This is a genomic window from Streptomyces olivaceus, assembly GCF_000721235.1.
GTDB lineage: Bacteria > Actinomycetota > Actinomycetes > Streptomycetales > Streptomycetaceae > Streptomyces > Streptomyces olivaceus.
Genome location: NZ_JOFH01000027.1, coordinates 1 through 57,671 on the forward strand (window position 1 = coordinate 1; position 57,671 = coordinate 57,671).

Annotated in this window: 41 protein-coding genes and 3 pseudogenes (1 of these 44 running past the window's edge); 24 read left to right on the forward strand and 20 right to left on the reverse strand. The window is 71.2% G+C overall.

The window, feature by feature from the left end:
- From IG94_RS0126660 to IG94_RS0126680, 5 genes are all read right to left on the reverse strand, one after another.
- The coding region (locus IG94_RS0126660) for an AMP-binding protein (protein WP_043484617.1) at positions 1–2,452 on the reverse strand (2,452 nt) is incomplete at its 3' end.
- A 63-nt stretch (positions 2,453–2,515) separates the two neighbouring features.
- Positions 2,516–2,788, reverse strand: a complete 273-nt coding sequence (locus tag IG94_RS0126665; RefSeq protein ID WP_031042348.1) for an acyl carrier protein — start codon at positions 2,786–2,788, stop codon at positions 2,516–2,518.
- Positions 2,789–2,820: 32 nt separating this feature from the next.
- Positions 2,821–3,720: a hypothetical protein gene (locus IG94_RS0126670; RefSeq protein ID WP_031042351.1), complete on the reverse strand. Its 900-nt coding sequence runs from the start codon at positions 3,718–3,720 to the stop codon at positions 2,821–2,823.
- Complete coding sequence (locus tag IG94_RS0126675; protein ID WP_052410861.1) at positions 3,717–5,438, reverse strand: acyl-CoA dehydrogenase family protein; 1,722 nt, start codon at positions 5,436–5,438, stop codon at positions 3,717–3,719. The genes IG94_RS0126670 and IG94_RS0126675 overlap by 4 nt, the downstream gene beginning before the upstream one ends.
- Positions 5,435–7,210 (reverse strand): fatty acyl-AMP ligase, encoded by a 1,776-nt coding sequence (locus IG94_RS0126680; RefSeq protein WP_107060698.1) that lies wholly within the window; start codon positions 7,208–7,210, stop codon positions 5,435–5,437. The genes IG94_RS0126675 and IG94_RS0126680 overlap by 4 nt, the downstream gene beginning before the upstream one ends.
- Here IG94_RS0126680 and IG94_RS42945 point away from each other — a divergent pair.
- The 5 genes from IG94_RS42945 (at position 7,194) to IG94_RS0126700 (ending at position 11,086) form a co-directional block, all read left to right on the forward strand.
- Positions 7,194–7,490 (forward strand): hypothetical protein, encoded by a 297-nt coding sequence (locus IG94_RS42945; RefSeq protein WP_169752389.1) that lies wholly within the window; start codon positions 7,194–7,196, stop codon positions 7,488–7,490. The two genes, IG94_RS0126680 and IG94_RS42945, sit on opposite strands and share 17 nt — an antisense overlap.
- Before the next feature lie 72 nt (positions 7,491–7,562).
- The gene (locus IG94_RS43690; RefSeq protein ID WP_078892430.1) at positions 7,563–7,991 is read left to right on the forward strand and encodes a cobalamin B12-binding domain-containing protein; all 429 of its coding nucleotides are present in this window, start codon (positions 7,563–7,565) and stop codon (positions 7,989–7,991) included.
- Complete coding sequence (locus IG94_RS0126690; RefSeq protein ID WP_031042363.1) at positions 7,988–9,241, forward strand: methylaspartate mutase; 1,254 nt, start codon at positions 7,988–7,990, stop codon at positions 9,239–9,241. Before IG94_RS43690 ends, IG94_RS0126690 begins: the two co-directional genes overlap by 4 nt.
- On the forward strand, positions 9,238–10,074 hold the full coding sequence (locus tag IG94_RS0126695; protein ID WP_031042366.1) for an ABC transporter permease: 837 nt from the start codon (positions 9,238–9,240) through the stop codon (positions 10,072–10,074). The genes IG94_RS0126690 and IG94_RS0126695 overlap by 4 nt, the downstream gene beginning before the upstream one ends.
- Positions 10,075–10,141: 67 nt before the next feature.
- Entirely contained in the window at positions 10,142–11,086 is a 945-nt protein-coding gene (locus tag IG94_RS0126700) for a TauD/TfdA family dioxygenase (protein ID WP_052410862.1), read from the forward strand.
- A gap of 62 nt (positions 11,087–11,148) precedes the next feature.
- Here the strand turns inward: IG94_RS0126700 and IG94_RS0126705 are convergent, their stop codons facing one another.
- The 9 genes from IG94_RS0126705 to IG94_RS43190 all read right to left on the reverse strand — a co-directional run bounded on the left by IG94_RS0126705 (position 11,149) and on the right by IG94_RS43190 (position 24,156).
- Positions 11,149–12,063 (reverse strand): GHMP family kinase ATP-binding protein, encoded by a 915-nt coding sequence (locus IG94_RS0126705; protein ID WP_224326085.1) that lies wholly within the window; start codon positions 12,061–12,063, stop codon positions 11,149–11,151.
- Between the two features lie 10 nt (positions 12,064–12,073).
- Entirely contained in the window at positions 12,074–15,358 is a 3,285-nt protein-coding gene (locus IG94_RS0126710) for a non-ribosomal peptide synthetase (protein ID WP_031042375.1), read from the reverse strand.
- Positions 15,355–16,629 (reverse strand): ATP-grasp domain-containing protein, encoded by a 1,275-nt coding sequence (locus IG94_RS0126715; protein WP_031042377.1) that lies wholly within the window; start codon positions 16,627–16,629, stop codon positions 15,355–15,357. Before IG94_RS0126715 ends, IG94_RS0126710 begins: the two co-directional genes overlap by 4 nt.
- Complete coding sequence (argH, locus tag IG94_RS0126720; protein WP_052410863.1) at positions 16,626–18,098, reverse strand: argininosuccinate lyase; 1,473 nt, start codon at positions 18,096–18,098, stop codon at positions 16,626–16,628. The genes IG94_RS0126715 and argH overlap by 4 nt, the downstream gene beginning before the upstream one ends.
- A complete protein-coding gene (locus IG94_RS0126725; protein WP_031042383.1) occupies positions 18,095–19,168 on the reverse strand; it encodes a cysteine synthase family protein in 1,074 nt (357 codons plus the stop codon). Before IG94_RS0126725 ends, argH begins: the two co-directional genes overlap by 4 nt.
- Before the next feature lie 223 nt (positions 19,169–19,391).
- A complete protein-coding gene (locus tag IG94_RS0126730) occupies positions 19,392–20,345 on the reverse strand; it encodes a daunorubicin resistance protein DrrA family ABC transporter ATP-binding protein (RefSeq protein WP_043484621.1) in 954 nt (317 codons plus the stop codon).
- Positions 20,346–20,495: 150 nt separating this feature from the next.
- Positions 20,496–21,242: a helix-turn-helix transcriptional regulator gene (locus IG94_RS0126735; protein ID WP_051159532.1), complete on the reverse strand. Its 747-nt coding sequence runs from the start codon at positions 21,240–21,242 to the stop codon at positions 20,496–20,498.
- Positions 21,243–21,775: 533 nt separating this feature from the next.
- Positions 21,776–22,414, reverse strand: coding sequence for an HAD family acid phosphatase (locus tag IG94_RS0126740; protein ID WP_031042390.1), 639 nt, complete (start codon positions 22,412–22,414; stop codon positions 21,776–21,778).
- Positions 22,415–23,976: 1,562 nt separating this feature from the next.
- Positions 23,977–24,156, reverse strand: coding sequence for a hypothetical protein (locus IG94_RS43190; protein ID WP_211269692.1), 180 nt, complete (start codon positions 24,154–24,156; stop codon positions 23,977–23,979).
- 191 nt (positions 24,157–24,347) lie between these two features.
- Between IG94_RS43190 and IG94_RS0126745 the strand changes: the two genes are divergently transcribed.
- The 11 genes and pseudogenes from IG94_RS0126745 to IG94_RS41965 all read left to right on the forward strand — a co-directional run.
- A complete protein-coding gene (locus IG94_RS0126745) occupies positions 24,348–25,529 on the forward strand; it encodes a sensor histidine kinase (protein ID WP_031042395.1) in 1,182 nt (393 codons plus the stop codon).
- Positions 25,522–26,187: a response regulator gene (locus tag IG94_RS0126750; RefSeq protein ID WP_031042398.1), complete on the forward strand. Its 666-nt coding sequence runs from the start codon at positions 25,522–25,524 to the stop codon at positions 26,185–26,187. The genes IG94_RS0126745 and IG94_RS0126750 overlap by 8 nt, the downstream gene beginning before the upstream one ends.
- A gap of 270 nt (positions 26,188–26,457) precedes the next feature.
- The gene (locus IG94_RS0126755; RefSeq protein ID WP_031042400.1) at positions 26,458–27,678 is read left to right on the forward strand and encodes a serine hydrolase domain-containing protein; all 1,221 of its coding nucleotides are present in this window, start codon (positions 26,458–26,460) and stop codon (positions 27,676–27,678) included.
- Positions 27,679–27,922: 244 nt separating this feature from the next.
- A pseudogene (locus IG94_RS44385) lies at positions 27,923–28,093 on the forward strand (TylF/MycF/NovP-related O-methyltransferase); the annotation flags it as partial.
- Positions 28,094–28,219: 126 nt separating this feature from the next.
- Positions 28,220–33,046, forward strand: coding sequence for a non-ribosomal peptide synthetase (locus IG94_RS0126760; protein ID WP_224326131.1), 4,827 nt, complete (start codon positions 28,220–28,222; stop codon positions 33,044–33,046).
- Position 33,047: 1 nt separating this feature from the next.
- A complete protein-coding gene (locus IG94_RS0126765) occupies positions 33,048–36,143 on the forward strand; it encodes a type I polyketide synthase (RefSeq protein ID WP_052410865.1) in 3,096 nt (1,031 codons plus the stop codon).
- A gap of 41 nt (positions 36,144–36,184) precedes the next feature.
- Positions 36,185–36,970, forward strand: a complete 786-nt coding sequence (locus tag IG94_RS0126770) for a hypothetical protein (protein WP_157852315.1) — start codon at positions 36,185–36,187, stop codon at positions 36,968–36,970.
- On the forward strand, positions 36,955–38,721 hold the full coding sequence (locus IG94_RS0126775; protein WP_157852317.1) for a non-ribosomal peptide synthetase: 1,767 nt from the start codon (positions 36,955–36,957) through the stop codon (positions 38,719–38,721). Before IG94_RS0126770 ends, IG94_RS0126775 begins: the two co-directional genes overlap by 16 nt.
- A complete protein-coding gene (locus IG94_RS0126780) occupies positions 38,718–39,530 on the forward strand; it encodes a thioesterase II family protein (protein WP_052410867.1) in 813 nt (270 codons plus the stop codon). Before IG94_RS0126775 ends, IG94_RS0126780 begins: the two co-directional genes overlap by 4 nt.
- Positions 39,527–40,690, forward strand: a complete 1,164-nt coding sequence (locus IG94_RS0126785; RefSeq protein ID WP_031042414.1) for an MFS transporter — start codon at positions 39,527–39,529, stop codon at positions 40,688–40,690. Before IG94_RS0126780 ends, IG94_RS0126785 begins: the two co-directional genes overlap by 4 nt.
- A gap of 62 nt (positions 40,691–40,752) precedes the next feature.
- Positions 40,753–40,851: pseudogene (locus tag IG94_RS41965) on the forward strand (IS5/IS1182 family transposase); the annotation flags it as partial.
- Between the two features lie 183 nt (positions 40,852–41,034).
- On the opposite strand, the gene IG94_RS0126795 reads toward IG94_RS41965, so the two are convergent.
- Positions 41,035–42,069, reverse strand: coding sequence for a helix-turn-helix transcriptional regulator (locus IG94_RS0126795; RefSeq protein WP_157852319.1), 1,035 nt, complete (start codon positions 42,067–42,069; stop codon positions 41,035–41,037).
- 96 nt (positions 42,070–42,165) lie between these two features.
- On the opposite strand from IG94_RS0126795, the gene IG94_RS0126800 reads away from it, so the two are divergent.
- Both IG94_RS0126800 and IG94_RS0126805 read left to right on the forward strand, forming a co-directional pair.
- The gene (locus tag IG94_RS0126800) at positions 42,166–42,603 is read left to right on the forward strand and encodes a hypothetical protein (RefSeq protein WP_051159526.1); all 438 of its coding nucleotides are present in this window, start codon (positions 42,166–42,168) and stop codon (positions 42,601–42,603) included.
- 20 nt (positions 42,604–42,623) lie between these two features.
- Positions 42,624–43,397 carry a glucose 1-dehydrogenase gene (locus IG94_RS0126805; protein ID WP_031042423.1) on the forward strand — a complete coding sequence of 258 codons (774 nt, stop codon included), beginning with the start codon at positions 42,624–42,626 and terminating at the stop codon, positions 43,395–43,397.
- A 435-nt stretch (positions 43,398–43,832) separates the two neighbouring features.
- Here IG94_RS0126805 and IG94_RS0126810 read toward each other — a convergent pair whose 3' ends face one another.
- Both IG94_RS0126810 and IG94_RS0126815 read right to left on the reverse strand, forming a co-directional pair.
- Positions 43,833–44,774 carry an alpha/beta hydrolase gene (locus IG94_RS0126810; RefSeq protein ID WP_031042425.1) on the reverse strand — a complete coding sequence of 314 codons (942 nt, stop codon included), beginning with the start codon at positions 44,772–44,774 and terminating at the stop codon, positions 43,833–43,835.
- A gap of 348 nt (positions 44,775–45,122) precedes the next feature.
- On the reverse strand, positions 45,123–46,409 hold the full coding sequence (locus IG94_RS0126815) for a PucR family transcriptional regulator (RefSeq protein ID WP_052410869.1): 1,287 nt from the start codon (positions 46,407–46,409) through the stop codon (positions 45,123–45,125).
- A 261-nt stretch (positions 46,410–46,670) separates the two neighbouring features.
- On the opposite strand from IG94_RS0126815, the gene IG94_RS0126820 reads away from it, so the two are divergent.
- Genes IG94_RS0126820 through IG94_RS0126830 form a run of 3 tightly spaced genes read left to right on the forward strand, consistent with a single transcriptional unit; the run spans position 46,671 to position 50,826 of the window.
- Positions 46,671–48,509, forward strand: coding sequence for a DUF3556 domain-containing protein (locus IG94_RS0126820; RefSeq protein ID WP_031042432.1), 1,839 nt, complete (start codon positions 46,671–46,673; stop codon positions 48,507–48,509).
- A gap of 35 nt (positions 48,510–48,544) precedes the next feature.
- Positions 48,545–49,405 carry an AMP-binding protein gene (locus IG94_RS41970; RefSeq protein WP_031042433.1) on the forward strand — a complete coding sequence of 287 codons (861 nt, stop codon included), beginning with the start codon at positions 48,545–48,547 and terminating at the stop codon, positions 49,403–49,405.
- Entirely contained in the window at positions 49,402–50,826 is a 1,425-nt protein-coding gene (locus tag IG94_RS0126830; protein ID WP_031042435.1) for a phytoene desaturase family protein, read from the forward strand. The genes IG94_RS41970 and IG94_RS0126830 overlap by 4 nt, the downstream gene beginning before the upstream one ends.
- A gap of 319 nt (positions 50,827–51,145) precedes the next feature.
- On the opposite strand, the gene IG94_RS0126835 is transcribed toward IG94_RS0126830, so the two are convergent.
- Positions 51,146–51,784: a TetR/AcrR family transcriptional regulator C-terminal domain-containing protein gene (locus IG94_RS0126835; RefSeq protein WP_031042437.1), complete on the reverse strand. Its 639-nt coding sequence runs from the start codon at positions 51,782–51,784 to the stop codon at positions 51,146–51,148.
- A gap of 674 nt (positions 51,785–52,458) precedes the next feature.
- Between IG94_RS0126835 and IG94_RS38855 the strand changes: the two genes are divergently transcribed.
- The 3 genes and pseudogenes from IG94_RS38855 to IG94_RS0126850 all read left to right on the forward strand — a co-directional run bounded on the left by IG94_RS38855 (position 52,459) and on the right by IG94_RS0126850 (position 55,061).
- Positions 52,459–53,496, forward strand: coding sequence for an FAD-dependent monooxygenase (locus IG94_RS38855; RefSeq protein ID WP_078892434.1), 1,038 nt, complete (start codon positions 52,459–52,461; stop codon positions 53,494–53,496).
- Between the two features lie 5 nt (positions 53,497–53,501).
- Positions 53,502–54,571: pseudogene (locus IG94_RS38860) on the forward strand (FAD-dependent monooxygenase).
- 304 nt (positions 54,572–54,875) lie between these two features.
- On the forward strand, positions 54,876–55,061 hold the full coding sequence (locus IG94_RS0126850; protein ID WP_224286484.1) for a hypothetical protein: 186 nt from the start codon (positions 54,876–54,878) through the stop codon (positions 55,059–55,061).
- 69 nt (positions 55,062–55,130) lie between these two features.
- Here IG94_RS0126850 and IG94_RS0126855 read toward each other — a convergent pair whose 3' ends face one another.
- Positions 55,131–57,152 (reverse strand): GxGYxYP domain-containing protein, encoded by a 2,022-nt coding sequence (locus tag IG94_RS0126855; protein WP_043484626.1) that lies wholly within the window; start codon positions 57,150–57,152, stop codon positions 55,131–55,133.
- A 219-nt stretch (positions 57,153–57,371) separates the two neighbouring features.
- Positions 57,372–57,671: the 3' portion of a D-mannonate dehydratase ManD gene (manD, locus tag IG94_RS0126860; protein ID WP_031042446.1), read on the reverse strand. Its footprint extends 915 nt past the window's final position; the window shows 300 of its 1,215 coding nt (coding positions 916–1,215); the start codon falls outside the window, past its right edge — the gene reads right to left on this strand; it ends in the stop codon at positions 57,372–57,374.

The window sequence follows — 57,671 nt, forward strand, 5'->3', positions numbered from 1 at the left end:
ACATGCGGGTGCCGGGTGGGCCGTAGGGGTCGGCGGTGAAGCGTTCGGCGGTGAGGTCGGGGCGGTTGTGGTAGCCGCGGGCGAGGACGATGCCGGCGACGTAGAGTTCGCCGGTGACGCCGGGCGGGACGGGGCGCAGGTGGTGGTCGAGGACGTAGGCGCGGGTGTTCCAGAACGGGCGGCCGATGGGCACCGGCCCGGAGGGAACGGGTTCGCCGGGCTGGATGTGGAAGTCGGTGCAGTTGACGGTCGCCTCGGTCGGCCCGTAGGCGTTGATCACGGTGACGTCCGGGTGCGCGGCGCGCCAGGAGGCGAGTGCTTCGCCGAGCAGGGCCTCGCCACCGGTGATGAGGGTTCCCGAGGGGGAGATCTCCTGCGGGAGGGCTTCGAGGAGGCCGAGGTGGGAGGGGGTGACCTTCATGAAGGTCGGTTGTCCGGTGGTGGCGGCGTGTTCGTCGAGGTCGGTGAGGATGACGCGTCCGCCGCTGACGAGGGGGGTGTAGAGGGCGGTGACGGTGAGGTCGAAGGCGACGGAGGAGTGCAGGAGGGCGGTGCCGGAGGCGTCGGGGTAGACCTCGCGGGCTCGCTCGAGGTAGGCGCCGACGGAGGCGTGTTCGACGACGACGCCCTTGGGTCGGCCGGTGGATCCTGAGGTGTAGATGACGTAGACGGGATCGTGGGGATCGATACGGACCGTGTCGAAGGGCCCGTCGGCTTCCAGTTCCAGCATCGCCGTGTCGTCGATGACGAGGGCGGGCGAGGCATCGGAGAGGATGTGCGCGACGCGTTCGGCGGGGTATTCGGGGTCGACGGGTACGTAGGCGGCGCCGGTCTTGGTGACGGCGAGGAGGGCGACGATCAGTTCGACGGAGCGTGGCAGTTTGACCGCGACGAACGTGCCTCGGCCCACGCCTTGTGTGTGCAGCCATCCGGCGGTCCGGGCTGACCAGGCGTCCAGCTCGCCGTAGGTCAGGACCCGGTCACGGCATTCCACCGCCACCGCGTCCGGTGTCCGCTCCGCCTGCTCGGCGATGAGCTGGGGCAAGGACGCTCCACGCACCGGGCGCGAGGCCCCCTGCCAGCCGGACAGGATCTGCTCCCGCTCGGCCTCCTCCAGCACCTCCACCTCGGACACCCGGGACTCGTCGTCGCTGTCGGCCACCCACTCCAGGACCCGTACCAACCGGTCGCAGTGAGCGGCGAGTTCGTCCGCTCCGTACAGCTCGTGATGGCCGTCCAGTTCGACGCGGATGCCGGTGCGCGAGTCGGCCGTGCCGTAAAAACTGATCTTCAGGTCGTTCACGGGGCCGGTCGAGAGCGGATGGGTCACGGCGGGTGTGGTGCCGAACAGAGGCTCGCCGGCGAAAGCCATGATGTTGACGGTCGGGCCGAGGCGGGCCTGGCCGGCGCCGGAGAGGCCCAGCTCGTGGATGAGCTCCTCGCCGCGGAAGCGCTGGTGGCGGACGACGTCGGCCAGGGACCGGGACACCTGTGCGGCCAGTTCGGTGAAGCGGATGTCCGAGGTGAGCCGCACGCGCAGGGGCAGCACGTTGACCATGGCGCTGGGTGTGGTCAGCGACGTACGCCCCGAGCGTCCTGCCAGCGGGATCGAGAACGTGAAGTCGGTGCCGCCCGTCATCCGGTGGAAGAAGGCGGCGGTGGCGGCCAGGGCCAGGGCGGGCCACTGCACCCCGAGGCGGGCGGCCGCCCCGGGGAGGCGTTCGGCAAGCGGGGTGGGCAGGGTGCGGACGTGGCGGCGCAGGCTGTGTGTGCTGCCGGACGCGCGGCCGGCGAGGGAGACCGGCTCGGGCAGGTCGGTGAAGACCTCACGCCAGTGGGCGCGGTCCCTGGTGTGCCGTCGTGAACCGGCGTAGGCCGCCTCGTCGGCGACGACCCGGTCCAGGGTCGCGAAGCCGGTGGGCGAGGGTTCCTCCCCGGCGAGGAGGGCGGAGTAGAGCGCCGCGACGCGGGTGGCGTACACGGACTGGCCGAAACCGTCGAGGACGGCATGGTGGTAGCCGTGGAAGTACCAGTGCAGGTCGTCGGCGAGGGTGAGGAGGGCCTGTTCGCTGACAGGGCCGCGAGTCAGGTCGAAGGGCCTGGCCATGCGCGCGTTCATCCACCGGTGGGCGGCTGCCTCCGGGTCGGAGGCAGCACGCAGGTCGACGAACCGCAGGGGGTGCGGCTCGGCCGGCTCGACGAGCTGGTGGAGGGTCACTTCCGGGCCGCTGTCCGTGTCCCGTTCCTCCTGGGCGAAGCGCGAGCGCAGCGCCTCGGTCTCCTGGACGCCCCGCCGCACCGCTTCGGCGAAGATCTCCGCGTCCACCGGCCCGGCGATCTCGTAGTAGCCACCGCAGTTGTAGAGGGGGCTGTCCGCGTGCAGGTGCTGGGCGACCCAGATGCCGGACTGCGCGGCGGAGACGGGTCGACGGAGCAGACGGGCTTCGGACATGGCGGTGCGGTCCTCTCGATTCTGCGGAAGTGCTGGACTGCGGGGGAGGGAGGGCCGTGACCGTCAGCCGTTGACGGCCAGTTCGTCGGCCAGGGCCTTGCTCAGCGCGTCGACCGTGGGGTTGTCCCACATGAGAGCCGGGTCCACGGAGATGTCGAAGTGGTCTTCCAGCTCGGCGATGACCGACAGGGCGTACAGCGAGTCGAGCCCGTAGTCGGAGAGCGGGACCCTGGGGTCGATCGTGTCGACCGGGCGCTCCAGGTGGGTGGCCACGCAGTCGGTGAGCCAGCGGGCGAGGCTGCCGGCGGTGGGGGTCTCGAGGTCGGACTCGGGCATGAAGCTGTCCTTCTCTGGGAAGCGGGGGCGGATCAGGGGCGGTCGGGAATCCGGCGTTCGACCAGGTCGAAGGTGCGGGCACCCTCGTAGCGGCGGATCAGGTCCGCGTACAGGCGCTGCTGGACGTCGCCCGAGGGCTGGGGTGAGCGCCGCGCCGGTGTGGTGAGCACCCGGCCGGGGGCTGCCCGCGCGAGCTCGGGGTCGAGGAGGGCGGCGGCGCAGGGCGCGGTGACCAGCTCGGTCAACGGCAGGGGACCGGGGGCGGGGCGGGGACCGTGTGCCGGGGCGAACAGTTCCCGCTGGGCCCCGTTCAGCAGCAGCTGGAAGATGCCGGTTTCCCCCTCTCGGACGTAGAAGCGCGACCCCATCAGGACGGACAGCCGGTCCAGGGCACCCTGGAGGACGCGCGGGACCAGCCCGAGGACCGCCTGCTCGTGGGCGCCCTCCCGAGCGGGCAGCGCGTCCTCGCCGCGGACCGCGAGCGTGGTCAGGACGTCGCACAGCAGCAGGTCGGCGTGGACTCCCGCGAGCACCTCGCGCAGCTGGGGGATGTCGATGGCGGGCGCCCCGTAGAGCAGGCGGCCCCGCAGGTGGCGGACCGTGACGCGGAGTGCCGAGTCGAGGGCTCCGACGCAGGCGCCGACGGCCAGGGCCGCGGCCCGCGGCCCGTTGTCGGGGAGGCCCGTGCGGACGGTGCTGCCGAGGCCGGGCGAGCGGCGGTACAGGGCACGCAGCGCGTGCAGCCACGCCTCGGGGGCGGGGTGCGCACTCGCCGTGAGGGCGTCGGGGAGCAGGTCCCCGGTCTGCGGCCGGCCCGTCTCGTGCACGGCCAGGACCGCCGCGAAGCCGCGGGGGTTGGCGGTGTCGTACGGGTCGCCGAGATGCTGTTCGACGGTGTCGGCGAGATCGGTGGAGACGGTGACCGCGGTCATCGGGCCGCACCCTCCAGGGAGTCGAGGAGCGAGGGGACCGTGCCGGGCGCGGACAGCAGCACGTCCGTGAGGGCGTCGAAGACGTCGCGGTCGGCCGCCTCGACGGGTTCGCCGAGGTCGGTCAGGGCCTTCACCAGGCAGGCCCGCAGCCAGGTCTCGTCGACGCGGTCGGGCCGGCTCAGCCACAGGTGGACCGCGGCCGCCGCGGCGAAGCACAGTTCGTACTGCTCGGCGAGCCCGAAGGCGTGGCCGGGCACGGCACGCGGGGAGTAGCGGACGGTCGCCATCCGCTCGTGCAGCCCGTCCGTGGCCCGCCGGATCCCCTCCGCCAGGGTGGCGAGCCCGCCGCTCGCGCCTCCGGACGCCGCCAGGTCATGGACTCGGTCCACGGCCGACGGCAGGGCGGCGACGACGGAAGCGCCGGTCCCGGAGAGCAGGCTGAGGGCCTCGGGGCGGAAGGGACGCAGCGGGGCGTGGACGTCGGTCGCCTCGGCCAGACCGGCTTCGTCCAGGCGGCCCTTGCGGTAGGCGCGGGCGAGCCGGGCGAACTGGTCGATCAGGGCGTTGCGGTTGACCAGGCTGCTGCCGTCGAAGATGCCGATGATGCGGTGGTCGCGCTCCAGTTTGGCGAAGCGTCCGTGCGGGTCGGCGTCCGTGAGCCCGTAGGGGCCGAGGGTGTGCAGGAGACGGGCGACGAGGTCGTCGACCTGGGCGGGTACGAACGCCTTGGCGACGGCGGACACGACGCTCATCTCGCCGGTGAGCGCGTGGACGGACCGTGCGGCGACCACCCCGGCGGCCTCCGCGAGCAGCAGACCGGCCACGGCCTCGCCCAACTCACGGCGTACGTGGGGGACCTGCGCGAGCGGTGTGCCGCGGTCGGTGGCCTCGGTGGCGAACCGGGCGGCCAGTTCCAGGGCGTGGTCTCCCGCGCCCAGGGACATGCCCATGCAGCCCGTGCGGGTCACGTGCAGGGCCTTGAGGATGATCTCGAGCCCCTGGCCGGGCGCCCCGATGAGAGCGTCGTCCGGCAGCATCGCGTCGTGGAAGGCGAGACCGCTGATGTCCGCCCCGCGGATTCCGTACGTGGGAACCTTCGGCAGCGGGGACAGGGCATCGGGAGCGAGCCGCTCCTTGTCGACGAGGAACAGGCTGAAGCCGCGCGGGCCGCCCTCGGGGCTGGTGCGGGCCAGCACCGTGACCAGATCTGCGCGGGTGATGTTGTTGATCAGCCACTTCTCACCGGTGAGCCGCCAGCCGCCGCCCCCGTCCACCCGCTCCGCGGTGACCTCACCGGCCAGCAGGTCGCTGCCGTGGTGCCGTTCGGTCAGCGCGCAGGAGACGACCGCGCCCTCGCGGATCCGGCTGCCGAGGCGCGCCGCTCGCCGCGGATCGCCGGCGATCCAGGTGGCGACGGCCCCGAGGTACGTCTTGCCGTGGGCCGCCGCCACCGTCAGGTCCACTCGGGAGACCGCCCGCAGCAGCCGGGTCACCACGCCGAAGTCGTCGAGGGCGCCGCCGTGTTCGGCCGGCACGTAGTAGCGCGGCAGGCCGAAGTCGTCGAGCGCGCGGCAGGCGTCGGCGGGGAACGCCTCCCGTTCGTCCAGGGCGGCGAGCCGCTCGCCGGAGAAGGGCCCGTCGGGTGCGGCCAGTTCGCCGAGGAGGCGGGTCAGTTCCGTGACGGGGGCGGCCACCGCCGCGGCCGGCGTGACCGTCATGCCGGGGCCTGCTCGCGGCTCGCGGCCGTCGGCTGCAGCGTGGGCTGGTAGTCCGCGTACGTCGGCTCCAGTGCGCCGGCCCGGAACAGCTCGCGCATCGCCGAACGCTGGATCTTGCCGCTGGTGGTGCGGCGCACACCGCCGGGCCGCAGCAGCAGCACGGCGCCGACCGTGGCACCGAACTCGCGGGCGACGGTGAGCCGCATGTCCGCCGCGAGCTCCCTCAGCCGCTCCTCGTCCTTGATGCCGCGGACCTCGTGCGTGACCACCAGGACGTCGTCCTCACCGGCGCCGGCGGTCCGGGGCACGGCGAAACAGGCCCCGACCAGGTTGCCCAGCTCCGGCTGCTGGACCCGCAGTTCGTGCTCGATGTCCTGCGGGTAGAGGTTGCGGCCGCGCAGGTTGAGGACGTCCTTGATGCGGCCCGTGATGTAGAGGTCGCCCTCGTACAGGGCTCCGAGGTCTCCGGTGCGCAGGTAGCCGCTGTCGCCCTCGGCGGTGGTGGCCCGGAACTCGGCCTCGTTGGTGGCCTCACGCCCCCAGTACCCGTGTCCCACGACGGGGCCGCGCAGCCACAGCTCCCCGACGGATCCCTCGGGCAGGGTGCGCAGCGTGTCAGGGTCGACGACCAGGACCTCGGCGCCGAGCGGCGGCCCGCAGCTGACCACGTCCCGGCCGGACTCTCCGGCGGCGGGACGGAACTCGTCGCGTTCGAGGGAACCGGCGTCCACGCGCACGCTGCTCGGCGCGATGCCGATCGCACCGGAGACGAAGAGGGTCGCCTCGGCCATGCCGTAGCTGGGGGCGAGCGTCTCGGGGCGCAGCCCGTACTCGGCGAACCGCTGGTGGAAGCGGTCGAGGACGGCGGACCTGACGGGTTCCGAGCCGTCGACGGCGTGCCGCCACCGCGAGAGGTCGAGGCCCTCGGCCTGTGTGTCGGTGACGCGCCGGCTGCACACGTCGTACGCGAAGTCCGGCGCGGCCGAGAAGGTGATGTCGAGCCGGTCGATCATGTGCAGCCACAGGTGGGGCCGCTTGAGGAAGGTGCTGGGGCTCATCAGCACGGTGGCGGAGCCGGTCATCAGCGGCGTCGTCATCAGGCCCATCAGGCCCATGTCGTGGAAGTGGGGGATCCAGCCGCCGCCGCGCGTGGTGTCGTCCAGTCCCAGGGCGTCCGCGATGTTCTCGGCGTTGTGCAGCAGATTGCCGTGGCTGATCATCACGCCCTTGGGATCTCCGGTGGAGCCCGAGGTGTACTGGAGCACGGCGAGGGTGGAATGGCCGGTGGCCGGCATTGTCCAGTCGTCGGGATTGGGTCCGGCCTCGTCGGTGGCCAGCAGGGGGAGACCGCCGAGCCCTTCCTCGGCGCACCAGGTCTCGACGTCGGCGCGGGTCCCGGTGTCGGTCAGGATCGCCGCCGCGCCCGAGTCGTCCGCGATGCGCCGGACCCGGTGCCGCTCGTGCCGGTAGCGGCCGGGCAGCGAGGAGGGGACCGCGACGACACCGGCGTAGAGGCAGCCGAAGAAGGCGACCAGGAAGTCGAGTCCGGCGGGGTACAGCAGCAGGGCACGCTCACCGGGCCCGATCGAGGACCGGTGCAGGCGCACGGCCAGACTCCGGGCCCGTCCGTCCAGTTCGGCATAGGTCAGCCACTGCGTCCCGTCCTCCCGGAGGGGATCCGTCACAAAAGCCGCCGCCTCTTTTTCCGGCCGGTTTTCCGCATGCTTCCTCAGCATCGCGGTAACACTGGGGGCGGTGACGATTCCCGCCATATCCGTGGCCTGCCCTTCGTGGTTGCGAACGGGGTTTTCCGCGCGCCGAATCGGCACTGCCGTGACTTTCTACCGGCTGCCCCAGGGGCGGGGAAGGCGACTGACAGCAAACTGCACCCGCAGCCGGTGGTCCCTTCAGCAACAGGGACAAAACCCCCGTAAGGGCTGGCAGTTCGAGGGCGACGAGGCCAGTACCGGCCAGCCGATCCTCGGCTTCGACCCCGCCCGCCCCAGTAGAGTCGAGGCCGACAGCAATTCCAAAGAACCTTTCAGCCGCTGAGTGCGCCGCGTTTCAGGGTGTTCCTGCCCGGGGCTTACGGCACTCCCCGACTCCGGGATTCCAATGAATTCCATGCCTGGCACTCCTATGCCTACCGTGCTGGTCACCGGCACCTCTTCCGACGCCCACACCTGGAATCTCGTCTACCTCCAGCTCCTGTTGGAGGAATGGGGCCACGAGGTCACCAACCTCGGCCCCTGCGCACCCGACGACCTGGTCATGGGATCGGCCGTCGAGCTCCGCCCGGACCTGATCGTCGTCAGCAGCGTCAACGGCCACGGCCACCAGGACGGCCTCCGGCTGGTCCAGGTCCTGCGCGCCCGCCCGGAACTCGCCGGCACCACCATCGTGATCGGCGGCAAGCTCGGGACCGACGGACTGCGCAACGTCGGCCAGGTGCGCCGGCTGCTCGCGGCGGGCTACGACCGGGTCTTCGACGACGGAGACGTGCACGCGTTCCGCGACATGCTGGCCCGGCCCCCCGTCCGAGCGGTGTCGTGACGCAGGCCCCCTTCGGCGAGTTCGTGGCCGGAGCCCGGGCCCGCGGCACGCTCGTCGTCCAGCCCCGCATGGGCTTCAGCGACCCCGGACGGATGCGCCAGGGGCTGGCCCGCACCAGGGCGGCGGACGCCGTCACGGTGGGGACGCTGACTCTGGACAGCTACACCCGGGTACGTGACCTCGATGCCGCTCGCCGGGCCCTGGCCGAGGGGGTCACGCTCAACGGCTACCCGATCTGCACCCACCCGCCCGAAACCACCCGGGGCGTGCTCGACGGCATCCACGACGCCTCGTTCCCCGTCCAGGTCAGGCACGGTTCCCCGCGGCCCGAGCACATCGTCGCGGCGCTGCTCGGCCTCGGCCTGGACGCCACGGAGGGCGGGCCGGTCTCGTACTGCCTGCCCTACAGCCGCACCCCGCTGGCCGAGGCGGTCGTCTGCTGGCGCACGGCCTGCGAGATGCTCGCCGAGCACACCGGAGACGGCAGGGTGCCGCACCTGGAGAGCTTCGGCGGCTGCATGCTCGGGCAGCTGTGCCCGCCGGCCGTGCTGGTCGCGGTGAGCGTCCTGGAGGGCCTCTTCTTTGCCCGCCACGGGCTGCGCAGCGTGTCCCTGAGCTACGCCCAGCAGACCAGTCCGCAACAGGACCTGGAAGCGGTCGCCGCCCTGCAACGGCTCGCCGGGGAACTGCTGGGGACCGTCGACTGGCATGTGGTGCTCTACGCCTACATGGGCGTGTACCCCCTCTCGCGCGGCGGCGGGCTGAACCTCCTGGAGGCGGCCGCGCGGCTCGCGGTGACGTCCGGGGCGTCCCGGCTGATCGTGAAGACGGCCGCCGAGGCGCACCGCATCCCGACCGTCGCCGACAACGTGGAGGCACTGGAGGCGGCCGCGCGCGCCGCGGCCACCGCCACCGCACCGCCCCCCGGTCCGCCCGCCGCGGACTCCGAGGTGTACGCCGAGGCCCGCACCCTGGTCCATGCCGTGCTGGACCTGCACGACGACGTGGGCACCGCCCTGCTGACCGCGTTCCGGCGAGGCCTGCTCGACATCCCCTACTGCCTGCACCCCGACAACGCCGGGCGGGCCAGGAGCTTCATCGACCACGACGGACGGCTCCGCTGGGGGGACACCGGCGCGCTGCCCCTCGGCGGGGCGGCCGTGTCCGCCGCGCGCAAGGTCACGTCCGCCGATCTGCTCGCGGCACTGTCCCGTGTGCGACGGGCCTACGACTCCGGAGGAACCGCATGACCAGCACCTCGCCGCCCCCCGCACGGCTCACGGCCGCCCCGGTGCCGACCTGGCAGGGCAGCGGCCTGACGGCGCAGTTGCTGATCCTCACCGGGCGCTCGGTCAGGGCCAACTTCACCCACGTCAAGGTCGTCGTCCTCAGCATGCTCCAGCCGGTGTTCATGCTGCTGCTGCTCAGCCAGGTGTTCGGCGCCATCGTCGACCGGGGGCACCTGCCCGACGGTGTGGCCTACCTGGACTTCCTGCTGCCGGCCCTGCTGGTGACCACCGGCATCGGTCCCGCCGTCGCCTCGGGCATCGGCCTGGTGCGCGACATGGACAACGGAGCGGTGGCCCGCCTGCGCACCCTGCCGATCCACGCCCCGCTGCTGCTGTTCGCCCGCAGCTTCGCCGATCTGCTGCGCACCGCCGCCCAGTTGGTCATCCTCGTGGTGGTGGCGGTGGTCTTCCTGGACGCCGACCCGGCCGGCGGACCGCTCGGGCTGCTGGCCGCGGTCCTCTTGACCTGCGTGGTCGTCTGGGCGATGACCTGGATCTTCCTCGCGCTCGGGGCGTGGCTGCGCAACCCCGAGGCCATGCAGAGCGCCGGCTACCTCGTCACGTTCCCGCTGATGTTCGCCTCCAGCGCCTTCGTCCCCAAGGAGCGGCTGCCGGACTGGCTCCAGGTACTGGCGACGGTCAACCCGCTGTCGTACGCCATGGAGGCCAACCGCGCACTCGCCCTCGACCAGCCGCTCGGCGGCCAGGTGTGGTCCGCGCTGGGCGCCGGTGTCCTGGTCGCGACCGTCGGATCGATCACCGCGGTACGGGCGTTCCTGCGCCCGCCCGCCTGAACCGTACTGCCGTGCCCGCAGACCGGCACGGCGCACCCCCTCCGAGAGACGAAAGAGGCATCGCCCCATGCCCGGAACCGGAACAGGTCCGCTCGTCCGCCTCGACGCGACCGAGGCGCCGACCGGCGCCGCCGTCGAGTGGCTCACCGCCCACCGCCCGGAGATCAGAGCGGCGGTCGCCCGCAACGGCGCCGTACTGGTACGCGGACTGCGCCTGGACAGCCGGGCGGCGGCCGCCGCGGCCGTCGGCCGCGTCATCGGCGACCCGCTGATCGAACGCGAGGGGTTCGCGCCCCGCGACACCTACGGACAGGGCGTCTACTCCTCCTCGCACTGGCCCGCCGACCAGCCCATGTGCATGCATCACGAGCTCAGTTACGCGTCCTCGGCCCCCCGGCTGGTGGCGTTCGCCTGCCTCACCCCGCCGGCCGACGGCGGCATCACCGCGACCGCCGACAGCCGCGCCGTACTGCGCGACCTGCCGGAGGACCTCGTCGCCCGCTTCGAGCGGCACGGCTGGCGGCTCACCCGCCACTACAACCCCTTCGTGGGGATCGGCTGGCAGGAGGCCTTCGGCACCGACGACCCCGCGGAGGTGGACCGCTACTGCGCCGAGCACGGCATCGAGGCGCGCTGGGACGCCGACGGCGCGCTGCACACCGTACAGACCCGCCCGGCCGTGGTGAGACACCCGGAAACGGGTGAGCGGTGCTGGTTCAACCAGATCGCCTTCCTCAACGAGTGGACGATGGCTCCGGAGGTCCGCGAGTTCCTCACGGCGGAGTTCGGCCCCGAAGGGCTGCCCTTCAACACGTTCTGCGGCGACGGCACTCCGCTGGACCGGGCGAGCGTCGACCTGATCAACGACGTGTACGAGAGGCACACCGTCCGCGAGCCGTGGCGCCGCGGCGACCTCCTCGTGGTCGACAACGTCCGCACGGCGCACAGCCGCGAACCCCACCGGGGCGAACGGGAGATCGTGGTCGGCCTCGGCGAACCGTTCCAGCCGTAGCCGAACGACCCGGAAGGGGCCGCACCCGGCGTCACGGGTGCGGCCCCTTCCGGGTGTCCGGGTCAGTGGAAGCTCAGGGTGCGGTACACCGTCACGTTGCCGGCCAGTTCCTGGCAGGCCTGGGCGGCGGCCGTGAGCCGGCCGTGGGAGTGCGGTGCGGAGGTGTCCAGCAGGATTCCCAGCGTGGTGCCGCTGTGCCCGACGACCACGCCCAGACCGCCCACCTCGCGGCAGATCGCGATCATCGGCTCCAGCGACCACTTGTGCCGCAGCACCTGGTTCATCCGGGCACTGGCGGTCGCCACCGCGCCGACCTCGGCCAGGTCCTGCCGGGCGACGGCACCGGTGATCCGGTCCAGGAGCCGGACGTACTCCCGCTCGTCCGCCGCCGTGAACGGCTTGGGGATGCTGTTGAAGTCGACGGTGTCCACCGCGCCGCCCTCGTCGACGCTGACCACCGCCATGGACGGCAGGGAGCCGAGCCGGGCGCGCAGCCGCACACTGCGGTGGTGGAAGGCGACCACCGACGGGTAGAGCACCCCGTCGGTCGGCTCGATCCTTGCGAGGTAGGACTCGATGCGGCGCGGCGGCATGGGCTCGTCCAGGGCGTTGGCGACCGCGCGGGCGGTCGCCACCAGGTCCGCCGAGGAACTGGCCAGACCCTTGCCCTCGGGCAGCGTGCTGTCGATGGTCAGCACACCGCCCGCGGGCCGCCCCGAGTCCTCCATGATCATCGAAGCGAGCCGCAGGGCCTTCTTCTTGTGCGGCGGCCACACCTCCAGCACGTCCGTGTGCGGTGCCACCTCGAAACGGGCCACCGCCCACCGGGCGACGGGCAGGGTGACCAGGAAGTCACCGTCCGCCTCCGGCAGAACGCCCTGCAGGAGCTCGCCGAACGTGCCGAAGGCCGAACTCACCCCGGTGGCGGCCACCCGGCGGTAGTCGGCGGGCAGCGTCCTCGTGTCGATCGTCGTCACCCTGGTCCTCCTAGTCCCGGTGCGTCGGCTTCGGGCAGCAGGCCCGCACCAGTGCGGCGGTGTCCGCCGCTCGTGTGCCGATGAAGTAGTGGCCGCCCTGGCCCAGTTCGTGCAGGGTCACCCGGTCGGAGACGGCCTTCCAGTCGCCGTGGTCCGCCGCGAACCGTGCCGTCGAGGGGTCGTCGTGGGCGACGACGACGTCGACCGGGGCGTCGATGCGGTGACTCCCGGCGTCCTCACGGATCCGGATCAGGTGGCTGTTGGCCGTCAGGACGTCGTGCCGGTAGGCCCGGCCCACGACGTCGGCGCGTTCCGGCTTGAGCTCGTCCAGCTCGACGTACGCGTTGTCCGCGCGCAGCCGGGACAGCAGGGTCTTGTTGTCCGCCTGAGACGCCTCCGCCATCTCCGCGCGCAGCGCCCCGACGTCCTCCAGCAGCAGCGCCCCCACGAAGACGCGCTCGGCCGGACGGCCCGCCTCCTGGAGCAGCCGCGCCGTCTCCAGCGCCGGGGCCGCGCCCGCGCAGTGACCCCACAGCAGTACGGGCGTGGTGACCCGTGCGGCGATCTCGTCCCGGACCCGGCGGGCGATCTCCGGGACGTCGGCCATCGGGTCGTCGCCGCCCGCGAAGTCGTGGCCCGGCAGCTCGACCCCGAGCACGGCGATGCCGTCCCGCTCCAGCTCGGCCGCCAGGGAACGGAAGTTGACGGCGTTGCCCCCGGCGTACGGGAAGCAGACCAGGGTGTGATGGGGGTCCGTGGCGTTGGCCAGCGGCTGCAGCAGGTTCTCCGCCGCGGCCCGTTCCCCGCCCCGTACTCGCTCGTCGAGCGCCCGCCCGAGGTCGGCCAGGACGGGGTGGGCGACCAGGTCCTTCAGGGACAGCGCCCGGTCCAGCTGCACCAGGAGACGTACGGCGGCCAGCGAGGTCCCGCCCAGCTCGAAGAAGTTGTCGTCCCGCCCGATGCGCTCCAACGGCACGCCCAGCACCTGCGCCCACAGCATGGCCAGCCGCTGTTCGGCCGGCGTGCTGGGGGCGGCGTAGGCCGCGCCGCCGTGGCCCAGGGTGCCGGCCAGCCGGATCAGGGCCTTCTTGTCGATCTTGCCGTTCTCGGTGAGCGGCAGCCGGTCCAGCCGGTGGAAGTACGTCGGGACCATGTACTCGGGCAGCAGTCCCGCGAGGAAGTCCCGGGCGCGTTCGGTGGTGGGCTCGGCGTCCGGGCCGGCACCGCCGCCCCCGCCGCTGAAGAAGGCCACCAGGTTCCGCTGCCCGTCGCCCGTGCCGTCGATGACGACCGCGGCCTCCCGGACCCCCGCCAGGGCCAGCAGCTTGTTCTCGATCTCGCCGATCTCGATCCGGAAGCCGCGGATCTTCACCTGCTCGTCCCGCCTGCCCAGGTACTCGATCCGCCCCTCGGGCAGCCAGCGCCCGAAGTCACCCGTGCGGTACATCCGGGTGCCGTCGCGGAACGGGTCGGGCACGAACGCCTCGCGGGTGCGCTCCTCGTCGTTGATGTAACCGCGTCCGACACAGACCCCGGAGAACGCGATCTCCCCGGGCGAGCCGAGCGGCACCAGCGACAGATCCTGGTCGAGCACATAGGTGTTGACGTTGCGCAGCGAGCGGCCGACGGTCACGAAGTCGCGGTCCGGCACCCGGTCGAGCACCTCGTGCATGGTGTCGTCGGACACCTCGGTGGCACCGTAGGCGTTGACCAACTTGATCTCCGGGTACAGGGCGAACCACCGCTGGACCAGTTCGTACTTGAGGGCCTCCCCGGTGACGGACACCGTGCGCAGCGCCCCGAGCGGCCGGGGGTGCTGCTCCAGGTGGGTGAGGAGCACCTCCAGGTAGGAGGGGACGATCTGGACGACGGTGACCCCGCCCGTGACGATCTCGTTGAGGAAGCCGGCGACGTCGAGCAGGGCGTCGGTGTCGACGACGCGTACGCTGCCGCCCACCATCAGCGGAGCCGCGAACTGCCACAGGGAGATGTCGAAGCACTGCGAGGCGGTCTGGGTGACGACCTCGGCGGTCCCGTTCGTCATCCCCATGTCGTCGAGCTTCATGTGGAGGTGGTTGAGCATGCCCGCGTGCTCGCACATGGCGCCCTTGGGAGCGCCGGTGGAGCCGGAGGTGAAGTAGATGTAGGCGGCCTGGCCGGGAGCGATCGGCACCCGGGGCGCCGCGTCGGAAACTCCGGATGCCTGGATCTCCGGCACGGACAGCACGGCCGGCGCGCGGCCGGTGAGTTCACCCGCCCTCTGAGCCAGAGTGGCGCTGCCGGGCTCGGTGAGCACGAACGCGCACTCGCTGCGGCTGAACTGGGCCGCCACACGGTCGGCGGGGAAGTCGGGGCGCACCGGGAGGTAGACGCCGCCGGCCTTGAACACGCCGAGCGCCGCGGCGATCCAGTCGAGGGTGCGGTCCATGACCACGGCGACGACGTCCTCGGTGCGCACCCCGGCGTCCAGCAGCGCGTGGGCGACCCGGTTGGCCCGCCCGTCGAGCTCGCGGTACGTCCAGCGCACCGGGCCGTGCACGGCGGCCACCGCGTCCGGAACCTCGCGCACCCGGTCCTCGAAGTGGTCCACGAAGGTCCGGTCGGTCAGGTCGACGCGTGGGCCGGCGAGGCCGTACAGGTGGGTGTCGACCTCCTCGTCCGACAACAGGCTCCGGCCGTGATGGGGCGCGGAGGTGTCCGTCGCGAGGAGTTCCAGCGCCCGCAGGTGGTAGCCCGCCAGCCGGCGGGCGTAACTCTCGTCGAGATGTGCCCGGTCGTACACCAGGCGCAGTGACAGCCCGCCGGAGCCGGCGACGACGGCCGCCCTCAGCACGACACCCTCGCCGAGGCCGACGGCCGTGTCGCCCGCCTCGCCCGTGTCCGCGCGGTCGGCGGGCGCGGTGGCCGTCGGTGAGAGGCCCGACAGGTCGAACACCACCTCGGGACGGCCCTCCGCGCGGGGTGCCGCGGCCGGCGCCGTGCTCGCGAGCGTGACGAGGTCGGCCCAGGAGGAGTCCGTGACGGTCAGGCTCAGCGGCGACTCGGCCCGGCCGGCCGCCGGAACCAGGCCGATGAGCAGATCGGGTTCGGCCACCACCGTCGCCAGGACCCGGGCGTGCGCGGCGAGCAGCACCGCCGGCAGTCCCGCACCGGTGTCGGCGGCGCGCTCCTGAAGCGCCCGGGTGAGTGGCGCGGGCAGCGCCTCCCGGTGCTCCGCCGCCCCCTGCTCGTCGCTCCCCGGCATGGTCCATCTGGGGATTCTGGTGTACGTCTGCTGAGTGCGGTGCCCGCTCATCGGCCCCCGTTCCCTTTCTCCGGCGTCGCCGGTTCCTCCAGTTCGATCCCGATCAGTCCTGCGGCCTGCTCCGCACGGGTCGCCGCCTGCGCGGTGCCGGAGCCGGTGGCGACCACACAGCCCAGGCGGTCCTGGAACGAGTGCGTGATGCGCACCTGGCGGCCGACGACAGCGGTGGGCACGGCCACCACCACACCCGGTGCCGCCCCGGCCTCCCGGATCCCGGTCACGGCCTTGACCCGTCCTTCACCGGCCGCGATCACGAACCGCACGGCGGCGTGGCCGGCCCCGGCCTCCGGGACCGACACTCCGGGCGGCGTGTCCAGGCCCGCGGCGCGCGCGATCACGGCGTCCACCAGGTCCGTGCCGGTCGCGGCCCGCACGGCGACGGGAATCATGCCGCCGGCGAGCCTGGGGTTGACCTCGATGACGACGGGGCCGTCGGCGGACCGGCGGATCTCGGTGTGGGCGGCGCCCCAGCCGAGCCCGAGGGCCTTGAGGGCCGCCAGCGCCGTGTCGCCGAGTTCGGCACTCGCCCCGGCGTCCAGGGGGGCCGGGATGTCGTGGCCCGTCTCCACGAAGTGCGGTGCGGGGGCGGTGTGCTTGGCGACGACGGTGACGACGTCGCCGTCGAAGGTCTCCACGGAGAACTCCGGCCCGTCGACGGCCGCCTCCACCAGGACGCGGGCCGGCACCGCGTTGCCCCGTTCGTCCGTCGCCCGCTCGAACAGCACGCGAGCCCATTCCTCGGTCTCGGCCCGGTCACGGCACAGCCGTACGCCGCTGGACCCCGAGCCGCTCACCGGCTTGAGCACCACCGGATGCCCGACGGCGTCGGCCGCCCGCACCGCGGCGGCCACGTCGGAGACCGCCGTCCAGGCGGGCACCGGGACCCCGTGGGCGGCGAGCGCCGCCCGCTGGAGGTCCTTGGACCGGCAGCGGGCGATCGCGTCGCCGTCGGCCGCCGGCAGTCCGAGGCGGGCCGCCGCGCGGGCGGCGTCCGCCACGAAGTACTCGGAGCTGGAGGTGATCCCGGCCAGTCCGGCGCCCTCCGCGAGGCCCCGGCAGGCCGACACCACGGCGTCCAGGTCCGAGGTGTCCAGCTCCAGGGTGTCGACGGCGTCCTCGGTGACGTACGGGTACCGGGCCGCGTCCCGGGTCAGCAGCACGGGCCGCAGACCCCGAGCACGTGCGCGGGCGCAGAACTCCCGCCCCGTGCCGGTGGTGTTGCTCTCCAGGAAGGCGAACCATCGGACCGCCGTACCGTTCATCGCTCTGCTCCCTCGTCCGTTGTACCGGTCACGGCCGCGACCGCCGTGTCGAGGGCGCGTTCGGCCCGCGACAGCCGCGCACGGTACCGGGTGAGGACCGCGGTGTGCTCCGCGCAGCGCTCCCGGAGTTCGTGGACGACGCTCTCGCACGCACCCGGGCCGCCGCCCCGGTCGTGCTCGGCGACGAGCTCGGGAAGTGCCGGGACGTCCGCGCTCACGTCGGCCCGCAGTCCCTCCGGCAGCGTGATCTTCGTCAGTTCCGACTCACCGGCGTCGACCGCCTCCCGCACCGCGGCTCCCACCACGTGGTGTGCGGTGCGGAAGGGAACGCCCTGGCGCACGAGGCGGTTGGCGATCACCGTGGCGGTCACGAAGCCCTCCCGGGCCCGCTGCTCCATCCGCCGTCCGTCCGGCCGGGCGCCGCTCACGAGCACCTGGGCCAGGAGCACGCTGTCGCGCACGGTGGCCAGCGCCGACCAGGCCCCGCCGACCGCCTCGGTGCCCACCTCGATGGAGTTGGTGAACGGCGTGGACTTCATGGCGGCGGCCGATGCGGTCCACGCTCCGACGGCGGCCGCCGCCTTGGCCTTCACGTGCTCGAGCAGGAAGGCGTTGCGCTTCTGGGGCATGGCGGAACTACCGCCCACGAGCCGCTCGGGAAACTCCACGAAGCCGAACTCCTGGGTGCTCCACAGCTGGAGATCGGTGGCGAGGCGGCTCAGGGTGAGGCCCGCCCCGGCGGCCGCCGCGAGGGCGCGCAGCAACGTGTTCCGGGAGGCCACCGCGTCCATGGCGTGCAGGGGCGGCCCGTCGAAACCGAGCAGTTCCGCCGTGCGGGCCGGGTCGATGGGCAGGTCGGTGCCGGACACGGCACCGGCGCCGAGCGGGCAGTTGCTCCGCTCCGCGACCACGTGCCGCAGCGCGGCGATGTCCCGGTCCAGCGCGGTGGCGATCCCCGCGAGGTAGTAGCCGTACGTGACGGGCATCGCCGGCTGGAAGTGCGTGTAGACCGGCATGACGACGTCGCGGTGGGCGCGGGCGCGGGCCAGCAGCACGGCCTGCAGGCGCAGCAGTTCGCCGAGCAGGTCCGCCAGGTCGTCGCGCAGCCGCATCGCGGTGATAGTGGCCTTTATGTCGTTGCGGGAACGGCCCGTGTGCAGCTTGCCCCCGACGTCCGCCCCGAGCCGCTCGATGAGGTGGCTCTCGTACATCAGGTACAGGCCGCGCGGCGCCGGGCGGTCGTACAGCTCCCGGAAGCCGTCGGCGCGCAGTGCGGTCACGGCTCGCAGCAGAGCGGCGGCCGCGTCCCGGGGCAGCAGCCCGCACTCGGTGAGCATCACCACGTGCGCGAGGTCGATGACCGAGGTGTGGCCCAGTTCCCGGCGGATGTCGTCCGGGCCCGGTTCGCCGTAGACGACGCGGGCGGTGCGGGCTCCGAGCGTGCGGGTGAGCCGACCCGTGCCGCTCATGAAAGCACCGGGTCGGGCAGGGACCCGCCGGAGCGCGGCACGGTGCCGTTCACGTCCTCGTACGTGCGACGGCCCCAGAGCATCCTGGTCCAGCCGTCGCCGGCGTCGGCCGGCGAGTCGACCAGGGCCGGCTCCGCGACGGGATCGGGCAGCAGGTGGTCGTTCTCGGCCAGCCAGGCGTCGTTGTACACCGTCGCCTGGTAGCGGTATCCCTCGTCGGGGAGCATCACGACGCACAGTCCGTCGGGGTTGCGGTCGGCCCACCACTTGGCGGCCAGGTAGGCGGCACCGCTGGTCGGCCCCTGGAACAGCGCGTGGGTGGCGTGCAGTCGCCTGGTGAAGGCGTACGCCTCCGGTGCCGAGCACCAGTGCACCTCGTCGAAGGTGGAGTGGTCGAGGTTGGCGGGCCACAGGCTGTTGCCGAGGCCGCGCAGGGAGCGGGGGCCGTCGGGCTGGCCGAAGAGCACGCTGCGGTGGCTGTCCACGCCGATGGCCTGTGTGTGCGGGGTCAGTTCGCGCAGCCCGGCGGTGGTGCCGCACATCGATCCTCCCGAACCGACCGGCCCGACCAGGCAGTCGACCGTGCCGAGGGAGCGCGCGATCTGCTCGGCGACCACCCCGTAGGAGCGAGGGTTGTCGGGGTTGCTGTACTGCTCGGGGCAGAAGGCGGAGGGGAGTTCCGCGCGGATCTCGGCGAGTCTGCGCAGCCGTGCCTCCTGGTAGCCGCCGACCCTGGCGGGCTCCTGGCAGATCTCGATGGTGGCGCCGAGATCGGTCAGTCGCCGGTACAGGTTGGCGTCGATCGCCGGGTCGCTGACGAGGATCAGCTCCCGCTCCATGAGGGCGGACTGCATCGCCAGCGCGAGGCCGAACGTCCCGGACGTGGTCTCCACGATCACCGTGCCGGCGTCCAGGTCGCCCCGGGAATGCGCGCGCTTGAGGATGTAGCGCGCGGGAAGCAGCTTCATGAGGGAGAAGACCGCGCCGTACAGGTTGGGGCCGAGCCGCACGAGACGCGGCATCATCGTCGCCTCGGTGATCGAGTGGTACGTCGGCGTGGTCGCCGTCATGAAGGGCTCCTGGGGGGTCGAGGCCGTCGATGATCATGGGGAGTGAAGTCGCTTCGGGCGCCGCGCCGTCCGCGGATCCACCCCCGTACCCGCGCGCTCCACGGCGCGGTGGCCCTAGGGGTACTCGGCGGGGTGGCGGGGTGCGGACGGACGTCGGTCAGCCTGCTGATGGTCCACAGATTCACGGGCGTGGCTCGGGTTCGAGGTGGGGAGGCGCCGGACTTCAGGAAGGGACCTGAGTGTCGGCGCGCTCTTTGGCGAGGGCCAGGTAGACCTGGTCCAGCGTCGGTTCGGACAGCGAGATGCCGGTGATCCTCACTCCCGCGGTGTCGAAGGCCCGGACTGCGGCGGCCAGTCCGATGGATTCCTCCACGGGGGCGGTGACCGTGCCCGCGGGCTCGCCCGGACCGGCGTCCAGGCCCGCCGCGCGCAGGGCACTCAGCGCGGTCGGCAAGCGTCCGGGATCGGCGAGGGTGGCCCGGACGGTGCTGCCGCCCAGACGCTCCTTGAGCTGGGCGACCGAGCCGTCCGCAACGCACCGGCCGCGAGACAGCACCATGACGCGGTCCGCCAGCTGTTCGGCCTCCTCCAGGTACTGGGTGGTCAGCAGCACGGTGGTGCCGGTGCCCACCACCTCGCGGACCAGGTCCCACAGGGCGTTGCGGCTGACGGGGTCGAGCCCGGTGGTCGGTTCGTCCAGGAAGAGCACCTGGGGGTGGCCGACGAAGCTGCTGGCCAGGTCGAGGCGCCGGCGCATGCCTCCCGAGTACGTGCCCGCGGCCCGGTCGGCCGCCTCGGTCAGCGCGAACATGTCCAGCAACTGCTCGGCCCGTGCCGCGGCCTCCCGCTTGCCGGCACCGAGGAGCCGGGCCACCAGCAGCAGGTTGGCGCGTCCGGTGAGACTCTCGTCCACCGCCGCGAACTGGCCGGTCAGGCCGATGCGGCGGCGTACGTCCCGGGCCTCGCGCACCACGTCGAATCCGGATACCCGGGCTGTGCCTTTTGTGGGCGGCAGCAGAGTGGCGAGAATACTCACCAGCGTGCTTTTTCCCGCTCCGTTATGACCGAGCAGACAGAGTACACGCCCCTTTTTCATCTGGAAGCTGACGCCGTCGAGTGCCGGGGTGGCACCGAACGTCCTGCCCAGCTCCATTGCTTCGATCATCACGTCACTCATCGATGCCGGTCCTCGCAGATAGCGGCCGAGACGCCTTTGGGGAGGCAGAGAGATCCTGCAATCCCGACCGTCCGCGCCACAAGGAGAGCTACAACAAGCTGCCAGCGACCTGAGGTTTTCCGCATTGTCAAAGCTCAGCCTGACAAGTTCTTACCCCGCCAACTGGCTGGTAGCCGCGGGCAGGAGGTCACCCGAGGGCGAAAGGAGGCCGAGCTCCACCGCGCGTGCACCCGCCTGAAATCGTGAGGTCGCCCCCAGTTCACGGGTGATTTCCGCGACATTACGCCGGTACGTGCGCACCGATACGCCCAGTTCACGGGCGGCGGCCTCGTCGGTCCGTCCCGAGCTGAGCGCCTGGAGGATGCGCCGGCCGAGCGCGCTGCGTGAGCGGTCACTCAGACGCCGGTGGTCCGCGAGGGCGGCGCTGCCGGACCAGGAGACGGCGAACAGGGTGTGCAGGGTGCGCAGGACGGCCGGGGCCCGGACGACCACCGCCTCACGGACGGCGACTCCGTTGCGGATCCACACGGCGCCGACAACGCTGTCAGCGAGCACCATCTCCTGCAACGGGGCCTTGGCCAGGCGGATTTCGACCCCGGGTGCGTACTTGTCGAGGTGTTCGAGGAAGCGGCGGTCGCGCAGCAGGCCCACCCGGCCGAGCAGCTTGACGCCGACTCCGCGTGCGGTCGCCCGGCCCAGCTGGTCGATCAGTTGGTGGGTCTCGTCCTCGCCCTCCCCGGTGAGGACGACGGCTAGGTGGTGGCGGGCGGTGGCGATCATCTGCTCGGTGGCGACCCCAACCGAATTCTCGTCCGGCTCGAGCGAGGCGACCAGCCGCTCGACGCTGCGGTGGCGGTCGACGGCGATTTCGACGAGTTTCCGCGCTTGTAGCAGCACGCCTTCTATTTCGTCGCTCGACGGCCGTGATTCCGTGAGTTCTGCCGTGAATGCAGAATCGTTGGCTATCTCAAGATTGACTGAGTTACTTGGCACAGCTCCCCCTGAAGCTTGACCAATAGGAGTCCCCGCCCGCCCTGTTCCTGCACCTTCACGGGGCGCGAAGATCCGGGCGCGGGGTGATACTCGTGCAAACAGCCAGAGAAATAACCTAGCGAGATGCCGTACTGAGCCCATGAAGAGGCGTACGACCTGCAGGCGCAACGCGGCAGACATCCCGCATTTCGAACTCCATTCCCCCGCTAAGCAGACACAGACGACAAACTGGACATCCACCTGAAGGATGGTCGACAGGCGCCTGTGTCACTCCCGTTAGTTCGACGGTACCCAGGACAGCTTCGTAACGTCAAATATTTCTGTCTGAAACGATTACGGAAAACCGCATTGTGCGGCGGCGCATCCTTTGTATGCCGACGACACTTCGCGTGAACGCCTCCGGCCCGCCGGGTACGGCAGGGGCCGGAGGCGCCCGGTCAGTCCAGAGCCCCGTCGTAGTCGGGCAGCTTGAAGGTCCGCTCCGCGTGGCCCCCTACCAGGTCCGACGTGTTGTTCCCGATGTTGGCGACGATCGTGTACCCGTCGGCCTCGATCTGCGCCCGCTTCGACGTCTTGAACTCGGCCGTGTCACGGAAGAGATCACCGATGTTCCGCTGGTACAGACCGGTGATCGGATACCCGACCGCCTCCAGGTTCGCCTCCGTGACCCACGAGATCAGGTCGGGCCGAGCGGTGACGAAGAATATGGCCGCGCCCTTGCTGTGTGCGTACTGGGCGATCTCGAGAGTCGGCTTGACGGCCGGCGTTGGCGGAAGCGCCTGGAAGTGCGTCTCCAGCGAGGTGTTGTCGATGTCGAGGACGATCGCAGGCTTCTCGCCCGCGCTGTTGTCCAGCCGCTGCTCGACGTAGGGGCGCGCCTCGTCCATCACCTTGCGCACATCGCCCAGCCAGGTGTCGTAGTCCACCTCCGTCGCCGCGGCCCGGGCCTGTGTGGCCGTCGTCGACCGGCTCTCGTCCGCCTGGACGGCCCCCGCCTGGGCCGCCCCCGTGACTCCCAGAACGAGCGTAGCCGCTACGGTCGCCGCTGCGCGTCCTCGGAACGCAATCCTGGCCATTCGTCCTCCCTGGTGTTCGCTGCTCGGTGGCCGTCCGGCCCCCGCCAAGCTGAACCTAAAGGCCGATTCGACCTGATTGACGTGGGAGTGACCGCAACCGGAACAGGAGCTCCTCACGACCGCTCCCGTGCTCACCAGCGCCCGCTACATCGCGCCAAGCAGGCCGAATCGGTGGCAGGGTGCTGCCACCGGGGAACTCCGATCCGACGGGGCCGCAGGTCGTGGCCGCGGGGGCCGTGTGCGAGCGGTGGCAACCCCCGTTCTGCTCGTGGCTCCATAACAAGCCTCGGCGCCGACCGCGTTGTCGGTCGGGAGCAGCTGTCCGCGCTCTCTGTGAACGGACTACCCCTCCGGGCATGACCTGCGGTATCGCGGATATGCGGTCACGAGGGGACAGAGGACCAGCACGAGGACGGTGCATTGACGACGATGTGATCGCGGTGAGTCCGTGCCGCAGTATTGATCTGCCGCCCATCGTGGTCAAGCCGCCGCAGTGGTTCACGCCCGACCAGGCGCTGAGCGTCCCCGACGGACTCACCCCCGCCTGGCGGACAAAGCGACTGCTCGGCTTTTACACTGCACTGCGCTGGGGCGAGCTCTCCGGCCTGCACCGCCGCCGCATCGACACGCGCCCCTCCGGCTTGGCCGTAGTAGAGGTCGATACCAAGAGCGCCATCAAGGAGTGTCCCCATGAATTCCAGCAGCCGCCGGGAGGTCGCACTCCCGTCCCACGCTCTAGGCGTATTGATCACGAGCATTGTTACTGACTTCGGCTCGGCAGGGTGAACTTTCGGGAAGTCCCTGGTGGGGCCGGAGCGGTGCCTGGATCCCGTCATGTGTGAGATATGCGGATGGGGATGGTTTGACGCCAGAGAGACAGCAGCGCCGAGGAGCCGTGCGGAAGCAGCCGGCTGAGCATTACGAGGGGACGGGCAAGCCGCCCGAGGGGGCGCGACGGTTGCGGTTGAACTCGAAGTCGTTAATCGGTGGCATCAGTTGTAGCAGGACGGTGGTGTCTTGGGCGCTGGCCTCGCGCGGTCCGAGCGGGTCGGGATGCCGGATGTCTCCGCGTTGTCCGGAGAAGCCGGCCGCGTATCCGGAGCAGGAGTCGGCCGACGCGACTCCATCGGCGTGAGGCTCCGTACCTGTGGAGGCGCTGCGTGCTGCGGTGAGCAACGACGGGCCAGAGTTCTGGTGCCGACCGATGGAGGCCGTGACGCTAACTTGACGCTCTTGGGGCCCGGCGGAACTCATCCGGGCCCCAAGAGCATCTCTGACCTGCTGCTGTCCTCCCTGCGTGCAGGTCGACACCTTTCCGATGACGCACCATGTGGAGTGTGTCGCGATCCTTGAACCGGCCGTGAAGGGCTCCTGACCCGCGGTTTCTTGCGTGCGCAGTATGTGCGGTGTGGGTGTCACGGGCGATGTCTCGACGCTGAGATGACGCTCGTGACGCTCATTTGGCGCTCGTTCTGATGGGATGCCAGGCGTGCGTCGAGCAGATCGGGTGGCGTCAGAGCTGCAAGTAACGATGTGACGTTGAGGGCTCGTGACGCTCACCGTCAGGCAGGAGTTCCCGCAGTCCCATTAGCGGGAGACAGCGGACTCGTGGAGCGCACGGGCAGTTGCGGGAGCCGGCCCTCGTCCGTGGTGGCGATCTGGTCCAGCGTGGCACCGGGCTCACGGTTGCGCGCGACCCGCACGATGTCCTCGCGGAACTCCTTCGGCCACGGCTCGGGCACCGAAACATCCTTCCAGGCCGCCTCTCGGCAGGCCAGGTCAAGGTGTCACCTGTCCGTGCGGCAGTTCCGTCGCGCCACGCGACTCAGTCGGTGACACGGAGGACTGGGATGGCGCCGTGTCGCGATGCGAGTGGCTCTTTGGAGTGACGAAGGCCGGCGTGCGAGGTCCTAGTGTCGGAGGGATGAGAGTGATGGACGGCAGGTGGCCCCGGTGGGGCGCCGAAGCCGGGTTGATCGTGCTGACGCTTCTGCCGCCGCTGCTGTCGCAGCCGTACGTGGACACCTCCGGGGCGGCATGGGTGTCGCTCACGGTGTACGAGGCGGTGGGGGTGGTGGTCCTGCTGCTGAGGCGGCGGCTGCCGGCCACTGCCTTCGTCGTGGTTTTCGGGGCCCTGCTGGCGGCGCTCGTCGGCAGTGCGGGCGCAGGGGCCAAGCTGTCGCCGCTGGTCTTCCTGCCGCTGGCGGTGCTCCTCTACAACCTGGGCAACCACGGCACGAGCTGGCGACGGACCGTGTCGGCGGTCCTCGGCGTCACCGTGCTGAGCGTGGCCGGTGTGTGGCTGAACCGGATGACGACCGACTCCCGCGACTTCCAGGGCGGTCTGGACGTCCTCGCCGCACTGGCCCCGATGCCGCTGGCGTGGGCCATGGGGTTCGCCGCGCGGACCCGGCAGGAACTGCTGGCCGCGGCCGAGCGGCGGACGGCTGACGCACGCCGGGCGCAGGCCCTGGAGGCGGCGCAGGCCACACAGCGCGAGCGGACCCGGATCGCCGGTGAGATGCACGATGTGGTCGCGCACTCGCTGACTCTGCTCGTCGTGCACGCGGAGACCCTGCGGGCCCGCGGCAGCGAGTTGCCCGGCTGGGCCCGTGCCCAGGTCGACGGGCTGGCGACGGCGGGCCGGCAGAGCAGCGGCGAGCTGCGAGACCTGCTGCGGATGCTGCGCGATCCCGCGGACGCGGTCCCGCTCCGGCCGGTGCCGGACCTCGGCGGGCTGGACACGTTGCTGGACAGCCACCGTGCCGCGGGAGGGACGGTCGATCTGACCACGGGCGGCAGGCTGGAGTCCGTGCCGGGGCCGGTGCAGTCGGCGGCGTACCGCGTCGTGCAGGAGGCGCTGGTCAACGCACGTCGGCACGCGCCCGGGGCGCCGGTCCGGGTGAGTGTCGACGACGTGGCGGAAGAGTTGCGGTGCGAGGTCGTGAACGGCCGCGCGGCGCGGCGCGCAACGGCCGGCGCGGGTGTCGGACTCGGCCTGGCCGGCATGGAGGAACGGGTGGGTGCCCTGGGCGGCGAACTCACCGCGGGACCGACCGGTGACGGCGGCTTCCGCGTCGTGGCCACGATGTCGTGGGAGCACGCCGGTGTCTGAGCAGATCAGTGTGCTTGTCGTGGACGACGAGCCGATCATCCGCGCCGGTCTGAGCGCGATCCTGGACAGCCAGGCGGACATCACCGTGGCGGGTACCGCGAACGACGGTGCGGAAGCCGTCGAGGCGTGCGCGCGGCTGCGGCCCGACGTGCTGCTGATGGACATCCGCATGCCGCGCCGCGACGGGCTGTGGGCGCTGGCCGAGCTGGGCCGCCGGGGACTGACCGGGCCGGGGCGCAGCCGGGTGCTGATGCTGACCACGTTCGACCTGGACGAGTACGTCGACGACGCGCTGGCCGCCGAGGCCTCCGGTTTTCTGCTGAAGAACAGTTCGTACGAGGAGCTGACTGGGGCCGTGCGTGCCGCGGCGGCCGGGTACAGCGCGCTGAGCCCGGCGGTGACCCAGCGCATCATCGAGGGGCATCTCAGCGGCCGGCGCCGACCCGGCGACCAGGAGCTGGCCCGGCTGCGGGACCTCACCGAGCGGGAGGTCGACGTGCTGCGTCTGATCCGGGACGGGCTGAGCAACGCCGAGATCGCCGAACGGCTCGTGGTGAGCCTGCACACGGTGAAGACGCACGTCAGCCGTGTGCTGACGAAGACCGGCTGCCAGAGCAGGGCGCAGGCGGCGGTGCTGGCCAGGAACACCCTGTCCTGACCCGCCCCTTCCTGGTGGGCGGGGCGCCGGGCCCCGCGAGGTCATTCCTTGGAGTGACCTCGTGCCCGCGGGAAGCCCGCCATCGAGCGATGTGCCGGGAGCGCGCCGCTGACTGAATGGCTGTTGTGCGCGGGACCCGCCGGAAGGCCGCTCGACGGATGGCTGCCAGGTCCCTCGACGCACAGAGCAACTGTCATGCGCCGAAGGGAACCTGTCATGCCCATACATATGTCGTGCCGCAGTCACCAAATTCGCCGGGGAGTGCTGACCGTGGCGTTGGCAACCTGCATGGGCGCGGCGCTCGTGAGCTGTTCGGATGCGGAGTCGGACGGGGCCGGGCGGCAAGCGGTGAGCCCGGCGGGCGACACCGGGCTGGCCGGCCTCGCGCAGAAGGCGGCCGACACCGGCTCCTTGGGCGTCATCGTCCGGGTCGACTCCGGCGACGGGAAGCCCGTCGAGATCGCGAAGCAGGCATCCTGGACGAAGGAAGATCACCGCATCGCCGTCAGCGACCGGTTCCGGGTCGGCTCCAACACCAAGACGGTCACCGCGACCCTCGTCCTGCAACAGGTCGCCGAGAAGAAGATCAGCCTCGACGACACGGTGGAGAAATGGCTGCCCGGTCTGGTCGAGGGCGGCGGCGACATCACCGTACGGATGCTGCTCAACCACACCAGCGGGCTCGGCGACTTCCTGCTGACGCCGGAGTTCCTGCCCTCGCTCACCGGTCAGGAGCAGCGCACCTGGACGCCGGAGCAACTCCTCGCCGTCACACCCCAGCAGGAGTCCGCGCCCGGTGAGACGTACTCCTACAGCAACGCGGGCTACGAGGCACTCGGACTCATTCTGGAGAAGGCCGCGGGGAGCGACCTGGCGGAGCTGATCCAGGAGAGGATCACCGGGCCGCTCGGCATGAAGGACTCGTTCTTGGTGACGAACACCGACGCGACCACCGGGAAGCAGCACGTGACCGGCTACGAGCCGGATGCCGAGCGCCTGAAGGCCATTCTCGCCGGGACCGTGGACCTGCCCGAGGGCGTCGGGTTCGCCGGTCCCGAACGCCGCGAGGACAACGTCGACACCTCCGCCATCGACCCGAGCTGGTCCTGGGCGGCCGGCGGTATGGTCTCGACCGCACAGGACTGGCAGCGTTTCCAGACCGCACTGATCTCCGGCGATCTGCTGCCCGAGGCGCAGCTGAAGCAGATGCGCACCACGGTCGACGCTCCCGAGGAGGGAGGAGGCTACGGACTGGGCCTGATGCGGGTCGACACCTCCTGCGGCACCGTCTGGGGGCACACCGGCGGCCTGCCCGGCTACTCCAGCGAGGTCTACACCGACGCGAGCGGTCGGCGCAGCGTCGCCGTCCTGACGAGCACGAACTTCGGCATCAAGGAGAAGAAGGCCGCCACCGCGAACAAGACGCTCGTCGAAGCGGCCACCTGCCAGATGCTCGGCGAGCCGCAGCCCTCGGGCACCCCCGCCGAATGACGCAGGCCGAGGCAGGACGCCCCTGCCTCCTCCCGCATCTCCGCCGGTGAAACCGACGCTGTCGAGGAAGTCGGGGAGACGCATCGTGGCTGTCTCCCGTCCAGGTCGTTCACCGTACGTTCCACGTGCTCGTCGTTCCCGGCGAGCCGCCAAACCACTGCGCTGTCGGTGTCCGTGAGGACGTCCTCGCCCAACTACCGGCGCATGCACTGCTCGTACTTGCGCTGGTGTACCCAGACACACCATGATCGGGACACGTCGCCCGGAGAACGTCGAACACTGCGTGAAGACGGCGCTCGCGGACGGCGTACCCGGTGACTTCATGGAGACCGGCGTATGGCGCGGCGGGACCCGCATCGTGGTGCGGGCCGTGCCCAGGGCCTACGACGTGACCGACCGGTGCGTGTGGATGGCGGACTCCTTTCGAAACCGTGCACGACTAGGGGGCCCGGTTCGGGATCACGGGCCCCGTCCAGGACATCGACGGCCTGGGCGTCTACTGGCGGCGCGAGGCATCAGTCCAAGGATTGGAGCAGCGAAAGTGACCGTAACCGTGGGCGAGGTGCTCGCTCTTGTCGCGGATCGGCTGGTCCTCCCGGCGGAACAGCTCGACCCTGAACGATCGTTCGTCGCCGCGGGTGCGGATTCGCTGTCGCTCATGGCGCTGGCCAGGGCCGTGCAGTCCGAGTTCGGAGTCCGGGTGTCAGTGCGTGAGCTGTTCACGGGCGTCGACACCCCGCAGAAGCTGGCCGAAGCGGTGGCGGGTCGTGCCATGAACCGTTCGGCTCCCGCTGTGCCGGCAGTCTCGGCCGCCCCGGCTCAGGCCCCGACAACGGCCTTGGCCACGGAGCCCGTTGGGCGCGCCCCCGTCGCGCAGCCTCCGGTTCCGACCGGCGACGCCTTGGAGTCCGCGCTCGCCCTCTTCACCGACCAGCTGCAGCTGGCGGGCAAGATGATGACCCGCTTCTCCGAGCTGACGTCCGAACAGCTGAGGGTCCTCAGGGGTCTGCACCCCGGCCCGGCGGTCGGCGCTTCGCCCGCCCTGCCCGCCGCGCAGCCCGCACCCGAGACGGACCTGACCGACGACGTCGCGACCGCCGAGCCTCTCCCTGCCACCGGAACCACCCGCCGTCCGCCGGCCGGGGCGCCCCGTACCGGCACACCCGACCCCGCGCCCGCCGGGACCACCGCGCGCACGTCCCCCGACTTCAGTCTCTACTTCTTCGGCGACTACCCCGCGCCCGACAGCGCCGTCGCCTACCAACACCTGCTGCAGGCCGCGGAGTACGCAGACGAGCTGGGCTTCCACGCCCTGTGGCTGCCGGAACGGCACTTCCATTCGTTCGGCGCGCTGTTCCCCAACCCCTCCGTCCTGGCAGCCTCCTTGGCGACGCGCACCTCCCGGATCCGACTGCACGCGGGCTCCGTCGTACTGCCCCTGCACAACCCCATCCGGGTGGCTGAGGAGTGGGCAGTCGTCGACAACCTCTCCGGCGGTCGGGTCGGCCTCGGCTTCGCCAGCGGCTGGCACTCCACCGATTTCGTCCTGGCACCGGAGAACTACGGCCGGCAGCGGGACATCATGTACGAACATCTCGAAACCTTCCGCAGCCTGTGGTCCGGCCGGTCGGTGGCCATGACCTCGGGCGACGGCCGCCCGACCGAGGTGAGCCTGCATCCCAGGCCCGTACAGGGCGACGACGTCCCGCTGTTCGCCGCGGTCCTGTCCAACCCCGAGAGCTATGAGCGGGCCGCACGCGCGGGACTCGGCGTCGTCACCAACCTCATGACCCAGAGCGTCGAGGACCTTGCGACGAACATCGCCCGCTACCGTGCCGCCCGCGCGGCCCACGGCCACGATCCCGCGACAGGACGTGTCGTGGTCCTGGTGCACACCTATCTCGAACCCGACGCGGAACGCGCCCGGCAAGAGGCCCGCAAGCCGTTCTGCGACTATCTGCGTTCCTCGATCGACCTGTTCGACAACGCCGCCAACAGCCTCGGCATCGACGTGGATCTGCTGGCCACCCACCAGGACGACCTCGACTACGTACTCGACCTGGCCTACGAGCGCTACTGCGAAACCCGTGCCCTGATCGGCAACGCCGCCGAAGTGCGGCCGGTACTCGATTCGTTGACGGCCGCGGGAGCGGACGAGATCGGATGCTTCATAGACTTCGGCGTCCCCCCTGAGCGCATGCTCGGCGGGCTGCCCGAGCTCGACCGGCTCCGCGCCGCGTCGACCGAGCCCCGGGCCGAAGCCGCTCCCGTCCCTGCCGCGGCGCCCCGCACCGCCGCCGTCACCGCGCTGCAGCGCCAGCTGTGGCTGCTGGACCGGATGACGCCGGGGAGCCATACCTATTACGAGCCCAAGGCCCTGTTCATCGAGGGTCCGCTCGACACCGAAGCGCTGCGGGGCGCCCTGCGTCGGGTCGTGGCACGCCATCCCCAACTGCGTGCCGTCTTCCGGGAACGTGCGGACCGTCTGGAACAGGTCGTGCTCGACGCCGTCGCGGTGGACTGCCCGGTGACGGAGCTGCCCGGCCACGACGACACAGCCGCGCTGCTGCGGCTGCGCGACCTCGAAGACGAGACGGACTTCGACCTCGCCACCGGCCCGCTGATACGCGCCAGGATCGGCAGGCTCGACGGAGAGCGCCACCTGCTGTATCTCGTGGCTCACCACGCCGTGCTCGACGCCTTGTCCACCCGCATTCTGTGCCGCGACCTTGCCGCCTACTACCGCGCGTGGCCGGGTGAGCCCACCGATCTGCCCGAACTGCCCCCGTGGCCCGCCACTGTGCAGGATAGCTCCACCGCCGACGGACTCGCCTACTGGCAACGGGATCTGGCGGACGCCGCCCCGCTCACCCTGGCCACCGACCGGCCGCGCACGGCCGGACACGAGGTCCGCGGAGCGACGCTGGTGCACGAGATCGACGGCGAGCTGCGCGGCGGCATCCGCTCGCTCGCGCGGGCCGAGGGCTGCACGCCGTTCATGGCACTGCTGGGTGCGGTGTCCGCCACCCTGGGCCGGTTCGCCGCGCAGGACGACATCGTCATCGGTACGGCGGTCACCAACCGGCCCGAGGACGCGGCCGACGTGGTGGGCATGTTCGTCGAGACGGTCGCACTGCGGCTCGACCTGTCCGGCGGCATCGGCTTCCGGGAACTGCTGCACCGTGTCAAGGCCCGCACCACGGCGGCCATGGACCACAGGGGTGTCCCGTTCGACCAGATCGTGGAGGTCGTCAACCCGGACCGCAGCAGTGGCGCGAACCCGCTGTTCCAGGCCGCGGTGGAGTACGAGGAGGAGCTGGGCTCCGTCTTCGAGGACACCGGACTGACGGCAGAGTTTCGCGAAGTACCGCGCAAGCATGCACCGTTCGGCCTGACCTTCTACTTCAGCGACCGAGCGGCGGGCATCCGCTGCACCGTCGAATACGATGCCGGCCTCTTCGACGAGTCGACGGTGCGACGGATCGCCGAGTACATCGAGAAGCTGCTGCGCCGCTCGGTCGATGCTCCGGACGCCGCCCTCTGCGAGCTGCTGGCGCTGACCGCACGCGACGAGTGGACCCTGGCCGGCTTCCAGGGCGAGCGTACGGAGACCGAACCCGCCACGCTGCACGGGCTGTTCGAGGAGCAGGCCGCTCTGACACCGGACGCCCTCGCGGTGGCCGGCGTGGGCGCCCCGCTCACCTACGCGCAGCTGGACGCAGCGGCCAACCGCCTCGCACGGCGGCTCGCCGACCGGGGCCTGGCCGAGGGCGAGGTCGCCGCGGTCAGCGTGTCGCGCGGCCCGGGTCTGGCGACGGCGGTACTCGCCGTGCTCAAGTGCGGTGCCGCCTATGTGCCGGTTGACCTCGCCTTGCCCGCCGAGCGGCGCGCGTTCATGCTGTCGGACAGCGGAGCCCGCCTCGTCGTCGCCGACCGCACGCTCGACGGCGACACGGCCGACACCCTGCCGTGCCCGGTGCAGTGGCTGGAGGACGTGGCGCCCAGCGATACGGACGAGCCGCTGGGCCGGACCGTGGACGACGAGGCCACGGCGTACTTGTTCTACACCTCGGGCTCCAGCGGCCGCCCCAAGTCGGTGGCCGTCCCGCACCGGGGCCCGGTGAACCTGATCCGCTGGCAACTGCGCACGCTCGGTGCGCTGCGGACCGCGCAATGGGCTTCGGCGGGCTTCGATGTGAGCGTCCAGGAGATCTTCTCCACCCTCGCCTCGGGACAGGCGCTGATCACCGTCGACGACGAGACCCGCTACGACCCGGCAGCCGTCGCCGCGCAGCTGCGCCACTTCGAGGTGGAGCGGATGAGTGTGCCGTTCACCCCTCTCAAGTACCTGGCCCGCGAGCTCAAGGCGGTGCCGTCCCTGCGCCAGTTGCTGATCAGCGGCGAGAAGCTGACACTCACCCCCGAGCTGCGCGAACTCGCCGCACACTGCCCCGAGCTGAGCCTGTACAACCAGTACGGGCCCACCGAGACGTCCGTAGTGGTCACCTCGCACCGGGTGAACCCGGCGACCGAGACGGTGGTACCGATCGGACGGCCGGTGGACAATGTCACGCTCGCCGTGGTCGACGACTCGGGGCGGCCGGTGCCGGTCGGTGTCCCCGGCGAACTCGTCATCGGCGGTGTCGCCGTCTCACACGGCTATCACGGCAACCCCGACGCCACCGCGCGCGGCTTCTTCCGGACGCCGGACTCGGGCGAACGGCGCTATCGCACCGGTGACCTGGTGCGGTGGCGCGACGACGGCGTCCTCGAGTACATCGGCCGCATCGACGAACAGGTGAAGATCCGCGGCTACCGGGTGGAACCCGAAGAGGCCCAGTGGGCGCTCGGCCGTCTCGACGGTGTGCGCGAGGCCGTCGTCCTGGCCCGTCCCGGCGAGTCCGGTGACACCGAACTCGCCGCCTTCGTGGTGCTCTCGCCGGCGCACGCGCCCGACGGCGACTGGAGCGCCCCGCTGCGCGCGCAGCTGGCCACGGTACTGCCGCACTACCTCGTACCGCAGTCCTGGGTGCGGCTCGACCGGATTCCGTACGGCGCGACCGGCAAACTCGCCCGCGGCGAGTTGCTCACCCTGCGGGCCGAACCGGCCCTTGCGGCAACGGACGTCGAGCTCAGCGATCTCGAGCCCACGGTCCACAAGCTCTGGGCGGTCGAGCTGGGCGTCGACACGATCGCACCGGACACCTCATTCTTCGACATCGGCGGCAACTCGTTGTCGGCGGTACGCCTCCTGGAGCGCGTCCTCACGGAGTTCGGGCAGCGCATACCCGTGGCCGACTTCTTCGCCGCGCCCACCATCCGCGGGGTGGCGCACCGGCTGACCGTCCTGCAGGGAGAGGAGCGCTGACATGGAGGCGCTCAGCGAGCGGGAGCTGCGACAGCGCATCGGTGCGCTCGTCGAGGAGGTGCTCGGCCGCGCGGCCGAGCCGCAGGTCTCCTTCCTCGACCTGGGACTCAACTCCCTGGCGCTGATGCGGGTCAAGGTCCTCCTGGAAGCCACTCTCGGCCTCTCCCTGGACGACGCCGCCCTGTTCGAGCACAGCAGTGTCGCCGCCCTCGCCGCACACCTCGCTCCCGGCGCGGACCCGGGGCCCCAGGCATCCGGATCCGCGCCGGCGGCCACCGACGGGCGGATCGCCGTCATCGGCATGGCCGCGCGACTGCCGGGCGCGCCGGACCCCGCCTCGCTCTGGGAGAATCTGCGCGCCGGCAGAAGCAGCGTGCGCAGCCTGGGCAACGGGCAGGGCGACGACGGGCGGGTGCGGGCTGCGGGAGTCGTCGACGACGCCGAGTGCTTCGACGCGGACCACTTCGGGATGAGCCGGAAAGAGTCAGCTCTCACCGACCCGGCGCACCGGCTGTTCCTGGAGTGCTGCGCCCACGCCCTGGAGGACGGCGGATACGCGGGCCAGGCACACGGCCGTCGCGTCGGGGTGTACGCGGGCGGCGGGATGAACCTGTACGGCCCCGGCCTGCCCTACTTCGCCCGGCACGGCATGGGCGGCGGCGCGCCCTCGGCGAACGTCATGGAGGAGATGCAAGGGCTGATCGGCGGGCAGCAGGACTTCCTCGCCACCCGGGTCGCCTACCGCCTCGGCCTCACAGGCGCGGCCGTAGCCGTCCAGAGCGCCTGCTCGACCGGGCTGGTCGCGGTCCATCTGGCCGCCCAGTCACTGCTGTCGGGCGAGAACGACCTGGTCCTGGCCGGGGCCGCGGCCGTGCATCTGCCCCAGACCGAGGGGTACGTGCCCGATCCGGAGTTCATCCTGTCTCCGAGCGGGGTGTGCCGGGCCTTCGACGCCGCGTCGGACGGCACGGTCGGTGGCAACGGCGTTGCCGTCGTGCTGCTCAAGCGGCTGGATGCGGCCCTGGCCGACGGGGACGAGATCCAGGCGGTCATCCTCGGCTCCGCGGTCAACAACGACGGCGCCGCCAAGGCCGGCTTCACCGCCCCCGGCGTGCAGGGCCACACGGAGGTCGTCCGGCTCGCCCTGGCCCGCGCGGGCATCGACGCCGATTCCGTCGGCCATGTGGAAGCCCACGGCACCGGAACCGAGTTGGGCGACCTGGTGGAGTTCGAAGCGCTGTCACGGGCGTACCGATCGGAGCGGGGCAGGACCGAGTTCTGCACCCTCGGCTCCGTCAAACCCAGCCTCGGGCACCTGGACACCTGCGCCGGGATGGCGGGCCTCGTCAAAACGGTGCTGATGCTGCGGCACGGCATCATCGCGCCCACCGCGAACGTGACCCGGCCAAGTCCCCGGCTGCCCTGGGAGACCAGTCCGTTCCGCCTGGCCACCGTGGCCGAGGAGTGGCGGACGTCCCGGGGCGTGCCGCGCCGCGGCGGGGTCAGCGCCCTGGGGTTCGGCGGGACGAACGCCCATGTGCTCTTCGAGGAACCGCCGGCGGCGACGGTCCGCCCGCAGCCCGCCCATCCGCTTCCGGTCCCGATCAGCGCACGGTCCCAGGAGGCCTTGCACGAGGTTGCCGTGCGACTGCGGGACGAGCTGAGAGCACGACCCGGGTTTGGCGTCGCCGACGTGCACACCACGCTGGCGCTGGGCCGCACGCACCAATCCCACCGCACGGTGGTGCACGGCCGGACCGCTGCGGAACTGGCCGACGGCCTCGACCGGTTCCTGCGGCTGCCCGACGAGGAGCAGCCGGCCACCGCAGGGCCGATCGCCTTCGCCTTCTCCGGGCAGGGCCAGGCCACCGCGGGGATGGCACGGGAGTTGTACCGGCAGTACGCCGTCGTACGCGAGGTCCTGGACGAGTGCGAGGAGACGTACCGGCAGGAGGAGGCACAGGGCAGCCTGCTCGACGTACTCCTGACGCCGCCTTCGGACGGTGCGGAAGTGGTCACGCAGGCAGCCCAGTTCGCGCTGCAGATGGCACTGGTGCGGCTGTGGCGGCAGTTCGGGGTCGAGCCCGAGTGCGTGCTCGGGCACAGCCTCGGCGAGATGGCAGCGCTCTGCACCGCGGGTGCCTTCTCACTCGCCGACGGGCTGCGCTTCACCACCGCGCGGGGCAACCTCATCGGGGCCGCCGCTCCCGGCCGCATGCTGGCCGTGCACGGCGACGCCGACACCGTGAGGGAGCTGTGCGCCGGGCTGCTGGTGGAGATCGCCGCGGTCAACGGGCCGCGTTCCCTCGTGCTGTCCGGGGACCCCGAGGCCATCGAGGCGGCCGCCCACCGGGTGCTGGCCGGGGAGGACATCGCCTGCCGGCCGCTCGACGGGGATCGCGCCTTCCACTCCGCGCTGCTCGACCCGGTGCTTCCCGCGCTGAGGGAGGCCGCCGAGTCCCTCACGTTCACGCCGCTGCGGTTGCCGTGCGGCGCAAGCGCGCGGGGCGAGGTGCTGCCCGCGGGGTCCGTCGTGGACGCGGAACATCTGGTGCGTCAGGCGCGCCGGCCGGTGCTGTTCCAGCGGACCCTGGCCGCTGTGCACGCGCTGGGCTACGTCGACTTTCTCGAGCTCGGGCCCGCGGGCGTACTCACGTCGCTGGGCCGGACGGCGCTGCCCGGCACTCACTGGATCGCGACCCAGTCGGGGGAGTCGGCCGGTGACGGCGGGCTGCACGAGGCGCTGGCGGAGCTGTACCGCCGTGGCCTGAGCCTCGACTGGCGAGCCATGGCGACGGGCGGCGGTCGGGTTCGGCTGCCCGGCTATCCCTTCCGCCGCGAGCCGTACCCGACGCCGGAACTGCCCCGGCTCACCCGCGCGAAGACGCCGGTGCAGGAAACGCCCCCGCCGACGGGCGCGGCGTCCGCTCCGATCGGGCCCGCGGCCGCCCCGGAGCCCAGCACCGCAGCACGGATCTTCACCGCCGTCGCCGGGCAGCAGCTCGCCTCCATGGAGGAATTCGTCGACGGCGCCCACGAGTTGATGTCCGCACAACTGAGCACGCTGTCCGGCCTCGTCGGCGGGGACCCGCAGTGAGCAGCGAAAGGACCTCGTCCATGCCCCAGAGGGAAGAGCCTGTGGTTCTCACACTCGACTACCCCGGTTACCGGAAGGAGGCCCGGATCGACGAACTGGGCCTGGACGGGCACGGGGTACGGGTCCACGGCCTGCTACGAGCCCCCCTGCCGCGAGCGGTGAGCGGCGCCGACTACGCGGCCCGCCTGCTGGCGAACGTGCCGTCCGGGACGGGGCCGATCGCGGCGGTCGCCGCGTACTGCGCCTCGGCGCCGCTCGCCTTCGAGGTGGCCGCCGCCCTGGGCGGGGAGCCGCCGTTGATCGTGCTGTTCGACGCCGAGGCCACGTCCCTGGACTCGATCACGGCGGACTACCGGGCGCGACTCGGCGGTCTCGGCGTCCAACCGGACGAGCAGGAGCTGAGCGAGCGGATCGATACCGTCGCACTGGCCGAGGACCCGGAGCGCTTCGTTGAAGAGCTGACCAGCGAGGTGGCCCGCCAGGCTCACGCGGCGCTGCGCGCGGCAGGCGCCGGCGAAGCGGAGATCGCGGCAAGCGCCGGGCACATGGTGAGTGCGTATACGGACTGGCTGAGCCATCTGATCGCGGCCCACCACGCACGTACGTCGCCCTGGGAGGGGGAGGTGCTGCATCTGGTCTCCGCGGACGCCGACCCGTCCGGCTTCGTTCGCGCTGCCGGGCACGGGCGGCAGCGCACACTGCGCCTGAGCTGCGACCGGTTCGAACTGCTCAGGTCCGAGGAGACGCGTGCGTCGGTCCTCGACGCACTGGGCCTCCCGCTCACATCGGCCACGAGGGAGAAGACAGAGCATTGCCCGGCCGTGTAGTGGAGATGATCAACGCCCAGATACGGCGCCACCCCCGGGCGCCCGCACTGGTCGCACCCGACGGCAGCCTCGACTATGCCGAACTCGACCGCAGGTCGGCCTACTTGGCCGGACATCTGACGCGACAGGGGGTGCGCCCCGGGGACGTAGTGCTCATCCAGGCTTCCCGCGGAGTCGCGCTCGGCGTGGCGCTCCTCGCTGTGCTGCGGTCGGGCGGGGCCTTCTGTGTGGTGGATCCGCAGTATCCGGCGGACCGTATCCAGCACATGTGGCGGCGCAGTCATGCCCGGTTCGCGCTGATCGAGTCGGGTCTGCGAGCCCCGGACGTGCCGGACGGTCCCGCCGTGCTGCCCCTCAGCCAGTACGCCACGCCCGGCAGCGCGCACCGTGCCCCGGCGCCTCACCGCGCGGAGCCGGGCAGCGAGGATCCCGCGTACCTGGTCTTCACGTCCGGGTCCACCGGCGGGCCCAAGGCGGTCCTGATGCCGCACCGTTGCCTGGACAACCTGATCGAGTGGACGCTGGCCAGCACGTCTTCCGAGCCACTGCGCACGCTGCTGTTCGCCCCGCTCGGCTTCGACGTGTTCGTCCAGGAGGTGTTCACGGCCTGGTGCAGCGGGGGCTGCTTGTACACACCGTCCGACGCCGAACGCGTCGACCTGCAGTGCGTGTGGGAGCTGTGCCGCGAACGCGAGATCCAGCGGGTCTTCCTGCCTCCCGTGGCACTGCGCCGTCTGGCGGATCTGACCGCTGAGTTCGGCATACTGCCCGGCGCGCTTCGCGAGGTGGCGGTGGCGGGCGAGGCGCTGCACATCACACCCGCCATCCGGGAACTGTTCGGACGGCTGCCCGCGGCGCGTCTGCACAACCACTACGGTCCGGCGGAGACTCATGTCGCCGTCGCCCACACCCTCACCGGCCCGCCCCGCTCCTGGCCCGACCTTCCCCCCATCGGGCGGCCTCTTCCCGGCATGACGGCCCAGGTTGTCCCGCGTGCGGAGGGCGGCGAGCTGTGGCTGACCGGGGTCGGCCTCGCCCATGGCTATGTGCACGACCCGCAGCAGACGCAGGAGCGGTTCCGCAGCATCCTGGTCGAGGGCCGGACCGTACGCGCGTACCGCACCGGTGACCTGGTGCGGGAGCGGACCGACGGAGCGCTGGAGTACCTGGGGCGGGCCGACGGGCAGCTCAAGATCCGCGGATACCGGGTCGAGCCGGGTGACATCGAAGCAGCACTGCTCCGCCACCCCGCGGTGCGGGAGTGCGCCGTGGTGGCCTGGACATCGCTCGGCAGCGAGGAACGCAGGCTGGTCGCCCATGTCGCGGCCGTGCCCGGGCGCGCACCCGATGCGGCCGAACTGCGTGCTCATGTCGCCGGGTTGCTGCCCGATTACATGGTTCCGCACCACGTGGTCCTCGCACCCGAGTTGCCGCTCTCCCCGAATGGGAAGATCGACCGCCGCCGCCTGCCGGCCCCCGGCGACGCTGACGACAGCGCCGGGACGCTCCCCGAACCCGAACCCGGCGATGTGCGCTCGGCCGTCGCCGACATCTGGTCGACGGTGCTCGGCGTTGCCGACATACCTCCCGACCGGCACTTCATGGACCTGGGGGGTACCTCGCTCTCCGCTGCGCTGGTCGTGACCCGCCTCCATCAGCGTTTTCAAGTCCAGGTGTCCGTACAGGAGTTCCTGTACGACCCCAGAGTGGACGCGATCGCGGCACTGATCACGGAACGAGCCGCCGCATGACCGTTCCGACCGCCCACAACGGGGTGAGTGACCGCGCCGCCTGGCTCCGTGCCTTCCATGGCGCCCGCGAACAGGCCCGCACGCTCGTCTGCTTCCCCCACGCGGGCGGCACCGCGGGCCAGTACTTCCCGCTCTCCGCGGCGCTCGCCTCCGATGTCCGGGTCCTGGCCGTGCAGTATCCGGGGCGCCAGGACCGCTGTGCCGAGCCCGCCTTCGACGACGTCGCGCAGCTCGCGGACGAGATCGCACGGCTGCTCGCCGAACCCCGTCCGGCTTCCACGCCGGTACTGTTCGGACACAGCCTCGGCGCCCTGGTCGCCTTCGAGACGGCCGCCCGGCTCGAACACCGTTACGGTGCCCCGCCCGCGGGACTGATCGTCTCCGGCATGCAGGCGCCGTACCGGCGCACGTCCTCGCGACTGTCCGGAGACGGCGAGGATGCCGCCCTGGAGGCACTGCTGAGGCTCGGCGGCACCGACCCGGCGATCACCGGCAACCCCGAGCTCTGGGCGATGATCCTGCCGGCCCTGCGCAGCGACCTCCGGGCGGCCGCCGCCTACCGCCCCGGCAGCTGCCCCGCGCTCCTCTCCTGCCCCATCACTGCCTGGACGGGCCGGGACGACGAACTCAGCCGCGGTGACCTGCAGGACTGGGCCGAGCACACCACCGCGGCGTTCTGCACCCGGGACTTCGCCGGCGGTCACTTCTATCTGGACGGCTTCCCACCACTGATCGTGGAGGCGGTCCGCACCGCAGTCACCCCTATGACCGGCTGCATCGCGCAGGCACGGACCAGGACGGACATATGAGACCTCTGCTGCTGGCCGTGGGAACGTTCCTCATCGGCACCGACGTGTTCGTCATCGCCGGCATGCTTCCCCAGATCGGCGACTCGCTGAACGTCTCCGTATCGGCGGCGGGACAGCTGATGACGGTGTTCTCCGTCGGATACGCAGTTCTCGGCCCGCTGCTCGCGGTCCCCCTCAGCCGCCGGTCACCACGGGTCGCGCTCACCGCGGCACTGGTCGCCGTCGCCCTGGGGAACGCGGTGTGCGCAGTCGCCGGCTCGCTGCCGACCGCCATGGCCGGGCGGCTGCTCGTCGCGGCCGGGGCCAGCCAGTTCACTCCGCACGCGAGTTCGCTCGCGGCGGCGCTCGCCCCGAAAGGACGCTCGGGCAAGTCTCTCGCGCTGGTCACCAGCGGCCTGGTGATGGGGTCGGTTGTGGGGGTGCCCTCGGGCACCTGGGCGGCAGACGTCTTCGGCTGGCGTCCCACCCTGGCGGCCCTCGCAGCGGCCACCGCCGCCGTGGCCGTGCCCCTCGCAGCCGGGCTGCGCGGCGTCGCCTCCCAGCACACCGCGCAACGGCCGCGGGAGAGGTTCGCCGCCCTGCGTGGACCTCTGGTGCGCATGGTTCTGACCGTCACGATCTTCGCGGTGATCGCGGAGTACGCGGTGCTGACCTATGCCGCCACGGTGTTCGCCGGGGCCACCGCCGGCGAGGGCAGTCGGCTCGCGGTGCTGCTCTTCGCCTTCGGACTCGGCGGCCTGGTCGGCAACTTCCTCGCCGGCGTGTACATGGACCGTCCGGCGGGCCGGCGACTGGTCCTGGTCTCGGTGGCAGGGATGACGGTCGCCTTCCTGGCGATGCCACAGCTGAGCGGGTCGTTCCCGGGGGCGCTCGTCGCCATGGTGCTGTGGGGTGTCACCGGCTGGATGTACGCCGCACCCCAACAGCACCGCCTGCTCCGACTGGCCGGGCCGGCGGGTCCCGTGGCCGTGTCCCTGAACAGCTCCGTCATCTATGTGGGCGCCGCACTCGGCGGCGGGGCCGGCGGACTGTTCCTCGGGCAGGCGGCACCGCGCTGGCTCCCGTTGATGGCAGCGGTGCTGTGCGCCTCGGCGGTCGTGACCGAACTCCGCCTCCTGCGCAAGGACCGGCCCACCGAGCCCGCGCCTGCACCGGCCTGACCGATCGTTTCGACATGATGCCGCAGGCGACTTGGAGCTGGCCGAGGTGGATGTCGGCGTTCGCCCTCCAGCCCCGGCGGCGGTTCCGCAGGGAGACCGTGCTCATCGTGGACGGCACGCTGGTGCCCACCCGCGACCGGACCGTGGCCGCCTCCAGCAAGACATCTCATCTCGTCGGTTGGTCAAGGAGATGCTGAGGCAGCAGGGTTCACGGACGGTGAGCTGCGGACGCCCACATGTGCCCGGCTGAAGCCAGTCGCTGGTTCTTGACGGTCCGGGCCACGACCACGTGGCTTCGACCGGAGGCTCGCGTCACGGGTGCCGCTCAGTAGTCACTCGTCCGGTCACAGCCCCAGGACCGTCGCCACCAGTTCGCTGCGGCTGCGGACACCGGTCTTCGCGAACACGCTCTTCAGATGGTCCTGCACGGTCGCCGCCGTGATGTGCAGTTCCACGGCGATGGTCCGCGACGGCAGACCGGCGACGACTCGCGCCAGCACGTCCCGCTCGCGCGGTGTAAGCCCGTACGCGAGCAGCAGTATCTCGGCCACGTCGGCGGTCGGCGCCGGATGCACCGTCACGGCGATGGCCGCCGGGTGCGGGCCGCCACTCAGCGGCGAGGCCTGGACGGAGAGCCACCGGCCCGAACGGCCGCGGATGCGTCCGTACGCCGGCAGCTCAGCGCCTTTTCCCCGTGCGGCCACCTCCAGGATCGCGGACGGCAGTTCCGCCTGCGACGGGCCCAGCTCGTCGCACCAGAGTTTCGCGGCCGGGTTCTCCGAAAACAGCCGCAAGTCCTGGTCGAGCAGGAGCACTCCGGCCTCGGACGGGCCCGCAGCGGTGCCGTCGGGTGCCCGGTGGGCGGCCCGGCGCAGGGCCGCACCGACCGGGGCGGACAGTCGCCGCAGGACGCCGACGTCGGCCGGGGTGAAGTCGGGCCGCCGGCCGCCGCGGAAGAGGGCGACGACGCCCCAGCAGCGGCCGTCCACCACGAAGCCCGCCCGCAGCTCGTGCCGTGCGTCGATCATCGGCAGCACGGTCCGGTAGCGGTGGCTGGATTCCGGATCACCGCCGGTGGCCGCACCGAGCGTGCCCGCGGACACCTCGAAGCGGGCCAGCGCCGCGAACTTCAGGACGTCGTCCACCAGGTACTCGTTGTGCGCGGCGGCCGCGGCCGCCTCCGGTACGAGCCCGGTGCTGACTTGGTCGGCGGTCAGCAGCGTCATCGGGTCGATCGTGCTGAAGCAGTAGGAGTCGGCCGGGATGAGGCGGGTCAGCCGGTCGGCGATCCGGCGGCGCAGTATTCGGGAGTCGAGGTCGAGACGGCAGATCGCCTCGATGTCGCGCACGGTCTCGCGCCGGACCATCGGGGAACTCACCCTTGCCACGGTATCCCAGAAATGTGGGAGGGCCGCCCGACCTCCAGACGCCTACCGTGGGTCCGAGAAACCCCAGGTCAAAGGAGGTACACCGACATGTCCCCGTCCATGCTCAACGTCGGACTGGATCCAGCGCTGGTGGACGACGCGCCCTCGTCACGGGCGGCGTTCCCTGAAATCGACGCCGAGGCGGTCCGGGCCGGAATGGCCGCGGGCCGGGCTCGGCTCCAGGAGCTCGGCCTCAGTGTCGATGTCTGCCTGCTCGACTACGGCCGCACGGCCGAGGCGGTCTTTCGCGCCGCGTTGACCGCCAAGGACTACGACATCGTGCTGATCGGCGCCGGCGTCCGGCTGGACCCGGAGCTGACCCCGCTGTTGGAGGTGCTGGTCAACACCACCCACGAGCTGGCACCCGGCGCGAAGCTCTGCTTCAACGTCAGCCCGACGACGGCTGTCGAAGCCGTCCAGCGGTGGTGGCCCGAACACAAGCCGCTGGTCCAGGCGCTCCACAGCACTCAAGAGACGACGCGATGAACGGGAGGCGGTCTTCCGCCATGTCTGCAAGAGCATTCGAGGACAAGGTCGCACTGGTCACCGGCGGCAGCCGGGGTATCGGCCGGGCGATCGCGGAGCGGCTCGCCCAGGACGGCGCCGCCGTCGGCGTCACCTACGCCCGCGACGAGACGGCGGCGAGCGAGACCGTCGAAAGCATCCGCAAGAACGGAGGACGGGCCTTCGCACTCCAGGCGGGGCTGGGCGAACGCGGCGACGCGGCCCGCCTCTGGGCCGCCTTCGACGCCGCGGGCACGGAGCACATGCCCGACGGGAAGCTCGACATCATCGTCAACAACGTCGGCATCGGGGATTTCGCATCCCTGGAGTCGCTGACCGAGGACGCCTTCGACAAGGTCTTCGCCGTGAACGTGCGTGCACCGTTCTTCGTCACGCAGCAGGGACTGCCGCGCCTGCGCGACGGGGGCCGGATCATCAACATCTCCAGCTCCGTGGCCCGCCTGGCCACGCCGGGAATGATCGCCTACGGCGCCACCAAGGGAGCCCTGGACAACTTCAGTCTCGCCCTCGCCAAGGAACTGGGCCCCCGGGGCATCACGGTCAACTCGGTGGCCCCCGGAACCGTCCTCACCGATGCCAGCGCGGCCACCCTGCTGGGCGATCCGCATGCCGAGGCGCAAGCGGCGTCTCTAGCCGCCCTCGGCCGGATCGGGCGGCCGGAAGACATGGCCGACATCGTGGCCTTCCTCGCCTCCGACGACGCACGCTGGGTAACCGGCCAGGTCATCGACGCAACGGGAGGCATGGCCCTCTGACGTGCTAAGGAGAGGAACACCGTTGAGCGGCTGATCAACAAGATGAAGGCATGGCATGGCATCGCCACCCGCCCTGCGGAGTGCCTGCCGGTTTTGGAGCCGGTGTAGATGGGCGTCTGACCTGCGGGTTCTCTGGCCCGGGCCGGTTCTCGACGTGGTCTTCCACGCATAACAGGTGGGGCGGGGTATACCCACCCCACCTGCGTTTTTCCGCTGCCAGGAGGCACGCGAGAGCTGTCGCCGGCCACAACGCCAAGGATCTTGACGCACATCCGACGCTCGATATGACGACGAGGCTGGACGACAGGCGGCTTCGACGCCGAAGCTGTCACCCGCCGGGAGCGGTGCCTTGTACGAGGGGCTGAGGAGCCCTGCGGGTGGCGACGGTTTCCGCCTCGGAGGTGATCCGGTGGCGAGTGCGGTTCGGGGCGGGATTCATGCGTGCCCTCTCGGCAGAGAGGGGACGTGTTGGTGCAGGAACTTGATCTGGTCTGCGATGACGGCGTCGAACAAGGGCTCGACGTAGGGGTCGAAGTGGCCACCGTCGTAGACGCGGACGGTGGAGCGCCGCATCTTGCCTGCTGCGCGTTCGGCGACGCGCCGGGGAGTGATCGCGTCCTGCGCGACGATCTGGACCAGGACCGGGCACTCGATGCTGCCGGCCCAACGCCGGGGCGAGTAGAGGCCTATCTTCAGTGCGATGCGGGCTGCCACGGTGCGGGGGTAGGTGTCCTCCTTCAGCCCCGACTCGCGGATGAGCGTGTGCATGCCTGGGTAGGCGTCCGGTGAGGTCATCATCGCGGTGCGGCCGGGAAGGCCGACGCTCTGGACATACACGGGTTCACGACCGAGCCGGGAGGCGATCGCGTCACGAATCCCCGGCACGCCGACCCTGAGGGCGGCCCGCAGGCCGGTCGACCTCACGGCTGCCGGGCCGCTGACGTGCGGGACCTGAGCGATGACGGCGGCGAGAGGCTCTCCTTGGCCGGCGATGGTGATGACGTGGCCGCCGGCGAACGAGGTACCCCATGCCACGACTCGTGCGGGGTCGACCCCCTCAAGTGACCTGGCGTAGCGAAGGGCGGCGCGCCAGTCCTCGTGCTGCATCGCGATGTCCAGGACCTGGCGCGGCGCACCCTCGCTCTCCCCGAAACTCCGGTAGTCGAAGACCACGACGGCGTATCCGGCGGCGGCGAAGCGCTCGGCGTAGGCGTAGAGCCGTAGCGCCCGCACCGCGCCGAAACCGTGCGCCATCACGACGACGGGCGACGGTTGATCTGAGATGGTGGGCCGGTAGACGCGTGCGGCGCAGCGGGTGCCGCCGGAGTCGAACCACTCCTCCGACGTCGTGTACGTGCCGTCGTGCGGCTCGGCCATGGTGCACTCCTCATCTGACTGCGTCGTCTTGACGATGTTCCAGGCGGTGGGCGGTTCCCGACCGGCGGACGCCGGTCCACGCCGCGTACGCGCGCCACTTCGGCAGTCGCCGCGCCACCACGGTGTCATGGACGTCGCGCCGATCGCTCGGGAAGAGCCGGGAGCCTCGCGAAGCACCCCGTGCCGCTGGTGATCCTCGCAGTGCCCACGGCGCCACCTCCGCCATGGCGAGGGGCCCAGACTCGTCCGTGCGGACGAAGAAGTCCTCGGTCGGACACACCAAAAAGAGCGGCTCGCTCAGTGGCCGTGGACCAATCCGTTCTCATCCGTGCGGGGATCCGGTGGAGATCACGGAGATCGGGGGAGCACGGCAGGTCCGAGCCAGCGGCATGCGGCGAGCGCGAGCTCGAGGTCGAACCGGTCCTCCTCAAGCGGCCGCCCTCGCAGCCGCACCGCTTTGTCCACCCGGTACTTGACCGTGTTCTTGTGCAGGTGAACCTTCGCAGCGGTTGCGACGAAGCTCTGGTTCTCCTGGAGGAAGACGGTGAGTGTCTCACGCAGCCGCCCGACACCTTCGTCGTCCTGCGCCAGCCCCCCGAGCATCGATGTGACGAGGTCGCGGGCGATCGTGAGGTCGCCTGCGAGGATCGCGGCCGCCCGGAGTCCGGGGGCCGTGAACGAGGTGATCCGGTGGGCCCGATCAGCTCCGATGACGGCGACCTGGTGAGCCTGCAATGCCTGACGATGTGTCGCGCGGAAGCCCGCCGGTCCCGTCCCGACCGCGCCGATCGCCGCCTTCACCTCGCCCCCGGCCCCACCAAGACTCCGGGCCAAGCGATTGAGGTCGATGCTCGCCCCTGCGGGCAGCGGCACCCAGCCCCAGCCGAGCGAGCGGTCCTGCGGGACGAACAGCGGCGAGCCCTCCGAACCAACCTCCTGGGCTATCTCGCCGGTCAGCTGCCCAAGACGCTCCAGCGGTCCCGTCGAGGCCATCCGCTCATCCGCCCAGAGGACGAGTCCAAGGTGTTCCTGGCGGAGTCGGTAGCCAAGTACCTGCTCCGCCGCGGCCACGTCCACCTCCTCGCCGGCGAGGAGCGCGCTCAGCGTGGCCGCGCGGATCGTGCTGCGATTCGCCAGCCACCGCTCCCGCTCGGTCTCGTACTCCGCCACGACCAGCTCGGAAACCCGGTCGATGTAGGCGAAGGCGGCTTCCTGAAGCAACTGCAACGCCGCGAAGGAGATCCTGCCGTCCGGCTCGACGACGGCCAGCTCCCCGGCCACCCACTCAAGGGCGCGCCGATGACCGAGGCGGTATGCCCGCAGCAGGGCGTTCGAGGAGATCTCGCGCTGCGCAAGGCGTCGTGCGTACTCGACGGCCGGCCATGGTGCCTCCACCGTGTCGACCGGAACCCCGTACCGCGCGATGTGGAAGAACGTCTTCACGTTGCTCTCCACACTCGCGTAGAGGAGGTCGAGCATCAGCTGGTCCCCGCGAAGCTCCGAGATCGACTCGGCGAGCTCGACCTGCAGCACGCGCGCCACGTCGTCGAGTTGCGCGCTCGTGGCCGCGGCGATGCCGGCGACGCGGGCGGCCGCGCGGCGGGCGATCTCCTCGCCGTTCGCCGAGGGATCCATGGTCGGCCTTTCGTCGTGCGTCGGTCCCCGGGCACAGGTGCGCGGCGGGCTCTTGGGTTGTCACTACCGGAACAGCAGCGTACGGAGCCCAATGCTTACCAGCTCTTTTGGTTCGCGCGCACAGTGTCCCAGGTCTCACCGGCTTCTAGAGTCCGTGCTTCCGGATCGCGTGACGCGGCCCCGGATGCCGACGGCGTGCCAACGCCGGCAGGGCAGCGACTCATGCGTGCCGCCCGGACGACCCTCCACGAGGAGCACCCATTGGGATTCATCAACCCGTCGCCGCAGCCGGTCGAGCCGGCGGTCTTCCTGAGGCTTCCCCTGCGCGAACGCGTTCGCATCCTCTGCACCCACTGGGTCGACGACGGGTTCGGCACACCGCGCGTGCTGCACATCGTCTACCTCGTCAAGATGCTCGGCCTCTACTTCGGTGTCGGCATCTGGATCGCGTCGGTGACGTCCGGGATCGAGCTCAGTGACGTCGGCTCCTGGTACCGCAACATCATCGTGTACCAGAAGCTGGCCGTGTGGCTGATGCTGCTTGAGGTGATCGGACTCGGCGGTGCGTTCGGCCCCCTGTGCGGCCACTTCCGCCCGATGACAGGCAACATCCGGTACTGGATCCGTCCCGGCACCATACGCATGGCGCCTTGGGGCAACCGCGTGCCGCTCACCGGCGGTGACGAGCGCACCTGGTTCGACGTCGCGCTGTTCGTCGGGGTGCTGGCTAGCCTCGTCTACCCGCTGGCCGCGCGGGCCGAGCCCGTGCCGAGCGAGTTCCTGCCGGCGGGCACCGGCGCGCAGGAACTCATCGCGCCGCACTACTTCCTCCCGGTTCTCGTCCTCATGCCCCTGATGGGCCTGCGCGACAAGGTCGTCTTCCTGGCCGGCCGGTCCGAGCAGTACCTGCCGATCATGCTGTTCTCCGCACTGATGGGGAGCATCGGCGGCATGGTGGACTTCATCGACCTCGTTGTGGTGTTCAAGATCGTGATCTGTGTCGTGTGGATCGGCGCCGGCGTGTCCAAGTTCGGTGCCCACTTCGAGAACGTCGTGCCGCCGATGGTCTCCAACAGCCCGGCCATGCCAGGACGAGCCGTCAAGCGTCTGCACTACCGGGACGCTCCGAACGATCTGCGTCCCTCCCGCGTCGCCTGGTTCACGGCGCACGTCGGCGGCACCGGGGTCGAGATCATCGTCCCGATCACCCTGCTGCTGACGACGAGCGCGACCGTGGCGCTGATCGGCGCGCTGTGCATGCTGGCCTTCCACATCTTCATCACCTCGACCTTCCCGCTCGCCGTTCCACTGGAGTGGAATGTCTTCTTCGGGTTCATCGCGATCGTCCTGTGGGTCGGGTTCGATCCCGGCACGTACAACATCTGGAACTTCTCCGGGCCGCTGCTGCTCGTCCCGGTCTTCGCGCTGCTGATGTTCGGGCCGGTTCTGGGCAACCTGCGTCCCGACCTCGTCTCCTTCCTGCCCTCCATGCGCCAGTACGCGGGGAACTGGGCCTCGGCCGTGTGGGCGATGAAGCCCGGTGTGGAGGAGCGGCTCAACGAACTGCCCGGGGTGGAGAACCAGATCGACCAGCTGCAGCGCATGATCCCGACTCCGTACGAGCGTGACGATGCCGAGATGACGTTGCAGAAGGCACTCGCCTGGCGCTCGATGCACAGCCAGGGGCGTGGCTTGTTCTCGCTCCTGTACGCGCACCTGGCCGACATCGAGACACGCACCGTCCGCGAGGGCGAGTTCGTGTGCAACACCGTCCTCGGCTTCAACTTCGGCGACGGCCACATGCATGACGCCCGCCTCGTCGCTGCCGTGCAGAAGCGCCTCGGCCTCGAGCCCGGCGACCTGGTCGTGGTCTGGGTCGAGTCCCAGCCCATCCACCGGCGCACCCAGCAGTATCAGGTGGTCGACGCCGCGCTGGGCATCGTCGAGCGGGGCACCTGGAAGGTCGCCGACTGCGTGGCGGAGCAGCCGTGGCTACCCAACGGTCCCGTCCCGCTGGACGTCACCTGGACCGCCGCCGGCTACCACCGTCGGCAGACCCTGGAAGCGAACCCGAACCGTCCCGACGAGACATCCGCCTGACCCCTCGCCGGCTGCCCCTCCTCGAAGGACGCCCCGTGCACCTCGCATCTCTTCCCTCAAAGCGCGCCTGCGCCCGGCCCGACAGTCTGTGTCTCTCCGACGAGACCGTCGGCACGCTGACCAACAAGGCCTTCGCGGCGCGGGTCGAGCCCGCGTCCCGCGTGCCGGCGGCGCACACCCTGGCCGGCGCTGAGGCCGAGTACCAGGTCGCCGACTCCGGCTCACGCGTACTTGTCACCCACGACGGTCTTTCACTGAAGGGCGTCACGCCACTCGCGCTCGAGGACCTCACCGCGACCGGCGCAGGAGTCGACGTGGGCCCGGCCGCCCCGGACCTCGACGACCTGGAGCCGGGCACCAGCTCCCTGCGCCTCGTCGTCTGCGGAGCGGCTCCGATGCCGACCGCGCTCATCGGCCGGATCGAGGAACGCTTCGGCGTGGTGCTCGTGGAGGGCTACGGACTCTCCAAGGGCACCTGCGCCTCGACGAGCAATCCGCTCCACGGTGTCCGTAAGCCCGGCACGGTCGGCGTCGCCCTCCCCGGCCAGACGGTCGCCGTCATGGCCCCGGACGGCACCCTGGTGCCGCGCGGCGAGCGCGGCGAGGTCGTCATCCAGGGCCCCACGGTGATGCGCGGCTACCTCAACAGGCCGGAGGAGACCGCCGAGGCCCTCATAAACGGTCGGCTGCACACCGGCGACGTCGGCGTCCTCGACGAGGGCGAACTCGTTGCGTTCCTGACACAGCGGATCGCGAAGTTCCAGCTGCCGGCCTCGGTGACCTTCATCGACGAGGTGCCCGAGAACTCCCTCGGCAAGTCCGACAGACCGGGACTGCGCACCACCACCGCGTCCACGAGCGCCCGAGCGGCGGGCCCGGACAAGGAGACATCGTGACGACGGCTGTCGTCGTCGGCAGCGGTCCCAACGGCCTCGCAGCCGCGCTCGTACTGGCTGACGCCGGGGTCCGGGTGCGCGTCATCGAGGCTGCCGACACCCTGGGGGGCGGCACTCGCTCGGCGGAACTGACCCTTCCGGGGCTCGTGCACGACGTGTGCGCGGCGATCCACCCACTGGCGATCACCACGCGGTTCTCCAAGGCGTTCGACCTCGCCGAGCACGGCTTGTCGTGGGTGGAGCCGCCAGTGCAGTACTCCCACCCGCTCGACCACGGACGCGGCGCCGCCGCCTACCGCTCCATCGAGGAGACCGGCCGTCACCTCGGCGGCCGCGACGGCCGCATCTGGACCCGCGTCTTCGGCTCGCTGAACGACCGTTTCGACACGATCGCCGACGAGTTCCTGCAACCGGTGCTCCACATACCCAGGCATCCGCTCCACCTCGTCCGTTTCGGACTGTACGCCGGGCAACCCGCCTCGCTCCTGGCCCGACGCTGGCACCAGGACGAGGCGCGCGCTCTGCTCGCCGGGCTCGCCGCACACGCCTTCCGCCCGCTCGACGCCCTCGCGTCCTCGGCCATCGGCGTGGCGCTCGGCACCGCCGCCCACCGGTACGGCTGGGGTGCCGCCGTCGGCGGCTCGGCCGCCATCTCCACGGCGATGATCGCCGCAGCCACGCAGCGGGGCGTGCTGTTCGAGACCGGACGCACCGTCACCGGCCTTGACGAGCTCGGACCCCTCGACCTCGTCATGCTCGACACCGCTCCCGGCGCCGCGGCCGACATCATCGGCAACCGACTCCCACGGCACGTCGCACGCGCGTACCGCGCCTACCGCCACGGCCCGGGCGCCTTCAAGGTCGACTTCGCCGTGGAGGGCGGTGTGCCGTGGACACATGAGCCGAGCCGACACGCCGGCACGGTGCACGTCGGCGGGACGTTCGAGGAGATCGCGTCGGCCGAGGCGACCGTCGCCGGTGGCCGCATGCCGGACCGGCCTTTCGTCCTGGCCGCGCAGCAGTACGTCGCCGACCCGTCGCGGTCCGCCGACGACGTGCACCCGTTCTACGCCTACGCCCACGTGCCGGCCGGCTACACCGGAGACGCGACGGAGGCGATCGTCGCCCAGATCGAGCGCTTCGCGCCCGGTTTTCGCGACCGCATCCGTGGCACGGCCGTGTGCAGCACCACCGAGATGTCCCGGAGGAACGCCAACTACGTCGGCGGCGACATCGTGTCGGGCTCCAACGACCCGCTGCAGCTCGTGTTCCGCCCCCGCGTCACGCTGCACCCCTACGCCACCGGGGTCGACGGGGTCTTCATCTGCTCGGCCGCCACGCCCCCCGGAGCCGGTGCACACGGCATGTCGGGCTACTGGGCCGCACAGGCCGCCCTGCGCAAGGTCGCCGCAGCAAGGTAGCGGCGCCCTGCCAGGACCGGGCCGGGTTGAAGGCCGACGACGTCCTGGCCGAGCTGATGGACAGCGATGGGTCTTCTGGTGCCGGCGATCGAGCGGTCCCGGGCCAACCCGTCCGGAACCGAGTTGTATCCCACGCTGCACGAGAAGTCCGCGGCATTGCTGCACTCCGCGCCCTGCAATCACGTGTTGATCGACGGCGTCCACCACCCGAGCCCCGCGCCACCCGTCAGGATGCACAGCTGCACCCGGCCAGGGAGTTCGCGGCGACCTCGCGGCCGCGGGGCTCGCGACGGTGCCGGTGTGCAGGCGTGCGGGTGAGTCACGTCTCCAGCCGGGCGGCGATCCCGTCGAGGACCATGCCGAGGAGCCGTTCGAACCGCCGGTCGCCGTCGTCTCGGAGGTGTCCGGCTTCCTTGACCAGTGACGCACCTTCGCCGAGCCAGGCGTCGCGCCGGTCGATCGAGTAGCGCGACGGATCGTCCTCGGCGGCCTGGCGCCTCTCCTGCTCCTCGATGACGAAGCCGACGGCGAACGCTGTGACCAGGTCGATCGCGTCGTCCGCGTCGGCGGGCTTCCAGCCGGACGCGGTCCAGCGTTCGAACAACGGCTCTTTCATGCGGACCACGTCCGGGTCGGTGATTCGGGTGCCGCTGAAGATGCGGGCGCCGTCGCGGTGGAGCAGGTACTCCGAGCGCAGCACGCGGGTGTAGGCGGCGAGGTCGTCGCGCCACCCGTCGCCCGGCGGGACCGCGGCGAAGGCGCCGGCCACGCGGCGCATGACCTCGGTGGCCATCTCGTCGAGCAGCTCCTGCTTGTTGCGCACGTGCCAGTAGAGGGCGGAGGGACGGACGTCCAGCCGGGAGGCGAGTGCGCGGACGGTGACGGCGTCCATGCCCTGGTCGTCGAGGAGTTCGAGCGCCGCCGTGACGATCTGCTCCCGGGTGATGCCCTTGTTCATGGTTGACACCTTAACAGCGTTCAGGAATGCTGGACACAGCACTGAACTTAGTTAAGGAGTGCCCGTGATGCGTGCTGCAGTCGTCACCGCGCCCGGTGCGTCGCCCGTCTGTGCCGACTTGCCCGAGCCGACGGTCCCGCCCGGTTCCGCGCCCCCACACCTCGTCGGGGCCGGTCTGGACAACAACGCGCGCGGGCCGGCCACCTGGTGGCACTACGGCCGCGGCCAGATGAGGTGTCCACCGGTACGGGCGACCGGTCTGCACCGACCGCGCGCGTCCGCCCTTCGGGACGACGGCCGAGCGGTCGGCCGCTCCCTTCCGGGCGGAGGTCTCGGCCGGGGGCGGCGGATCCGCTCGCGATCGCCGCGGGCATGAACCCTGGCCTGTCGGGCTGAATGTCCTCGCCGCGCGACGCGAGGCAGCGGGGACGTCGGGCACCGTGCCGGTGCCGGGCGCCACGGGGTGTCGGGCCCGTCGGACCGTGGTCGGCCGAGGAGATGCCCGCCGAGGCGGCCCGAGTCATGGCCCGCTTCGCCGACGGGTCCCGGCAACTGCCCGCACCGCGTCCCCGCTGAGCCCGGGCGGCCAGGCATCGGCACACACCGGCCGCAGCCGCGCCGTCGTCGTGCCGGACTGAACCATCCATCAGAACGTGATCGGAGAAGGGAAAGCCATGCAGAAGAGGGCACTAGTGGTGGGGCTCGGGATCGCGGGGATGTCCGCGGCGATCGGGCTGCGCCGGGCCGGTTGGACGCCGGTGATCGTCGAACGGGCACCCGAGCGACGTACCGGGGGCTACTTCATCTTCATGTTCCCGGAGGGCGTGCAGGCCGCGGCCGACCTGGGGATCGCCGACCACCTGCACACCCGCAACCCGGAATGGCGACCGGGCGGGAACTCGTGGTCGGTGGATCGACGGGGCAGGCGGAAGCCGGCTCTGGGATTGCTGGACACGCCCAGCGGGCTGGCAGCGGTGCTGCGCAGCGACATCGAGGCCGCGTTGTGGCAGGGCATCACCGGCGACGGGGCGGAGGACCCGGTCGAGGTGCGGTTCGCGACCACTCCGGTCGAGATGACCGAGGGCGCCGGCGGGGTGCGGGTCCTGCTCGAGGACGCCGGCACCGGGAAGCAGTACCGCGAGGACTTCGACCTGGTGGTCGGCGCGGACGGGATGCGTTCGAGCGTGCGCCGGATGGTGTTCGGTCCGGACGAGGACTACCTGGCGAACTGGAAGGCGATGATCTGCGCGTTCCAGTTGAAGGAGCAGGTGCCCACGTACGAGGCGAGCGACAGGGACTCCCTGGAAGAGGCCCCTGACCACGTGTTCGACTCGATCCACCAGGTGAAGATGGACCGGTGGAGCAAGGGGCGGGTCGTGCTGGTGGGTGACGCGGCCTGGTGCATGAACACCTACTCGGCCATGGGCTCCTCGTCCTCGCTGCGCGGCGGCGCCGCACTGGGTGTGGCCCTGCGGGAGCACCCCGGCGACCTCGCCGCCGCTCTGGACGCCTGGGAGACCGGCCTGCGTCCCTACATCACCAGCCAGCGGCGCTCCGCACGGATCAAGCAACAGCGGTTCGTACCGTCCAGCCGTCCGGTCCAGGTGCTGGTTTCGGGCGTTCTCGATGTGGTCCGCAGTGTCGTCCACCGCCGACTGGCAGCGGAGTTCACCGCGGCGGCGGCCGCTGTCCCGTCCGGCCCGGCGCGGTGACGGCCATGCGGAAGAGGGCGTTGGTGGTCGGGCTCGGGATCGCGGGGATGTCCGCGGCGATCGGGCTGCGCCGGGCCGGTTGGACGCCGGTGATCGTCGAACGGGCGCCCGAGCGGCGGACCGGGGGCTACTTCGTCGGGCTGTTCCCGGAGGGCCGGCAGGCCGCCGTCGACCTGGGCATCGCCGACCACCTGCACACCCGCAACCCGGAAGGGGGAGCCGACGCGAAAGCGTGGTCGGTGGACCGCCGGGGCAGGCGCAGGCCGGCTCTGGGATTCCTGGACCAGCCCGGAGGGCCGGCAGCGGTGCTGCGCGGCGACATCGAGGCCGCGCTGTGGCAGAGCATCACGGGCGTCGAGGTGTGGTTCGGGACCGCTCCGGTCGCGATCACCGAGGGTCCTGCCGAGGTGCAGGTCCTGTTCGAGAACGCCGGCACCGGTGCCCGGTACAGCGAGAGCTTCGACCTGGTGGTCGGCGCGGACGGGATGCGTTCGAGCGTGCGCCGGACGGTGTTCGGTCCGGACGAGGACTACCTGGCGAACTGGAAGGCGATGATCTGCGCGTTCCAGTTGAAGGAGCAGGTGCCCACGTACGAGGCGAGCGACAGCGCGCGGTCTTCTCCGGGATGGACGACGACCCCGTGGTTCGCCACGTCCTGGACTCCCTGGAAGAGGCCCCTGACCACGTGTTCGACTCGGTGCACCAGGTGCGGATGCCGCGGTGGAGCAAGGGGCGGGTCGTGCTGGTGGGGGACGCGGCCTGGTGCATGAACCTGTACTCGGGCATGGGCGCCACGTCCTCGCTGCGCGGCGGCGCCGCACTGGGCGCGGCTCTGCGAGAGCACCCCGACGACCTCGCCGCCGCCCTGGACGCCTGGGAGGCCGGGCTGCGTCCGTTCATCACCAAGCACCAGCGCACCGCGCGGCTCAAGCAGCAGATGTTCGTACCGTCCAGCCGTCGGGCCGAGGCGCTGCGCTCGGTCCTCGTCGGTCTGGCCCGCAGGATCCGCGGCCGTCGGCCGGCGACCGAGGCGGGCGGGCCGCAGGCCATGGCGCTGTCCGGCACGTCGCGGTGACGACGGTGTCCGCGTCGACGAGGGACGGCACGTGTCGCCGGAGCCTGGTGCGCTGCGGGCATCGTGGTGGCCGGGGGCCTCGCGCGCCCGCGCGGCGCCCTGGGGTTCTTCGCTCGCGCGTAGATCCGGCGTTCGCGTAGATCCGGCGTCTGTTCGACGCGGGCGCTACTGACGTCGTGGCGGCGCTTCCGGGATCACACGAGGAACAGACCCGAACCGCCGAGCTGCTGACCGCTCTGACTGGCTGAGACCACAGATCGGTGCACACTCATCGAGAAACGAGGAGAAATTGCTGAAATCGCCAGTGAGGAAGAACCTGGCCATTGGGCTGGTGATCACAGTCGTCATCACGACGCTGTCGGTGGTCATGGCGGACGACGGCAGCAAGATGGCCGAGTTCAGGATGTCTCTGATGGTGGGCTTTTTGATGACGGGAGCGGTGACAGGGGGTACCTGGCTGCTGCAGCGGAGGCGTTCGGCCCCGTCTTGAGGGTGTTCCGTACGGTCGACGTGTTGACCTGCCGGCCTGCCGGCCTGCCGGCGGTGGCCCGGGGGTGTGTCAGCCGTGCCCCTGGGCCCTGTTCAGCAACTCGAAGAACGCGTCGCCGCGTACCACCTCGAACGGGTCGTCCAGGAGTGCCGCGACGGCTGCGATGTCGCTCGGTGTCCAGGTCCAGGCGTTGATGGCCGCGGCGATGAACAGGGGGCGGGCCGGGTCGCGGTCCTCGATGTGCGCCAGCAGGGCGTCCCGGAACTCCGGGCCCTTGCCCTGCGGGTAGAAGTTGCCGATCACCGGGATTCCGCCGGCGCGGGTCTGGAGGTCGCCGGTCTCCCAGGACTGGATGATGCCGCGCAGGGGCGTGTCGCGGGCGTAGGAGGTGACGACGCGTTCGTCGAAGGGGATCCAGCCGTCGCCTGCCGTGTTGCGCGGGTTGTAGGCGTACACGAGGTCCATGCCGGTGCGGCGCAGATAGCGGCCGGTCAGTTCCGTGTAGGCGCAGAGGTGTTCCTCGGGCCAGGAGGCCGGATACGTGTAACCGGCGCCGGACGGGCCGCAGATGAGGAGGTCGTTGGCGGTGGCGGTGTGCTGGTAGTGGGCGAGGAGTGCGGGGCCGAGGTCGGCGAGCAGGGGGCTGACGGTCCAGTTGACGGGGACGGTGCCGCGCGCCGGGTCGTCCCAGATGTCCCGCATGCGACGCTGGCAGTACTGCGCGTTGTCGCCCTCGCCGACGGTGAACGTGACGTAGACGCGGTTGCGGAGCCGCGCTCCCGGCCGCGTGCGGACACGGCTGGAGACGCGTGCGGGCACGCCCGCGTGGACCGTCGCGTTCATGTAGAAGTCCGTGGCGACGACCTGGACGCCGTGCCGCGAGGCGCGGTCGACGCCGCCCCATTCACCGGCCACGTCATTGGGGAACCAGCCGGTGTACGGCGTGGTCGGCGCGAGTCGGCCCAGCGCGTCGTCCAGCAGGTCACCGGTCTCGCCCGCGGGCGGCAGCCACAGGACCATGGACCTGCTCGCGACCGCGTAGTCACGGAAGTGGGGGAACGGTTCGACGCGGGTCGGTGCCGTGGTGGTGGCGGTGACGAGGTACTGGTTCCACAGGTCGACCTCGGCGGTCAGCCGCTCCGTACCGCCGGGGACGGAGAAGCGGTAGACGAAGTAGCCGCCGCCGTCGCTGAACCGGTTGGCGTCGCCGCCGACGGAGGAGTTGAGGCCGTCGAAGAGGTAGGGCTGCTCGGCCTCGGTGCCGGGGGTGAAACGGGCGATTCGGGTTCCGTCGGCGTACAGGGCTACGGAGCCCACGGACGCGCCCCAGCCGTCGTCGCCGAACGAATCCTGGAAGCGCAGGTACACGGCGTCGCCGGTGCCTCCGTCGTTCAGTTCCGGACTCAGGTCCAGCGTGCGGGTGCGGCGGTTGGAGCCGTCGCGCACACGGGACGCCTCCCTCGCGACCTCCCGCCACCGCACCCCCGCGGCGGGCACGGTGCGGGTCGGCGGCAGTCCGGCGACCAGGGTGTGGGCGCAGCGGGGGAAGAGGTGGTCGAGTTGCCAGCGGTAGGTGGCGGAGACGTCGTCGAGGTCGAAGCGGCCGCGCAGGTCGGTGACCGTTCCGAGGCCGTGGCGGTCGGCCTGCTCCGCCGTGGCCGCCACCGCGCCGGTCAGGCCGGCCAGGGTGGTCGCGACGTTGACCGAGTCGGGCACGTCCGGGTCGATCAGTACGGCGCCGCGCACCTCGCGGCGGTACCGGGCCACCAGGTCGAGGGCGTGGGCGTGCGTGGTGGTGCTCGCGCCGGTGCCGGCGAGCCAGCGCAGGTCGGTGTCCCCGGTGTCGTAACTGAAGTAGAGGCGTGGTTCGCGGCGGTTGACGACGCCCTGGAGGGTCGTGAGGAGCAGTTGGTCGTAGCCGTCGAGGGCGCTGACGTCGGCCACGTCGAGTCGGGTGGGGCGGCCGAAGGACGGAAGGAGGCGGGGCGGCGGCGCGGCCTCGGCCTCCGCCCGGGGTGGTCCTACGAGCCCGAGGCCGCCCGCCGCGGCGACCGCACCGCTCGTCCGCAGCAGAACTCTCCGTGTGACCATCGATGATCTCCGCTTCCCGTAGCCGCCACGCCCGGAATCCGACATCGTTGTCAATCGTCCGCGAGCGTAGCGAGGGATGCGGTGGTTGTCCATGGTGCGTACGGGATACGACCGGTTTCCGGCGGTTGGCCGGAGGTTGGCCGGCGGTTCGGCGAACGCCGGGTGGGGGTGCGGTCCGCCCGGCGGCACAGTCGGGTGTGCCGCCGGGCGGTGCGGTGCTCACCAGTCGTGCACGGAGCCGTCCTGGAGCCGGTTGACCGGCAGGTAGGCCGCCTCGTAGGGGTGGGCCGCCGCGAGGTCCAGGTCCAGGTCCACCCCGATGCCGGGGGCCTCGCCCGGGTGCAGGTGGCCGTCGGTGAACGTGTAGGCGTGCCGGAAGACCTCGTTGGTGAGCGGGGTGTGGCCCGAGTACTCCTGGATGCCGAAGTTGTGCACGGCGAGGTCCAGGTGGAGGGCGGCGGCCATGCCCACCGGGGAGATGTCCTCGGGGCCGTGCACCGCGGTCCTGATCTGGTACTG

Coding starts and splice junctions, on each gene's coding strand:
- IG94_RS0126785 (WP_031042414.1), top strand. CDS start 39,527: ATGAGACCTCTGCTGCTGGCCGTGGGAACGTTCCTCATCGGCACCGAC.
- argH (WP_052410863.1), bottom strand. CDS start 18,098: ATGAGCGGCACGGGTCGGCTCACCCGCACGCTCGGAGCCCGCACCGCC.
- IG94_RS0126805 (WP_031042423.1), top strand. CDS start 42,624: ATGTCTGCAAGAGCATTCGAGGACAAGGTCGCACTGGTCACCGGCGGC.
- IG94_RS0126725 (WP_031042383.1), bottom strand. CDS start 19,168: ATGACGGCGACCACGCCGACGTACCACTCGATCACCGAGGCGACGATG.
- IG94_RS0126670 (WP_031042351.1), bottom strand. CDS start 3,720: ATGACCGCGGTCACCGTCTCCACCGATCTCGCCGACACCGTCGAACAG.
- IG94_RS0126700 (WP_052410862.1), top strand. CDS start 10,142: ATGCCCGGAACCGGAACAGGTCCGCTCGTCCGCCTCGACGCGACCGAG.
- IG94_RS0126800 (WP_051159526.1), top strand. CDS start 42,166: ATGTCCCCGTCCATGCTCAACGTCGGACTGGATCCAGCGCTGGTGGAC.
- IG94_RS0126680 (WP_107060698.1), bottom strand. CDS start 7,210: ATGGCGGGAATCGTCACCGCCCCCAGTGTTACCGCGATGCTGAGGAAG.
- IG94_RS38855 (WP_078892434.1), top strand. CDS start 52,459: ATGCAGAAGAGGGCACTAGTGGTGGGGCTCGGGATCGCGGGGATGTCC.
- IG94_RS0126810 (WP_031042425.1), bottom strand. CDS start 44,774: ATGGCCGAGCCGCACGACGGCACGTACACGACGTCGGAGGAGTGGTTC.
- IG94_RS0126835 (WP_031042437.1), bottom strand. CDS start 51,784: ATGAACAAGGGCATCACCCGGGAGCAGATCGTCACGGCGGCGCTCGAA.
- IG94_RS0126675 (WP_052410861.1), bottom strand. CDS start 5,438: ATGACGGTCACGCCGGCCGCGGCGGTGGCCGCCCCCGTCACGGAACTG.
- IG94_RS0126665 (WP_031042348.1), bottom strand. CDS start 2,788: ATGCCCGAGTCCGACCTCGAGACCCCCACCGCCGGCAGCCTCGCCCGC.
- IG94_RS43690 (WP_078892430.1), top strand. CDS start 7,563: ATGCCTGGCACTCCTATGCCTACCGTGCTGGTCACCGGCACCTCTTCC.
- IG94_RS0126765 (WP_052410865.1), top strand. CDS start 33,048: ATGGAGGCGCTCAGCGAGCGGGAGCTGCGACAGCGCATCGGTGCGCTC.
- IG94_RS0126710 (WP_031042375.1), bottom strand. CDS start 15,358: ATGAGCGGGCACCGCACTCAGCAGACGTACACCAGAATCCCCAGATGG.
- IG94_RS0126730 (WP_043484621.1), bottom strand. CDS start 20,345: ATGAGTGACGTGATGATCGAAGCAATGGAGCTGGGCAGGACGTTCGGT.
- IG94_RS0126715 (WP_031042377.1), bottom strand. CDS start 16,629: ATGAACGGTACGGCGGTCCGATGGTTCGCCTTCCTGGAGAGCAACACC.
- IG94_RS0126815 (WP_052410869.1), bottom strand. CDS start 46,409: ATGGATCCCTCGGCGAACGGCGAGGAGATCGCCCGCCGCGCGGCCGCC.
- IG94_RS0126745 (WP_031042395.1), top strand. CDS start 24,348: ATGGACGGCAGGTGGCCCCGGTGGGGCGCCGAAGCCGGGTTGATCGTG.
- IG94_RS0126855 (WP_043484626.1), bottom strand. CDS start 57,152: ATGGTCACACGGAGAGTTCTGCTGCGGACGAGCGGTGCGGTCGCCGCG.
- IG94_RS0126780 (WP_052410867.1), top strand. CDS start 38,718: ATGACCGTTCCGACCGCCCACAACGGGGTGAGTGACCGCGCCGCCTGG.
- IG94_RS0126695 (WP_031042366.1), top strand. CDS start 9,238: ATGACCAGCACCTCGCCGCCCCCCGCACGGCTCACGGCCGCCCCGGTG.
- IG94_RS0126740 (WP_031042390.1), bottom strand. CDS start 22,414: ATGGCCAGGATTGCGTTCCGAGGACGCGCAGCGGCGACCGTAGCGGCT.